Genomic DNA, 57,671 nt, shown 5'->3' on the forward strand with positions numbered 1-57,671 from the left:
AAACAGGCTAGAGAGTCGTTTAAAACATTATACAAAATATAAATTATTAATCATCGATGAGATTGGTTACTTACCTATTGATCCAGAGGATGCGAAACTGTTTTTCCAGCTTATTGATGCCCGTTATGAGAAACGTAGCACAATTTTCACAACGAATGTGAACTTCAAATCGTGGGATGAAATTTTTCCTGAACCGAAGTTAGCAAACGCGATATTAGATCGTATTTTACATCACGCAAGCGTTGTCACAATCGTCGGTGATTCATACCGATTAAAGCATCATTTAACATCGGAAAACGAGTGATTTTGTACATCCTTAAACGAGCGAAAATGTACATATTGGTGTTGACATTTATAGCCAACAAATCACTGACTGAGTTATAACTACTAAAATCATTATCTATTTCCATTTTCATCTCACGATTCTTGCCTACACCATAAACACGTACTAGCCAAATTTCATCCTTATACTGAATGAATTTTTCTAATTCAGGCTAAGCCATACGTGCAGAGATTGGTCCTCCTGACATTTTAGACGTCCCTGGGTAAGTGCACACCCTTGCACTCGACTAACTCTCTACTTCTGTATTCGGCGTTCGGAACTTACATCCTATCGTTCATACACATGCTGGGTACAAAAAAAAGAAGAAGTAACTAAGTTACTTCTTCTTTTTTTATAGACATGTCCATTTGTCTTATACTACGCCATTTATAAACTTCCGAGGTATAGCTGACTCCCTTTTCAAATACATGGTGCCAAAAAAGTGTTTTACATATTATTTTCCTAAGAAAGAATTTAACATCCATATATGTTTTCAAGAGTTGAATATATAGCCAAAAGCATATCTCCAGTAATTTCATCCTTTACGGATTTCGCAATTTCCATTCCCTGTTTTAATTCAGTTATCATTTGAGTAAAGTCATTGACTGTTGATTGTACCATTTGTTCTGCTGTGTCATTTCCTTCTGCTTCTTTAATCTATGCAATCTCCAGTACCCCCTTCATTGTTAAAGATGGTGCCCTATCAAAATTGAATAATGTACTGTTAAATTGTTGGTACCAGTAAACTAAAGCAAAATAATTGAAAGCAAAGAAATTTCATATTAAAATAACATATAGATTATCGATAATCTATAATATATAACATTTTTACTAGCCACTCTATACACCCAGCTATTAAAATAAAGAGACATTAATTTATTGGAGTGGTTTGATGGGATTTAGTGAAAATTCAATTTCAAAAAAAACAATTGCAGAACAAATAGCAGAGCAATTATTATTTCGCATATTTTCAGGTCATTATGTACAAGGTCAGCGTTTGATAGAATCGGAAATCGCAAAAGAGCTACAAGTAAGTCATGCACCTGTCCGAGAGGCTCTATATCTTTTACAAAAAGATGGTGTAGTTGAAAAAATACAGCATAAAGGTGTAAGTGTTAAAATTATTTCGGATCAGGAATTGAAGGATTATTTAGAGACGCTTTATCACTTGTTGGATATTGCACTTACAAAGTGTGAACAAAAGTGGAATGCCGATTTTCAAAATGAACTATTACTTCGTTTTGAAACCATGAAACAAAGAAAGTCCGTTGAAAATATTTACGAGTATGTTGTATCGTTTGCCCACTTGTTAGAATTGTTTTTTGTTATTACAGGAAATATTGCGATGTTACGTTTCTTTAAAGAAACCATATTTGTTACAAATGTCGCAGCACAAACTAAATGGAAAATGAATCTAGTTGAATCCTATCATATGTCCATTCATACGTTTATCAAGTGTATAGAAGCCTCGAATTTTGAAAATGCACGAACGGCTATTAAAGATGTTATTTTATGGCATCATTTTAATTAAATTGTTTGGGGGCAAGGTATATGAAAGCAGCAGTTTGGCATGGTGTAAAAGATATTAGAGTTGAAGACGTTGAATTACGAGCTTTAAGAGAAGATGAAGTGAAAGTAAAAGTAGCATGGGCCGGTATTTGTGGAAGTGATTTACATGAATATCAAGAAGGACCAGTATTCATACCAGTTGATCAAAAAGCGGATTTAACTAAAGAAATTGCACCGCTGACAATGGGGCATGAATTTGCTGGTGTAATCGAAGAAGTTGGTTCTATGGTTACAAACTATAAAGTAGGAGACCGTGTGGTAATCAATCCTACATTAACATATAGAAAGAAACATGAAGATATAGATCGCTATGATGGATTTAATTTCATCGGATTACATGGAAACGGTGGGTTTGCAACATATGCTAACGTACCTGAATCAAATGTACATCATTTAGCAGACAACCTAACATTACAAGATGGTGCTTTAGTAGAACCGATGGCTGTAGCTGTACAAGCTGTTAAAGATGCTGGAGTTACTTTAGGAGATTCAGTTGCAATTTTCGGCGCTGGACCAATTGGATTATTAACAGTAATCGCTGCTAAAGCATCTGGTGCAAGTAAAGTCATCGTATTGGATTTATCTGATGATCGATTAGAAAAAGCGAAAGAATTAGGTGCAACCCATATTATTAACTCTGGTAAAGAAGATCCTGTTCAAGCAGTTCGAGCTATTGTACCAGATGGGGTGGATGTGTCCTTTGAAGTTGCTGGAGTTGCGCCTACTTTTAAACAAGCTATTGATGTAACAAAAGCACGTGGTAATATGATGATTGTTTCTATTTTTGCGAGACCAATTGAGTGGAATCCAATTCATCTTACAAACACTGGAGTGAATATCTTATCTTCAATTGTTTATACACCAACAATGTTCCAAAGAACAATTGATGCAATGAGCACTGGTCAACTAAATCCACAAGGAATAATCACAAGTCAAATAAAGTTGGATGAAATCGTTGAAAAAGGTTTTGAAGCGTTAACAAACGACAAAAACCAATCCAAAATTTTAGTCGAATTAAGTGGAGTAAAATAATCAACAATAGAGTAGATTTAAATCTAGCCTTTAAAAAAGGAGCATGGCCTATATTTTAGCTATGCTCTTTTATTTGTGATATTATGGCAGCTGCTCATATTGGAAAGAAACAATCATCCAATCAAAATATGACCTTGTATTAGCTTTGTAAAAGATTTGGTCAAATCTAGCAAGGGAAAGCCGTAGGAAAATCTGGCGATGGTGGAATCGATGGCATTGTCAAAGAAGACGTCCTAGGATTAGATAAAATCTACTTACAGGGAAAACGTTGGGCAAATCCAGTTTCAAGACCCGATATCCAAGCATTTGTAGGAAGCTTGGTAGGCTTTAAAGCAAACAAAGGAATTTTTATCACTACATCCCGTTTTACAAAAGAAGCAATTGAATATTCCGAGAGTATTGATAAATCATTAATTTTAATTGATGGAATGAAACTTACGGAGTTAATGTTTTTATACAATGTAGGTGTGTCGAACGTTCAAACCTTTACAATAAAGTGTATGGATTTAGATTTTTTTGAGGAAGGTTTATAAACCGAAAGAAAAATGCAGTGAGCTTATTTGAAGTTTGCTGCATTTTTTATGGTATATCAATATTTATATTAAGATATAAATTATTGTCTTAGTGGACTTTTCCTCTAACCAGGTATACTTCCTATCTGTTATAGTCCAGGGAATTTTGTGATTGCCTTTATTTTATGTAAAATAATAAATACCGCCGTCTTTTTTATGTAAATGAATATTTTAAAAGCTCTCCAGTAATATCCTACTAATTGATAAAATTCTTACTTAATCAAAATATTAAATAAGGTAACACTAATAAGCATCTACATCTACATCTAAATACATAATTGGCTCATCATCTTTTACATCCACCACTTTTAATCCAAATTTTCCATAAAAATTAATCAGCTTTTCAATTTTCTTTTTACGTTTTTCCTTACTTAATTTTGATTTTAATGGAGCTGGTTTTAAAACAAGATAATCGATATCTAAGACTTTACAAAATCGAATAAAATCATATAGTGCTTCGCTACCATGTCCTTGTCCACGGTGTTTCTTTAAAATCTTTATTGTGCTCAACGATTAAAATTTTCTTTTTAAAAATATCTACATCTTCATTTTGAATTTGCTCTAAAAATTTTATAATAACGTAATGTTCATCACTTGAAATAGAATCCGCTACATCACCAAATGCAAGTTCACTATTAAAAAGCTGAGCATTAAAAATATTATAATGAATATGTCCGATTTTTTTCTGTGTGTATTCATTATCTCTAATGATAGTAGAACTCCCTTTTACATAATTAAACTCATCATCAATAGTTAACATATTATTTAGTTCAATAACTATAAGAGTATCTTCTGCATACTTTTTCAAGATTAGCTTCTCCCCTTCCTATTTCTTCTTTACTTCCATACGCTATGTTAGAGAAAAAACCAAGTAATCCCTATATTCGTTTCGAACTTTTATATAATTCATTTATTATTTTCTACTCGTGTGCCATATACATCAATTGTTGATGGAATATATGCATACTTCAGTGTTAACAAATCACTGACTGAGTTGTAACTACTAAAGTCATTATCTATTTCCATTTTCATCTCTTGATTCTTGCCCACACCATATACACGTACTAGCCACATTTCATCCTTATACTGAATGAATTTTTCTAATTCAGGGTAAGAAATTGAATAGACCGCGCTTGTACTTGTTGATGTTGTACCCTTCACTTCAATTTTTATTGGTTTTGGAGGAGACTGTGGCTGTAGATAATCGAATGCTGTAATATCGTATCCTAATCCGTCACCTTGTGTTTGCGCTACATGCTCTACCTGTTCTCCGTATTTTTCGCCGAATACTTCTATTACTTTCTTTTTCACATATTCAAATACTTTTTGTTCTGCTATATCACCAATTTCTTTAAGCTTTCTCAAGTCTTTTTGTAGCTGTTGTTGACTTACTACTCGGCCACGTTTGTTAGTACCTCCTGCTACTCTGTTACTAACCCTAGACTCTCCCAGCTCGTAACTAGAAGTCGAAAACCTCTCCTCTTTAATTTCACCATCTTCTATTAGTTCTGCTTCTGCTTCTGCTTCTGCTTCTGCTTCTAAGCTACCTTCGTTAAGAAAGCTATCAAACAAACTAGCCCAGGCTTCTGAACAGGGAAATAAATAAGCCTGATTTCCTCGTCCATTTTCTTGAAAGGCTGAATATTTTTGCGGACGATCAGATTCCATATCTCCCCAAACATCTCTAATCATAATTGGATGTTCTAAAATTGTGTAATCTACATCCACCTTATACCCTTCATCTGACCATAGATTTTTCTCCTGTAGCTCATGCGGTTGTTCTGCAATATAACAATCAGACGTTGTTATGCCTACCGCTCGAATTGCTTGATCATAACAACTGTAAATTTTATTACCAGCCTTAATTGTAGCCATTCGTTCGTACGCATGGTTGCTATTTCCATTTTTATTTTTTTGTGGGGACCACATATATCCTCCGCTAATTTCTTCCTCATGTGTCGCATTTTGCATTACAATAAAATTACTCATATATTCACCCTTAATAGTCCAATAAACTTTCCGTATAGTTTTTAATATTATTTAAAAATTGTATTTTTACTATAATTTATGATTACTATATTGTCAAAAAGTTCATCAATAGGTAAATTTAATTAATCGTGTACAGTTAGGATCTATCAATGATTTTTTTACAATTCATACAATTAGTTTAATATATTCAATACGACGAACTTCCACAAAGTTTTAAGGATATATACTTAGCCATCAAATGTACGTGATCATTTCTAGAAGGTCTACGAACATTTCAAATATGCCATTTTCTAAGGTGATAAGAAAAAAGATATTGCACAAGAGTTCAACTCCCGTTCAATATCCCTATTCTTGAAAACATGTTATCACTGCATTTACAGTTATTGTATGGAGACGGCGGGAGTCGAACCCACCTCTCCAAGAAATATTGATACAACCATGTTTATAAGGATTTTTAACTGGAATCAAAAATCTTTGACTACGTTTTTGACTACGAGTAATAAAAAAATTGCGGGGCAAATATAATTTCAATTTTCTAACTACCATAACTATCCTTTTAAACTACTTATGATAACAAGTAATAGTACCATCTTATACGAGTTCGGTATAAAAAAGCTATAAAACTCCACTCTTTTTAGAGTGGAGCTTTCAAATATGTATTAATTCTTTTTAAAAATAATTAATACTTGATAGAGCTTCTGAGAATTTGGATTCGCAAAATTTATTATCATCGTTATAATAATCAATGTTAAGCCCAAATGTAAAAGCTAGTAGCATTCTATCAATTGGAACTATATCAGAATTTAAACATAGTCTTTTAGCATGTTCAGAAAAGTAAAATGACGTTATAAAATAAACATAGATAGGTGTAAAACTTTTAATAATTAGATTTGGATAAGGATTATTCTTTAATGCAAATCCTTGCGTTTTTAGTAAATAAATTGAACCCGCTAATTCTCTTATTTCATTCGTAGTAACTTTTTCATCATTATAATGTTTTGCCTGTCCAATTAAATAAAATTTATTGATATTAGATTTGGAACTGAATAAACGAGAATTATTTTTTTTCTCTACAATACCTATAAAGTCAATTCCTTGATCATGAGAATGTTTTGTAACACTAGGATTACCTGTAGTCCCTAAAAATTTTATATATAATGCACACAATTTTTCAAAATCATCAGGTATTAGTCCTTTAATTTGTTCGAGAGCCAATGAGATATTATTTAATAAGTGAGAATTAAAAGAGATATTTAAAGTTGCATAATCTATATTGAAAAATCTGTATTAAATATTTCTTCGATATCAGTTTCATATAAGCTAAGTTCTTCAGCAAAGTCTTGAGCTACTATTAAAGAATCTGATGTTTCAAAATTTTCTTCAATAAAAGATATCAAATTATCATGATTATTATATTCTAAGAATAATTTTTCTAAAAGTTCTTTAAATTTACCCTCTTTTCGAATACTACTCATATAATTAATCCTCTAAGAATTTTTTAAAAGCATCGACAGATTTAACAATACTTTTCAGATCATTTTTAGATTCTTCATCCATTTCTAGTAAAGCTGTTATTGAAATACGACTAATATTGTTTTTTATAGCTTTAATATTCTTTTTAAATCCTTCTTTAGTTAGATACGTACTTCTATCTAGAGCTTCTTCAATATTTTGTGACTCTTCCATTATAGCTAGAGCTTCATTATCTAAAATAATTTTGCTAAGTTCACGTATTTGATCACGTTTATTGAGTACACGTTTTCCATTTATATTAGGTGAAATCCAAGAGAAAAATCTCTTCAAATTAACACTATTGGTAAAAGTACCTAATTCCTCGTTCCACCCAAGCCATTCCCGTAGGTTGGGACGACTCATTAATTCATGAAACATACCTGCCATATCTGTAGTAAAATTATCACCAAATTCATCATCTTTTCTGTAAATATCCATTGCTATAAATGAATTTAGTTTTCGTTTTACCTCTTGTCTTGAAATCCCTAGTCGATTAGAAATTTCGTTTTGAGTCATACCAAAAATTTGTTGAAGATTCATAATTAATTCAGCTTGTTCAAAATCATTCCAAGGTTTTACACCACTTACGTGTCTTAAACCCATTAATAATAAGTAAGATTCTTCATCTAATGAATCGTATAAAATAACTTCTAAGTTAGAAAATAAGTCTGTAGAAATTTTTCCAATATCATATCCATGTTCCAAATCTACTTGTAACGACTTGAGCGTAGCTATACGACGATTACCTTCAATGACAACATATTTTTCAGGATTAGTTGATATTTGTTTTACTAAGATATTATCAATTTTCAAATATCCGTTTGACTTGAAGCTATCAATTAAATCTTTAATATTCTCCCTATTTTCTCCACTAATCATATCTAATACACGTTTCTGAACCAAAGGATTAGAAATTTTGTCTTCAGTGATTGGAGAATATCTTGGATGGCTATGCAAACGGTAATTATTTGGATCAAGAAATAATTGGTCAATTGAAACATTTATATTTTTCATAAATACCTCTTTCATTTTATGACGTAGTTATTAATAATTATATCCTACTTCTCAAACAATTATTAATCATTTTAAACTAAAATCGTTTTATAAACACAAACTTAGCATAGTACAAAAAACCTCACAACAAGTAAGACTAGTTTTCCAAAAAAGCTCTTACGCATATCTCTTCTCTAATTGATATATGTGAATTCTTTCTTTTACACGTTTCTAAAAATCAATTTTTTTCAGACTTTCCATTAAAACATCCGAATTTTAGAATTTTATAAATCAAAAGTACATAACATCTTGATTTTAGTAACACCCCCCATAAATATATTTTAGGAATTTAAAAATATTATACTTTCTAGATCTTAACGTTTTTATAGGACTATTAGTTCAAAACAAGTTCTCTAAATAGATTTTTATTGTTTCAATAGTTTATAAAATATGGTAATTTTTTATTATAAACTATTTTAAGGAGATCTTGTTATGCAACTTACCCAAATTATTATTAATAATTTTAGGAAATTAAAAAATAATGTCGTAGTTGATTTATCAGAGGAGACTTTAATTGTTGGGAAAAATAATACAGGGAAAACTTCGGTATCAGAATTGTTTACAAAATTTTTCACTTTAAAAAAATCTTTTAAACTTGAGGATTTTAGTAGTTCTACAATTTCTAAAGTACTAATAGATGATATCTATACAAAATTTTCCGAAATAGACGAAAAAGAAAATAAGATCGAAAAATATCGAGAAATTGAAAAAAAATTCCCTATTATAGAGCTAGATCTTTATATTGCAGTTACAAAAAATGATAATCTCGCATTGATAAAACCTCTGTTGTATGAATTTACTAATAACGAAAACCTTATTATTAAAGTTAAGTATGAATTTGAAGGAATAGCTAAATTTGTTACAGAGTATCAAGAATATAAAAATAAGCTAGAAGAACTAAAAGATAAGAACCTAGATTTTTTTGATTTTTTTAAAAGGAAATTCTCAGAATTTTATAAAATAAATGTTTACTCTACTAAGAAAGATTCAGAGTATGAAAATAGAGTTGAAATTTCTGAAGTTATAAAATTATTTAATATAGGAATAATTAACGCCCAAAGAGAGGTAGACGATACTTCAGATCAAAATTCTCAAAGTATTTCTAATGCTATTTGGTCCTATTATCAAAGTTTAACTAAAGATAGTAAAGAATTAAATCAAGAAGATGTTTTCAAAGACGCAATTGAGTCTATAAAATTGAGTTTGAATTCTGAATACACAGATATATTTGCCCCTTTATTAAAAATAATTAATGATAATATTATTGATACCAATAATCAAAGTATTGAGATATCCTCTCAATTTAGTATTGAAGATGTATTAAAAAAGAATTCTAAAATTAAATATAACGTAGAAGAATTTTCTATGCCTGAATCATATAACGGATTAGGCTTTAGTAATTTAATGTACATTTTTATTCAAATAATAACCTACATTGATAATGTAAAAAAGGAAAATAAAGTATTTAATTTGCTATTTATTGAAGAGCCAGAGTCACATTTACATCCTCAAATGCAATCAGTTTTTTTACAAAAAATTAGAGATATTATCGATACAAAATTAAAAGTAAATAGAATCATAACTACGCACTCTTCATATATATTGCAAAGTTCAGATTTGAAAGGAATTAGGTTTTTTTATAATAACGATTCTACAATTGAAGTTAGATCTTTAGATGGCTTTTTTAATGATCCTAAATATGCTAGTCTAGAAGACTTCTTAAAGAAATATTTTAAAATAAATACTTGTGATTTGTTTTTTGCAGATAAAGCTATTTTAGTGGAAGGTACAGTTGAAAGAATGTTAATGACTGTATTAATTCAAAAGTTTGATCAAAATTCTAATACCTCCCTTTCTAAGCAGCATTTAACTATTTTAGAAGTAGGAGGTGCATATGCTCACATATTCAATGAATTATTAGAGTTTTTAAATTTAAAAACATTGATTATTACTGATATTGATTCGGTATCAGGAAATAATAATTCAAAGTGTAAATGTGATTTAACTCTTGAAATTCCAGGAAGTAATACATATAAAGTGAAAACTTCCAATGCTGTTATAAAAAATTGGTTTAATATTAACGGTAAATTTTATTTAAATGATTTATTAGAGTTATTGAAGGATGCGGATTCTTTAATTAAAAAAGTTGGAAATATTGAAATAAAGAGATTGGCATTTCAAAGACCAATTAAAAATGAAAAAATTTGGGGAAGAACTTTTGAAGAGCAATTTATAATAGAAAATTCCGAATTGCTAGACATTGTTTTTTTACCAGAATTAAAAAATGCAATTTCTAAAACTAAAGAAAATAGATTAAATGAGTTATCGGATAAAAATATTACACCAGAAATTTTAAAATGCAATGCCTATGAGATTGTTGAAAATATTGATAAGACAAATTTCGCCTTAAATTTATTAAATTATGATCAATGGAATGTCCCTAATTATATTCAGGAGGGATTAGAATGGCTAACAAAGTAATTTCAAAAGTTATAGACTGTCTAAATAATAACCATCATTTTGTTTTAGAAGCAGGTGCAGGAGCTGGAAAAACATATACTTTGATGCAAACAATTAATTATATTCAAAAAGAGTATATTAGTAAGTTGAATAGAGAACCTAATATTTTGTGTATCACTTTTACTAATGTAGCTAAAAATGAAATTAAGGAAAGAATAAATAGTAATAAAGGAATTATTATAAATACATTACACGAATTTTTATGGGATTTTATCAAACAGTTTCAATCAGAACTAATTAAAGTAGTAAAGGAAATAATCGATTTTGAAAAAGGGAAATTAAAAATCAAAATAAATAAAGCTTTAAATCTTATTGAAACCCCTACAAAAAGGACAAATGTAGAAAAGAAAAGATTAGAACTAGAGTCTGATCAAAAAAAGCTAACAAAATTAGAAAATAGTAATTTTAATGAAATAAAATATAAGGGATATAGTGCATTATATAAAGGCATTATCAGCCATAATGACATTATTAAAATTACTCTAAATTTTCTTGAAAATGATTACTTTATGAATCTATTTTTTAATCAATTTACACATATATTCATTGATGAATTCCAAGATATTGATAGAGAAACGCTATTAAAAATATTAGAAAAATCTAAAGAGTTTAAGGATAACTTATTGGTCATAGGGTTATTTGGTGATAGAATGCAACAAATCTATTCTTCAGAAAATATCGAAATTGATTATGCATCTTACAATTTTGAAGTAATCCCTAAATTAGATAATTATAGGTCTTGCAAAGAAATTATTTTAGCAAATAATGCTTTAAGAAACGATGGACTTGAACAAGAACCAAAAAACTCTGATGTTAAGCTGGATAAATTACAGTTTATATTAAACCTTAATCCATCAGATGAGTCTTTAAAAGGATATCTAGAGGAAGATTTCGGATTGTATAAAAGGCTTTTTTTAAATCATAGAGAAATAGCTGAGGAACTAGGATTCCCTAGTTTATCGAGCGTATTTAATGAGGAATATGGTTTTATGACTATTGATAAACTATTAAAAAAAGAAGATCCTTTTATATATTTAATAGCAGAGCTAGTTGTTGAAGGATTAATTAATTATAAATACGGAAGTCAAGCTGCTTTGTTAAAGAATTTATCTATAAAAGAGTTTGATATGGATTATTTAGAAAAGTTAGACACAAAATTAAGTAAACTTTTGGTGACTGAACCTAATTTATCTGAATTACTTACATTTTTAGAGCAAAACAAACTTATAAGGAAAAAAAAATTAAACGACATTCTGGACTATTATAAAGAGAATGATAAATGGAGTTTTATAGAAAAATTATTGAATATTAGTGTGGATGAATATGAGCATTTTTATTATCAAGTTAACAAACTAACCAATTTAGATACTTTACAGGGTGTTAAGGGAGATGAATTCCCTAAAGTAATTATAAATGTTCGTATGGAACAAAGTTGGACTAAATATAATTTTGATAAGTTGTTTAGAGAAGGAGTAAATGATTCGGCGTCTGTTCAAAATGCTTTTAAATTATTTTATGTTGCTTGTACAAGACCTAGGGAGGCTTTAATCATAAATTATATTTGCAATGAGAAGATGGAAAGCAGTGAAATTCAAGAAGCACTATTTAAAAATATTCTTAAAATGTTTGGAGATAAGGTAGAAACTTATTTATATGATAATGTAGGTATGATTTCTTATAATATTGAACAAACAATATAATTATATTTAAACATAAAATCCTGATCTCATTAATCTAATTCAAAACCTCAGAATAATAAAGTGATTGATGTTTCGGCGATACCGATTGCGTAGTCATCCGTTTATTTCAAAATATATAGTAACTCTAAATTATCATATCATTTGCTCTTCAATTGTATCAGGTGAGGTGTGTTTTACAACATTATAACCCCGATAATAGACTTCAAGAAGAGGCAGGGACATAACTGGTCAAAACCTTAAAAAGCGCGAGAAATCAATTTTAGAAATGTTGATTTCTCGCGCTTAATTTTTTAAATTTTGCTTTGAAAATATACTTATGTTCCAGCACCTTCTTTTAAAATATTATTAGAATCACAAAGTTACAAAGTTACCTTATAAAAATTATCAAACGATTTTTGTAACCCTTCTTGTGCTTTTTTATTAACTCTTCCATTTCAGATTCTTTAGCCCTTAACTTCCTACTTTCTTCTATTTGTTGTTTAACAGGAGGGACTTTCGGAAAAACAATCTTGTCTACATCACTCGGTTGAATTTCAATTAGAACTGTTGAAAGTGTATACAGTCTCTGTATCTGGAAAGCACCAAATCCTCTTCTTAAATAATCACAAACATATTCAGGATAATGCTTTGTACTATCAACTCTAATAATTGTTACATGGCTATCTGGAACGACTGGTTTACTATCGGGGACAACCGTTAATTTTGTGGTTGTCATAAAAATGGCACCTCTTATTATAACTCACTCTTGTCCCCATAGAAAAAACACCTTCACGTAGATCATTTGGTATCCAATGCCAATTTCCAACGAAAGGTGTTTTTTTTTTCTCATAATTTTTAGGTCAGTGCAGTTTCTTTATTAAGGCCATTATGGCTTTTTATATTTTGGCAATTCAAAAGGATATAATTATCACACAGCTTACCTATAAAACAACCCTATGGTATAATCTACATTTACCTCAAAAATTATAAATATTCTTTAAACCATCAATCGTCATATTTTCTGCCACATCTGTATGTGGAACAAGTAAATAAATCCACTCTTTACCCTCATTAGCCAACTCGTGTTTTGTTGCATGAGCACACCAAGCTTTTACTGCAGCGGCTTTTTGTTGAACAATCTCATCCTGCATCTCACTTTCGCGCTTAATTTCACATATTATTTTCTGAGTATTAGTTTCTAAGACAAAATCTGGATTGTATGCTTGTCCGCGACCATAATAGATTTTTAACTGTCCTAATGTCGGCTTAAACCACTTTATAACACGTACATCATTCTCACAAATCACAGCAAAACGACGTTCACTATCTGAATCAAATTTTTGAGCACTATATAAACATTTCTCAAATCCATTAAAAGATAAAGTTTTAATTCTATTTTTCTCTGATACAGGTAATCTAAAGTTTCGCTCCCCGTTACTTGAGGCAACATTACAATGAGCACTTTTTAATTGTTCAAAACCCTTACCTACTGATACTTCATACTCTAAACCACTATTTTGATAAGTATGTTCTTGCATCTGTTGATGAATAATTTCTGCTAATCTATTTTGATAATGTACCAATACATTAATTACATCGTCCTCATTATCCAAGTAACTTTCTATGTGTATAACTAATTGACCCGCTAAATCATATAAGAGTTCTGCATGATCGTCGTAAGAAATATCCGGACAATTCATTAATTCTGACACTATATAATTTTCTAAACGTTCTTCTTTATAAATATGTCCTGTTGCATCTAGTAACGTTTGTTTGTGTGTTCGTAAACTTTGGATTAGGATTTTATTATCTATCGGTTTCAACTGAATATTTGAAACATCTAGTTGAAACTTGTGATATTCGATTGTTACTTCACCTTGAGGTTGTAAAGTAATTCTAGGTATATCAATAGATAGCTCGATTTGAGTTTTTACAGTTTGTTCTACAACTTCTCGAATAATTTTATTGCGTTCTTCTGGGAACAGATTCAATTCATTTTCTTCTAGTTTATTAGCCACTTCTTCAGCTATTTCACGTTTGATTTCTTCTGTATCAAGTGCTTTTGAATTTGGAAGGTACTCAAACTTCGCAACAGATTCCTTTGCAATTTCTGCTGCTTTTTTAACCGTTTCATTTGTTGATACAACAGTGGTTATTAAATTTTCAGTACACTCTTTATAAACAGTAGGATTATCAGAAGTTAACTTTTCTGTGATAGCCTCTATTTTTTCTTGAGTAGATAGTGCTTTTATCTGTTCGTCATTCTCGAACTTACTGATAATTTTTATTGTTTCTTCTAGTACACTGTTATCTATATCTCCTGTCATTTCTGTCTTTGATGAGATAATTTCAACTACTTTATTTTGAGTTTGCTCAACTACTTTTTGCTCAAAGACAGGCTGAATTGTTACAGCTTTTGTTTTTTCTACAGCTATATCCCTGCCAATCACAATACCTGAACGAATAATTGAAGTTGGATCATTTGCCTCATCAACAATCTGTTGGAAGTTATCATGTGCAATTATCGTTAAACGGTCAACCGGTTCGCTTCCAGTACGTTTCCCGTAAGGTAATCGCAAACCACGTCCAATAGACTGTTCCACTAAGGTTTTTGATTTTGCTGCACGTAATGGAATAATTGTATAAAGATTTGTTACATCCCATCCTTCTTTCAACATATTGACATGAATAACAATCTCAACATTCGAGTTTGGATTTTCTAGTTTCATTAATTCCAGAATAACTTCATCTTTTTCTTCTCCACTCTGATTTGAATGAACAGTCATTACTTTATTTTTATATTGACCTGAATAGAATTCTTCTGATTCTATATAATGTAATAACTTTTCAGCATGATCTGTATCTTGGGCAACGACTAATACAAAGGGTTTGACCAGTGATTGATTGTACTCACGGCTATATAAATCTAACTCCGTTTTTGTTTCTTCATGTACTCGAATACCATCATATAATTTAATTTGTTCAAGTGCTTCTTCTGTATATTGACTTGCATCAAAATTTTCGCGAGTCGCTACTTTTGGTTCTTTTACATAACCATCTTCCATCGCTTTATACAAAGGGTAACTATAAATGACATTCTCAAAAGGAATCGTTTTCTTTCCTTGTTCAACTTGTGGAGTAGCAGTTAATTCCAAACCAAGTACAGGCTTTAATTCATTCAACACTTTAATTCCAGCTGAAGCACGGTAGCGGTGTGACTCATCCATTATTAATACAAGGTCTGGTAAAGAAGCCAAGTATTCAAAATAACTTTCCCCTATATATTCACTTAGTCTTTTAATACGCGGTGCTTTGCCACCACGGACTTCGGAATTAATTTTAGAAATGTTAAAGATGTTAATATGTATTTCATCTTCTTTAAATATATTATCTTTAACATACATTTTACCCGAATCATAGTTATCTCCTGTAATAATACGTGGCTCATTAGCTGCCAACTGGGAAATACCCTTAAATACATATTTAGAAGTACCTGGAGTAAAATCTTGAATAAGCTTGTTATAGATTGTCAGGTTGGGTGCTAAAACAAAAAAGTTCTTCATTCCTTTATGAATATATAAGTAAGATATAAAGGCTCCCATTAAGCGTGTTTTACCAACTCCTGTTGCAATAGCAAAACATAAGGATGGAAAATTTCGCTCAAAATCTTTCACTTGAGGAAACTGAGCTTGAATCTTTTCAAGCTCAGTTTTTAATGAATCCGCTGTATGCTTTCTTAAATCAAGCATATCGACGATTTCAGCTAATATCTCTAATGAATCTTTTTGGGGAGTGCGCAAACTTAAACGTGCATTAATATTTTTAACGTCTTTATTCATTCGTATCATCTCCTACAAAAAAAGCTAATTGCTCCATATCACTATTATTTGAAATAATTTCATCCACATTCAAACTATAGTCATCCTTACCATACTCACAATTTTTCAAAATAGAGGTAGGAATTTTGGTAAACGTAATATTCGGATAATGATCTGGTTTAGCTGAAAAAGCTTTACAACAAATAAACAATGTTTCATTTGGATTCATTTCATCTTGAATTTTATCTGCAATTTCAGGTGAAATAAACTGTGTAGTCGTATAGATAAAATCGTTTTCAGTTGAAAAACCTTGTTTCCAATAAATCGTTTCATCTGGTTGATAAGTAAAGCCTTTATGCTTACACATTGCTTCAGCTAACATAGAAGGATTATATGCCTTACTAATAATCCAGTTACCAAATTTGTCTTTTTCTAAAAGACTAGGTGCTAGTTTGTAGTATCTAAATCCTCCACCACCTTGCCAGTTAACTTCTTTAGTAATGCCTCCCTCATCTGTTCCATCTATCACTTTTTTCAGTCTAGGTACAATGTGAGTGTTACAATGATTTCCTAGTTCAATCATTATCCATCTTCTACCCATTTTGTGTGCCACCGCTCCCGTAGTTCCTGAACCCGCAAAAGAATCTAATATAATATCATTTTCATTGGTAGCTAATGTAATAATTTTTTTTATAAGTCTTTCTGGCTTAGGCGTAGCAAAAACATCTTTTGGATTTATGGCTTTTACTTCTTTTTTAGCCTCTTGATTATCCCCTACCTCTGAACGGAACCAAATTGTCTTAGAAACTGCTCCCCCTTGAACTTCTGTTAAAAACTTCTTTATAGAAGGTACATTGTTACCTGTCTTACCAAACCACACCCTATTATCTTCTATAAGCTCCTGAAATTTCTCTTTTGAAACAACCCAACTTCTACTTTCAGGCGGTGTTACAATCCTTCCTGATGGTGTCTCTATAGGATAAATGTCTTTTAAGTTGGCAGTTTTGACCGATAAATCGCTTGATTTCCAAGGACCACGTGGATCATTGTCAGGATTTTTGTATCTTTTATCCATATCCTCTGTTCTTGGTAAAAGATTTGGTTTCCATATAGATTTATTCTTTGCATACACTAGTATATGATCATGGCTATCTGATAGCCATTTAGCATCATTTTGTGGTGAATACTTCTTCTCCCAAATCACATTACTAACAAAATTTTTTCTCCCGAATATCTCATCGCATAATACTTTTAAATAATGGGATTCATCATCGTCGATAGAAATCCATAAAGATCCATCTTCTCTCAAAAGTTTATGGATTATTTCCAATCTTGGTTTCATTAAACTAAGCCATATAGAATGCTCTACACCATCATCATAATGATCAAAAGCATTTCCAGTATTATATGGTGGATCAATGTAAACACATTTAATTTGTTCTTTATAATCTTCTTCTAAAGCTTTTAATGCCAGTAAATTATCTCCGAAGATTAAACTATTATGATGTATACTACTTTGTCCAATAACCTCTACATTATAAGTTTCTTCTTCAATTAATACTCTTGGTTCTAATTTTATAGGCGTCTCTTTACCTATCCAAGAAAGACCTAAAGCTTGATTCTTCATAATTGTTTACACCTCTTATTTAACTACTATATCTAATGTTAATTCGATCAAACTTTTAACTAATTATTTATATTCTTTATCTTCACGAAATCGCTTAATTCTTCCAGCGGCAACCCTGTTTTCAATGGGGATATCCACATATTTTTACCAAAAGAGGACCATGTTTTATATCTTAAAGAAGCATTCTCAGCAACTATTGCTTCTTTATGTTTAAAACCCACTAACCAACACTCTCCCCATCTTTGTTCAAGACTTAATGCGTTTATTATATCGTCCAAGTAAATATCTGCATTGTCTAAATTATTTAAAATGATATCAACTTGTTCCTTATTAATCAAACGGTTACCTAACTGGCTTTCTACATATTTATAGTACACTTGTACTTCTATATCAGCTGTTATATCTTTCTCAATATCCCCTGACAAATTAAATATTTTAAAATCCCTTTTTAGTATAGCCTGTTCAATAGTATCCGTTCTGGGTAATCTCGATGATTTAATTGATAATACAGTGAACTCTTGTTGTATTAGATTAATATCCATTGACTCAACATCAACCTCAACATCTTTACTTTTAATCGCTATATCCCATCCAGGGTCAGGAAAATTGAAATTATCTTTTCTTATTTCATCGTAAACTATACAATCAACAATTGATAATTTATAAAGATAGCTCCATACGGCTACACAAGCTAAATCCCCCATAATTTTATCATCTAATGATTCAGTTAAATCTCTCCCGTTCATATTAGCTCTATCAATACTATAATAAAGTTTCTGAACTGACCATAAAACTGCTTTTCTGATAGCCTTCCGTGGCAATTTAATTGGAATTGATACTAACACTAAACCCTCCACCAATCTTTATACTAAATGACATTCCTTTTTATAAAAAAAACTTAAAACTATTTAATTAAATTTCCCTTCAATATTATTGAAGAGGCGTTGTTTCTATGAGTCAATTTCTTCTTGTTCATCAAAAAGAATTCTACAAAGTATTTGCTCTTTACTATAGGAAGTTGTATATATTTCTTTTCATTCTATGGAATATAGGTAAAGGTGTTATGAAATAAATAAGTCATTTTAAAAATACACTAATTGATATTATTTCATCAGTTATCTAGTTTTCAACCTTTCAAATAAATTTTTAAGTTTCTCATATTTATTTAACTTTCCTATTATTTGATGGTATCTAGGGGAATTCAATTCCCTTTTATCATACTCTAAACTTTTTTCTATATTCCTTATATTTTTATATAAAGCTACATTATAATAAAATTCTTCTTCTTGTTCTGTTATATCTTCATCACTCAAATATTGTGCAATTGATAACAAAATTAACACCATACTTAACCCAACTTGACTCACATGTAAGATAGTTAGTATAAATAAATCATAAGACATAAAAGAAAAGTTAAAAGCTGATATACTAAAACTAAACAAAAATGTTGCTAAGAATGAACTTGACGAATCAATCATTAAATAAAACACAATCCAATATGCCATCGTATATAATAAAATTATTTCAAAAAGACTATGAATAGCTAGTGAAAGCCTCGAACTTCTTCTTAATAAAGATGAATAGTGATTATTTTTATAAGCAAACCCCTCAAATGAATCCTCAGGTTTGCTTAAACTTAAGTTAATATTATTATACGAATAAAAAAATATCTTGGAATTTACGCTTACTACATCTTTATAAAAAGCTAATGCTATTTCACTTCCTCGAGAGATAATTCTAATTACTATATAAATAAATAAGAAACTTAGCAATAATTCTTCAATTGAAATAAAATTCATTATATTTTTACTAAAAGCAACTTTAATAATCTCAATTTTTAGAATTAAATTAATAATAATGACTATTATAGTTAGAAGAATAGTACGTATTAAATTACACCAATTATTAGCCTCTAAAATAAATTTTTTATTTATACGTTTAAATAAAATTTTTTTTACAGGTATTAAACAATCTCCCTTTTCAAAATCTTTATATGTATACCAGTATAAATTCCCATTTTTGCTGTCAAAATTTCCATTGTCATCTTTTCTTAAGTCTTCTTGTTTTAAAAAATTTGATAGACTATAATCAATAAAGAATATCTTGAAATACCACCTCATCCCATATTTATTTGATACCAAATATTTAGATAAATCTTTTAATCTACCACCTATCCCTTTTTTTCTTCGATTATTTTTTATCAAATTATCAATTATTCTTTGTTTAAATAAAAAAGTAAGTAATACATACAAAAAAAACGATACAAATGTAATAATAATAAATATAATCCGTACGTGCCATTTTAATTTAGATTGATTCTCCTCTAAATCATTAACTTTCACTGAAGCAGTATTATTTTCTTTATCTAATGAAACAACTATTTCAGTTTTATAACTTGCACTTTCGTTAGATGAGTCATTATAAAATTTATTATTCTTATCCTTTGTCCCTTCGAAATCTATTTGCTTATAAAAAATCATTAAAATTAGAAAAAGTATTAATAGAACTATTACTATCCTCTTTTTTGATATAGCTATTTTTTCTATATTGTTCTCTAATTCAACAAAACGTTTAACATGTATACCATCAAATTCATATTCAAACTCTTTTTGTTTCACTTTTATTCCCCTAACCAGATTTCATAGTTAATCCTTCTTTTTTTATAATTAAACTTTCAAAATAAAGTAGTATTATTTTGTATTGTAACTAAATTCATATTTATAAATGATAAAGGTTATATAAAAAATATTAATCCGATAATTTACAGTTAGTAAATTATCGGATTATCTAAAAATATCAAAAAGCAATGGTATTTCCAAAATCATAATCCCATTTTATTCTAAAATATTATAAACTAATTTTGAGATAGATGAAATTCCCCTGAAAATTAAAATCATGAACCTAAGTCACGTTTTTTGAAATCTTTTATCTTTAAAACCACTTTCGACTGTGAATTATCATTAAATATGGCTGGATCAACACCACAAATTTCGCCGAGCATTTTAGGTGTAAGATATAGCTGATATTGTTCCGCTAGTCTCATTGGTATTTCATGACCTTTTAAAACATTTTCATCCATCAATAATTCTAGCGATTGCTTAAATGCTACTGGTAATGTCATTTTTGTATCTAAATCAAAAGGCTCTGGATTTCTCCATTTTCGATAATGCATTTGTTTATATAATTTCATTTCCTGCTCAGAAGTAATTAAACTTAAGTCTCTCGCCCGCTTTATCATAGCAGCCATAGATACATTCCATTTCTTTTTTAAATTGTAATAGGTCTCGATTTCATCCACAATTAATCCACTTAATTCCTCTCCAAAAGAGACATTTGGCATTAAAAAAGTAGAGGCAAATTTATTTGCTTCATCTTCCATCACCTTATATTCATCTTTATCTAATTCTTGTGGGTTTAAATGTTGATGGAGTACCCAATGCCCTATTTCATGAGCTATGCTAAATTGTTGTCTAAAAAATGAACTTCTTTCCCCAATAGTAATAATAAAATATTCTTTACCATTGATTGAGTTCATACTACTAAATGCATCTACTTTATCTTCTTGATAATCCATATTTATAACAGCGAAGCCCATCAATTCCGCTACCTCTACAATATCATGTATTGGAGCAGTACCTAAACTCGTCATTTTCCTAATATCTAAAGCAATTTCTTCATAATTGTTTATTAATTCATACTTTGAGCGATCTAGTAATTCTGGAAAATCAATAAACTGTTCTAAAAAATCCCTTACTATTACAGAATACTTTGTAGAAATAGTAGCAGGCTCTTTTGATTTCTGAGTTGCAGTTAAACGTGATCTAAAAAAAGTGCCTTCATTAATTATGGTAAAGGTTTCTTCTGAGTAGAAGAACTCTCTGGGATATCCTAGTATATCAGTCAATAGTAATGATTTTTCAAAACTAGGATCGCTTTTACCACTTTCATATTTAGAAACCATTTGTTTTGTGACATTTAACTTCTCTGCTAAATCAGTGATCGATAACTTGTTATAAAGTCTCGCTTCCTTTAGTCGTTGTCCATTAAATATCTTTCTCATAATGCTATCTCCAAACTATTTCTATTTTTTCAATTGTACAATTCTCTTTTTAGCTGGCTCTTTAAGGTCTTTTTCAATTTTACTCTCCTTAGTTCCAGCATTTACATTATCATTTTCTAATACTAATTGATAGTTCGTATCGATTAGATGTGTTAATTCTTGTTCCCAAACTAATTGATTTTTGGCGTTGAAAACGTAAGCTCTGACAGTAGAAATAAAAGATACATCGAACCCAAAAACTATAACTCGAGATGGATTATTTTCAATTAACTGTAGCATCTCTCTTGCATCATCAATATCAAATTTGCTTTCATTATTTTTTGATGCAAATAAATTTAACGAAGTCTGTTCAAATAATTCCTCCATTTTATTATAATGCCCGTTAAATAAATTTAATAATCTCAAGTAATGACTATCTTCAGCATTACGAATAATTTTCCGTAAATTTTTCTCTGCAAAAAATACATATAATTCATTCTCAGGACCAATAATGGATAACGCTTCCCAAAGCTTTCCACGTTTAATTTTCCAATATTTCAAATCAAACTTATCAGCTATTTTTAAAATAGTATTATATCTTTGATCCCATTTATGCTGATGTGAACTATTTTGTGTACCTTCACCAGATTCATTTAAAATAGATTGTAAATATAACTGGCGCAGTTCCGGATCTGAATAAACTAATCCGTTTACAATATCTTTTAAAATTTTATCGTCTAAACTTATCATCTTCCAACCTCCTATCATAGATATTATTTTAGATTAAAACTAAAAAAAGTCAACTTTTCAAGAATTTTTATTTAATAAATGAATAATAAACAAATAATCATAAAAGTGAAACAGTCTATCGAAATAAGAACTCGATAGACTGTTTCACTTTATATATATTCTTGAAAAAGACCTACATAATATTATTTAAAAAATACGAAATCATAGTACTTGAATATTATATCTATAAGGATTAGCTGCTCTATTTGCATTTTAGAAATTCCGAAATGGCAATGTATTTAATAATAGCAATAGCTTATAGTATTCCAGCGAGATTCAATATTTCTATTTCTTAAAAACCTCTAAAAAATACAAAACATTTACTTTTTTAAAAAAATTAAATTTTTTTATCATCTTTAAACTCATTAAATTCAAAGCCATTTCAAAATATCTGTATTTCGTAAAAATTAATATTTAGTATACCAGTTGATCACTTCAAAAATAATAGGTAGAATATATCCAATCATATAAGGAGGTGTTTTATTGTTGAAGTTTGAAACTATTATCACCATAAACCCAGAACGTTTTGATGTTAACAAATTTCCGAATTCAAAAAAATTCTCCAAAGTAACCCAAGCTGCCTTAAAACCTAATGATCCTACGATTCAGTATTTAGCAATCAACAAAAAAGATCTAACTAAACGAGATATTTATACAGCTCAACAAGGCGATATTCTCATTTGTCTTATGAATACAAAAATCAGATTAATTGGGATTGTTGATCGATTTTGTATTGTACCGAATACATTTTGTGTTTTACGTCCAAAATCTATTTCGACAAATGCTCTGTATGCTTTGCTAAAGACATCTAGTATTCAAGAGCAACTCTATTCTGAAAAAAAATCAATTACCCTAAAGGATGTGAAAGCAATAATGTTACCCCACGAAATTTCACCAGCAAAAAATATAGTACTATCTTCACTCTCATCTAATTGGCAAAATGCACTGCTAGACCGTGCTTCATTCCAAGATATTATCGATAATACTTTTAATAATCTAAAACACACTTTTAACCTTAAGTTAGAAAATATTTTAATATTTTCCGACATTACAAAAACTACAGACAGCAATTGTTTAGGTAAAAAAGATTTTCCGACTGAAGGAATTCTCTTTTCAGACACGGAAATAACTGATGAACCTACAAGTATATTACTCACTCGAAAATTAAAAGATATCCAGGAGTTTAAAGTTGGGATTATTCATGACGAATATAATTCAGTGAAAGTAAATCAAAATCTGCTAAAGGTAAACGTAAACTGTGAATTCTTATACGAAATTGGATTTGATAAGGATGAATATACTAGTTTGATTTTTTCTAAATATATCGCTTACTACTTTTTATCTACAGCTGGTAAAAATACGTTACAGCAATGTCTCGAATCCACAGAAACAGATGTTTTGCAAACATTAAAAATTAGTCGTTTAAAACAAATTCTTATCCCACTTTGTCCAAATATACGTTATGTAGTAGAGGAAATTGAAAATCAAATTTATTGGAGAGATGCTGAAAAATACTCTAAACAATTAGACCATTCAGCAGTAATGTTTGAAGAATTCGAAACAATTATTACAAATTTATCTGCTACTCATGAAATCACATATACGGTTCCAACTGAATTATATTCTGCTCGAGAATATAGTTTGATGTTAGCTCAATATCTTGCGAACACCCCTCTCTATAATGAACTTAGCATTTCAGTTATATTAGAAAGCTATTTGCACTATGTTATATTTGAACGTCATCATGCAATTAAATGGGAAAACGAACATATTGAATTTTACAGCCCAAATGACTCAGTAGAAGGAGATATCATTATCGTAGTTAAACTATTTAACCAACCACTAAACATACCAAGAAAGTCAAAAGTAATTTTTATTGAGGAGCGATAAGTATAGTATTTATCAATGCTCTAAAAGATTGCTTCAAAGGTATTTCCACAGCAAATAAAGAGCTAATAAATGATGTCAAAGAAATGCTGCCGAAACAAAACGGGACATCATTTTAAACTGGAACGAGAGGTTCTCTTGTAGGTAACACCACGGCTAAAGTAGATCGAATGATGACTACTATAAAAATTTGTTTTTATAATTTCATTTCCTGTTCTACAGGGATTAAGCTTAGGTAATCTCGATCGTTTTATTAAAGCGGCCCATTTCTTTTTAATGATAATAGGCTTGTGAATTTAAATATCGTTGGAGTTCCCAGTCATATTAAAAAAGAGTTATTAATGCTTCTAATTTGCATTAATAACTCTTAAAAGTGTTTTTATATATTCAATCATCACCGATTTTTTATACTTTGTAGTATATTCAAGAAGCTAATACTCCAATCCCAACGATTATTGCTAGTAGAATGCCTATTATTATGAGTATCTTCTTCACAAATAGCCATTTGTCATAACGTAAATCAAACCATAAATCGCTAATAAAATCGATGGACCAAGCAGATCCCTTTCGAAGTAGCTTAAATGAAATCCAAAGAAGTGTAATTGGCCAGAACATCCACATTAGCCAAAACTTAAAATTAAAATCTAAACTGAATGATTTTTGGGGGCTTGAATGCAATGATGTTTGTGTTGGCTTTCTTTTTTCTACATAAACGTACTGTTGCTCTTTATGATAATTCCTAGAAACTTTTTCGGGATACACAGGATTTTTCTGGTAATAATATTCATCTACACCAATATCTTCGGCTGTTATTTTTCCTGCTAAAAATAATTTAAATTGAGACTCAGTATATTCAAGAATCTCATATTCATCGAAATACTTACGATATATGCAATAGTCCCTTCCGTATTGTCTAGCGTCTAATTCTGTTCTCGCTTGAATATATTCTTCCGCACTTGTAATTTGTTCTCCAAAAAATAAATCAGGGAAATATATGTACTGATAAGCATGTCTCATTTCATGTGCTAACATAGAAATAAGATAATCTGTATCAACAATTTCTACTTCATGTGAACTTTCTATATAAAAGCCCCAATGTCCTCCAGATAATTTGGTACCACGTGGATACACTACAACTGTAGGATATACTTTTAAATTCTCTGCAATAATTTCATAGTTTTCATAAAGTGTTTCTTTTGTAAATGGATCAACTGGTCCCAAAAATCGAATTTTTTCTTTTGCATTTCCAGGTCTATTAATTCCATTCATATCATTATGCTTTAAATATCCATTACGTTGCTCCGAAAAAGCCAATTCAACTAAACTATTTTCGGCGGTATTTAGTTTTACTGGTTCCTTCATAGAACTACTAGTTTTAGAAGGGTTTTTTTTTATAATCTTTTTTGTAAAATCATAACCACATTTTCTACAGCGTTGCGAAAAAGGTCCGCAATATTCAAAGCAACGAGGACAAGGTTTTCCCTCATCTTGGATAAGTGCTTGGTTACATTTTTTACAAAATTTCGTTCCTAAACTATTATGGCAATTACATCTAGCACAAACAGGCATATTTTACCTCCAATATTTCCCTTTAAGATTTAAAAATACATTTACCATTAAAAAATAGATAAAATTACCTACATAAACCTTTAAAATATAGAATCAATTTCCAATGTTCAAATATATTATAACAAATATATGAATATAGTCTCGCAAAATAAAGTGCTTATCTAGAAAAAAGATTTTATTTTTACTTCATGTCTAGCCGATTAAGGAGCATTTCATTTTGATTGAGATATAATACTAGGGAATTTAAAAAATACCAGTAAAATCATGCAATACCTATAAAGAGGGTCGTCGTGATTATTCGAAACCGTTTCAGAGCTGAAAAAGAAGTATTAGGGATGACTTAGTAGTGGGAGGGAGAATATTTTTATGTGAATATTTGAACAGCTATAGAGAAATTTCGTGAAATATAAGTTTAGTCTTAATTCGGTGTGTTTAAGAACTATATTTTCAGAAGAGCTTTAGCCTGAATAAAATGACTGTATGCTTGAAATTCATCCACTTTAAAAGGTGGTCACTTAAATTTTATTTAAGTTCTATTTTGAATAAGTAGCTTTCAACAATTGCAAATAGAGTTATTAGGAGAATTATAATTATATATTATCAACTTGAGTAAGCCATAGCATCTATTCCAGATGCTATGGCTTTTGCTATTTACTAAAATAATTAAAGGAGGAATTCATATGAAAGTATATGAATCACAACAAACAAAACAATTAGAGCTGCTAGAGAGAAGCTTCTGCATGGAGAAGCAAATAAAATTGGTACCAGCAAAGCGTGTAAATATTGTACAAGTAAAGTTAGTAAGAGAAAAAACATTACTTTACAAAGATCGTAAAATACGTTCGCCACGTTGCGCATATGAGCTGATTCGTGATTTCCTAGGTGATGTAGATCGTGAGCATTTCATTGTTCTTTGTCTTGATACAAAGAACCAACCAACTTGCATACAAGTAGTGCATATCGGAAGTCTTAATGCAAGTATAGTTCATCCTAGGGAGGTACTGAAGCCTGCTCTTCTTAGTAATGCCGCTTCAGCGATTGTAGCTCATAACCACCCTAGTAATATATCTGATCCAAGCCCTGAAGACATTGAAGTTACAAAACGTTTAGTTCATGCCGGAGAAATCCTTGGAATAGATATACTTGATCATCTTATCATCTGCACAGATACATTCCGTTCTTTAAAAGAATCTGGTTGTATGTAATCAATTAATAGTAAAAATGGAGATTAAATATAAAATACTGGCTCTAAATAAAATATAAGACTGCAAGTAATGTATTACTTTTAATAGGAGGCGAAAATATGCTTAGGAAATTACTTACGTCAGTTGCCTTGGTGATAGTCAATGAAATAGCAAAAGAAATTATCAAAAAAAGCGAACATCCCAAGTGATCAACATATCTTCTAAACAAATAGGAGCCATAAATGCATTTTAAAGCATTCATGACTCTTTTTTTATCCTTTGCTTTAACTAATATTTAGCTTCGTTCCTTCTAGATAACCTCCATAGTCAATACTTGAAATATTATAGTTTTCAAAAATTGTATGTTTAATATTATCTTAGAAACTAGAAATAGAGTATGTTAATTTGGAAAATCTAGTACTACTTCTTTTTAGTATTACTTTTTGTACCTTGATAAAAGCTTTTATATGCATAAGCGTATGCTTCATATAAATGCATTTCTAAATCATCTGAAGAAGGTGAATATACTGGTATACCTTCTTCTAATGCGTTTCCAATAAACTCTTCAAATGGTTCTTCTTTCGAAAACAAGTTATATATCGCAAATTCTATAAGAATCTCTTTTGGTACATTTTCTAGTGGTTGTGGAAATATAGGAAGATATTTTTCTTTTATGTCGTTAACTAGAGTATTTTTACAGTTGTCAAAAATTTGATTAAAGGTAGTCCAAACTTCTTCATTTTCAAATAAAGTTTTGCTGTAATATTCATTAATTAGTAATGTTTTTACACCAAGATTATTAAGCTTGGCAAGTTTACTGACTCCAGCGAAAATTGTCTGCTTTTTTTTATACCTTTCATACTTATTCATTTCATCGATACTTTCTCCTATGAATGCTTGAAATTCCATATAAGCTGAATCTTCCCCGAAAGTATTTACTACATTATAGATGTCGTACAAATTAGTCGTTTCATTAAATAAGTACAAATTCAGTGACCTATTATACTTAGCACTGACACTAGAATGATTAACTCTTAAAGAATTGATAAATGCTTGAAAACTTTTCTGTCCATTTATAAACAAATTCTCTTCATTTGGATAGTCACTTCTTGACCATTTTAATGATAAATACTTTTTGTTAGCTATATTTATTTTCTTACTAGATAAATATTTATGTGTGAACATCAAAGCATAAGCATACCAAGGAAAAAGTATTTTAGGAACTTTTAAATGAATAGTATCTCGATTAACATTTATTACATTAATTAAATTCTCTGTATTTAAAAAATCAAAACTAAGGCTATATTCTTTAATTTGCTTTTCAAACGAATCAAAACTAAAAAATATTTCCTTTAATATGTTAGGATACTTTTTATATTCTCGTTTAAGTCTAAAATGGTCTATTAAATTGTTTAAAGCATCGTTTAATACTGACATTTTGACATCAGAAAAAAAGTTGTCAACTAGACTTGCATATTCATCTTCTTCTATATCATCAATTCCTGTAGTAAAAGGATATATTTCATAATTCTGGCAATCTAAAAGCAAATAAAAAAAACTATGTATACTGTCATTAACTATTTCTAATTCGAATCCACCACTATCAAGTTTCCATTCAAATAGTGGAAACTTAATACTATCTTCTTCAAAATTTTTTATTGCAGATATTGTATTAGATAAAACTTTATTTATTATTGATTCAGCTTCATTCAAAATTGCTATCCTCCTTTAAAATTTACTGTTCATCATGTTCAATGTAATTTAATAACTTTTGTTATACTACCTTAATATTACTAAGATTAAATCATTACATAAATAAACACTATAGATATTTAATATATATTCCACTTTCAACAATCACACTAAATAATAAATTTGTTTCCACAATTTATATTGAACACCTTGAACATCATTAACATAAAACAAATAAAGTTACAAGCCACCTAGACTACAAATTATACATTTATTTCAGTAGTCTAGGTGGCTATATTGATTTTCAGTATACAAATAAGATTTATATATACTACAGTAGGGGGTTATTCCAATATGAAAAATTCAAAAGTTATAAAAAATTTCAAATCAATAATCGAGCAGAGCAAAAAAAATTTAGGTGACAACTTCTGTTTAGAAATAACAGATAAAAATGCAGAAATGTACGGTATTACTGATAAAACAGCAATACTTGACAATGCGATTTTATTTATGAAAATAAATAATCAAACTTTTATCAAGGGTATCTTTGATAATGAAAAATACGAATTTTCTTCAATTAGAAATTTACCAGCCTCATTAGATATTGTAATTGGAGTAGATTACAGTGATATAAATGACAATTTAATTTACCTTAATCACACAAATAATAGCTTTTTTCCAATTTCAGCATCAGATTTAAGTGAAAATGATGTTTTTTATCTCTATTGGGAATATCAAAACAGTTCTTGTATAACAATCTTTGAATACGATTCTTTAGAAGATACAGTTGTATTAGAAACTGTTTCCATGCATAAAAAATCTTTGCGGAAAATACTAAGAGTGTTTGTACAAAATCTCCTTTCAATGCATAAAAGCTATGACAATTATTCATCTTTGTTTAGTGAGAATTTGATAATTGAGGAGATTAAGGATTCTATCGTTAAATCAGATGAGGAGGAGGTATACTTGAGTGAATCTAAATGGAAATAAAAGGAAGGCGTATTATAGAAAACTTATAGAGTCAATTAAGCTACCAGGACATATTTCTGATTCAGATTTTCAGAGTGTGAAAAATGATTTTCAAGAATTATGTACTATGACTACTTCTTTGGAAAAAAACGATAAGCAGCAAACTATTTCGGAACCACTTAAACTACCAGAGTATCTTTCTAATTCAGATTTTCAAATTGTAAAGCAAAGTACACAGAAGTTAAACTTTGAACGGGTATCACCCTTGCAAAAGTGTGAAAAGCCGAAATCTTCTATACGTATTTCAGAGCCTGCAGCGGGATTAAATGAAATTAATCTACCATGTTATCTGTCTGATTCGGATTTGCATAATGTGAAGCAAAATACACAAGAAGTTAGCTTTGAAAAGATTTTTCCTTCGCATAAACAGGTTGTGCAAAGTATCCAGAATCCTTTGCAAGATAAAAAAACAGATAGCCAAATAATTCATAATCACACATTAGCTGAATTACTAATTGATACACATAAGTTTGCAGTTATAGAAGGCAATTTATACTACTGGAATCAAACGTTAGGGTATTTTGTGGGTCTTACAGGTGAAAATGCAGATATATTTATCCGACAAAACATACCAGATAAATATAAAAGTCGAATTTCGTTTAACAGTTGTCAGGAGATACTCCGGTGGATAATAGCTAAAGATGAAATGAAAGTAAATGAAGAGCTATTGGTACCACGAAAGTCATTTGTAGCATTTTCAAATTGTATTATTAACATAAAAGATTTTTCAGCTCATTCACATGATCCTGATTATTTCTTTACATCTGTATTAAATGCAGAATATCCGCTAAGAAGTATACCTAAAGGACCTGTATTTGAAAGATTTATTAGTCAAATTACTGGTGGAGACCAAAGGTTATATATGAGATTACAAGAGCTTTTTGGTTATGTAATTTCTGAGATAAGAGATGTCAAGGTTATTCCTTATCTTGTTGGAGTAAAAGATTCAGGTAAATCCATTATTCTGAGACTTCTAGAGCACTTAGTTGGTCCAAATTTCTTTACTAATCTTAGTTTTAGTGAACTTAATCAACAAAGCTTTTTATGCCAACTTTTCGAAAAAAAGTTAAATACATGTGGTGAAACATCTGAAATAGCCCTTAATCGTTTAGATAATTTCAAAAAATTATCTGGTGGTGACTATGTTATGGCTCGTTACTTATACGGACAAGCTTTTAAATTTATTAACAAAGCGGCTCTTATATTTGCGGGAAACCATTTACCTACAATAAAAGGTATTGATAAATCAAATGCTTTTAGTGAAAGACTTGTAATTTTTCCATTTAATCATCAAGTACCAAAAGAAGAGCAGGATATTCATCTATTTGACAAGCTAATGAAAGAAACCTCATATATTGCTCATTGGGCGTTAATTGGCTTACAACGTTGGATTGATAATAATTATCAGTTCACTACATGCGAGCAAATTGAAAAGATGGCTAGGGAATATTCTGAGCAAACTAATTCAATTGATAGTTTTATAAAATCATTTTGTTATATGGATCCTGATTCAAAATCACATAATGACGTTTTAGAAACTGCATATAAAAAATATTGTCGTAGCTACGGTATGATTGAAGAAAGCTCTAGAATGTTTCATAAGCATATGAAAACAATAACCAATTTAACCTATTCTCGTTTTAGACTAAAAAACGAAAATAAGTATGGATATATTGGTATAGGGCTAAAAGATACAACTTACGAAGTGTAAAGTATTAAACTCTTCATAAATATATGTAAAAAACCTAGTAAACGAATAAATTAAATAGTAAATAAAAAAGATTTCTTACTACAAACAAGGTACAACAAATATTTCTAATACACTTTAAGGAGACAATATTATGTTAAAAGAAAAAGAATTTGAAGAAAAACTTAAACAAGTTATTGTATCAGAAACTAAAAATTTATTAGAAAAATACCCAAAGCCCTTAACATTACAAGAATGGTTTAGTCTAACAGACGGAGCAAAGTACACTGGTGTATCTTATAACACCTTTATAAAGTTTAGAACTTTAGGGTTAAAAGTATGCGAAATTGAAGGCATCAAACGCGTATCAAAAAAAGAAATCGACCGCTTCCTAGAAGAACACAGCTTTTAAATACTACGAGAGGATTTTTCCCCCAGTTAAATTATATATTATAACTGTGAGGATCAGTCCTCTCTTTATATCTTGCCCCCGCAACGATACTAGGAGGGTCACTATGACAAAAAATAATTCTTCACCCATCAAAAGTTATGAAAACAAAGATGGTAAAACGTTATATAAATTCCAAGTTTATTTAGGTGTAGACGAGCTTACGGGTAAAGCTCGTAGTACTACCCGTAGAGGTTATAAAACGAAAAAAGAAGCTGAGCTTGCTTTAGCACGTATCAAACTTCAAGTCTCTGAAGGCACATACAAACAAGTAAGCACAGAGACATATCAGGAAGTATACGATCTTTGGATCACTCAATACGAAAAAACTGTAGAAGAAAGCACGTTTGTTAAAACAGTTGGCTACTTTAAAAATCATATCTTACCTTCTATGGGCAGTTACCGTATAGAGAAAATTACGATCGCTATTTGTCAAAAACATTACAATGAATGGGCTTCAAAGGTTAAAAAAGCTCGTACGATTAAGTCTTACGCTAAAAAGGTATTAGATTTTGCTATTGTGCATGGCTTTATTCAAACGAATCCCTTCACTCATGTTGAGACAAAAGTTAAGAAAGCCTTTACGGAGAGTGCTGAAGATGAAAATGAAAACTTTTATACGAAGGAAGAGTTAATTTTATTTTTAGAGAAAGCAAAAGATCACCTTAACTATAAAGCATATGCGCTATTCCGTTTGATCGCTTATACAGGCATGCGTAAAAGCGAGGCCTTAGCTTTAACATGGAATGATGTGAACTTTGTGGAAAGTGAGATAATTATTAATAAAGCTATCGGACGTGGTAAACAAACACAGCTTTATTTGAAGACTACTAAGACTGGTAAACCTCGCACGATCAAATTAGATGAAACAACTTTATCGATCTTGAAAGAATGGAATAAGCTTCAAAAGCAGCAATATATTCAGTTAGGCATCAATACGCTGAAGAATAATCAATTGATGTTTAGTAATACAAAAAACGATTTTATCCAGCCTGGTCAAGTACAGAAATGGATGTATAGTGTCCAAAATAAATACATTTTGAAGAAAGTATCACCACATGGTTTACGTCATACGCACTGCTCACTTTTATTCGAAGCTGGTGCGAGCATTAAAGAAGTTCAAGATCGACTTGGGCATTCTGATGTAAAAACTACTTTAGATATTTATACTCACGTCACGAAAAAGGCGAAAGAAGGCGCCATACAGAAGTTTGTTAGCTATTTAGAAGGTTAAGTTATTGACTTAGTTTTGACTAGAAAATGACTAGATTTGAATGAAATCTATTGAAATTAGATGAAATTAAAAAAGTGCCAAAACCCTTTCATATCAAGGGTTTTGACACTCATTGAAATCATTTGATTTCAGAAAATGGAGACGGCGGGAGTCGAACCCGCGTCCAGAAACTCCAATACTTCAGCTTCTACGCGTGTAGTTTGCCTATTTACAATTCACGTAACATTATGCCGACAAACAGGCGTCTTGTACGCTAACCTGGAAATCTCTTGTCGGTGACTCAGGTGGCACCATCGACCGTATCCCACTAAAGTTGGGCCCCACGTTCTCTACATGGGCGATAGAGAGGCAGAGCGCTTACGAGCTTACGCTGCGAAAGCTAAGTTTTGTTGTTTGCCAGTTATTATATAACTTCCGTTGATGACGGAGCCGAGACCTCCGACGCGCGACCAAAGCTTGAACCATCCCTGTCGAATCCGTAACGTCCCCTTGAATATGAATCGAAGCACGTAGCCTCGTTCAAGCAAAGGAGCTAGAATTTCTTCTAGTACGGCGGGAGCTAAAAGTACGCTTCCATGTAATCTGGCATTCAGTAATACTTATTATAAAGCAAATCTAGCTATAGTTCAAGTGTCCCGCAATGATAGAAAAAATTGGCTAGCTCACAATGATTTTCTTATTTCATAATCACTTTCTATTAGGGTTATTTATCTTGCTGTAGCATGATTTACAGTGTGTTTTGACTTTGGAGCAATTACGCAGATCGTTTTGTTTGATGGTAGCAAACTAGCTTTTTTCGATCGCTGACATTATTACGTTCCTCGAAAATAAATGCTCTCTATGTTCATAAACATAAATTTTCGTCCTATTGTAAGAATGCTGATTTCCTCCTATATATGCAGATAAGTTCTTTATTATATGTCCTTTAGAACTCGCCCTGAGAATTCTATCCGTCCAAATACCAAAAGCTCACCATCCAAAAATAGTGAGCTTTCTAACAATCTATTAATCTTGATTTTTTGCTTTGAAGGCACGTTCCATGTCGCGTTTTGCCTCTTTTTTACGCATATCGTTGCGTTTGTCGTAATCCTTTTTCCCTTTGCCGACACCGATTAAGAGCTTGGCGTAGCCGTCTTTGATGTACATTTTTAATGGGACGATTGTGTAGCCGTCACGTTTTACGGCACCGACTAGCTCGCCGATTTGCTTTTTATGAAGCAGTAGCTTGCGGGCGCGCAGTGGGTCATGGTTAAAGCGGTTGCCTTGTTCGAATGAGCTGACATGCATATTGTTGATCCATGCTTCACCGCTGCGGATTTGTACATAGGATTCTTTTAGTTGAACCCTTCCTGCACGGATGGATTTAATTTCTGTGCCTGTGAGCACCATGCCCGCTTCAATTGTTTCTTCAATGAAGTAGTCGTGCCCGGCTTTCTTGTTTTGCGCTAATACTTTGCCAGTACCTTTTGCCATAATATTCACCCTCTACTTAAAGGATAGCAGGGTCAACCTGCTCTTATTGATAAAGTGAAAGCACCCGCTTTAAATTGCTTTAAAGCGCTAAATGGTGCCTTCACCTATACTTTTACGTTATTTACGTTTTGATTTTTTCTTTTTGTTTTTCTTGGCGACGCCCTCGTAGAACTTTTGCTTTTGCTTCACGCCTTTTTTAGGGCCTGGGCTTGAGTTTGAGCCATCTTTGCGGCGTCCTCGTGGATCACGGTCGTTTTCACGTCGTTCTCCTTGTTCGCTTCGTCCTTCTTCATTGCGACCACTGTGACTGCCACGTCCACCTCGTTGTTCTTCGTTGCGACCACTGTGACTGCCACGTCCACCTCGTTGTTCTTCGTTGCGACCACCGCGATTGCCACGTCCGCCTCGCTCTTCCCCGTTGCGGCCACCTTTGCGGCCATTACGACCATCTTTGTTGTCGCTATAGTTTTTGCGTGCGTGAATAACAGTAGGTGCTGCTTTTCGTGTTCGTCCATAAGACGTTACCATTCCGACGATTTCAAAGTCAATCGATGACTCCTCAATAATAACATTTGCTACACGGACTGTAACTTCATCACCAATACGGAATTGACGATTTGTACGTTCGCCAATCATGATCATTTGACGATCATCAAAGCGGTAATAGTCATCTGTCATATTGCTAATATGGACAAGTCCTTCAATCGTGTTTGGTAGCTCCACGAAAATCCCGAAGTTTGTAATGGATGAAACAATTCCTTCAAACTCTTCACCAATTTTATCGGACATATATTGTGCTTTTTTCAGTGCATCAGTATCGCGTTCTGCATCGACAGCACGGCGTTCACGTTCTGACGTATGGTCAGCAATTTCATCCATCGCCATACTCCACTGCGCAACCGTTTCTTTTGATGTATCTTTATTAATTAAATACGTACGAATTAAACGATGGACGATTAAGTCCGGATAACGTCGAATCGGTGACGTAAAGTGTGTATAGAAATCGGTTGATAAACCAAAGTGGCCTATGCTTTCAGGATAATATTTTGCCTGTTGCATCGAGCGTAGAAGCATCGTTGAAATAACAGGCTCCTCTGGCATGCCTTCAATGGCTTTTATTACATCCTGTAAAGCTTTCGGATGGACCGTGTTTCCTGTACCTTTGATTAAAATACCGAAGTTCGTGACAAATTCAAAGAAGCGTTGCAGCTTTTCTGGCTTTGGATCTTCGTGAATACGGTAAAGGAACGGTACATTCATCCAATGGAAGTGCTCTGCTACTGTTTCATTGGCAGCTAGCATGAAATCTTCAATTAATTTTTCTGCTACTGTACGTTCACGTAATTCAATGTCTACTGGCCAGCCATCTTCGTCCACGATCACTTTAGATTCTTTAAAGTCAAAGTCAATTGCACCACGCATTTCACGTTTAGTACGTAAAATGTTAGACAGCTCCGCCATATGTTTAAACATTGGTACTAGTGGCTCATAGCGGGCAATTAGCTCTGCGTCCTGCTCCTCTAAAATTTTGTAAACGTCTCTATATGTCATACGCTCAGTTGTTTTAATGACACTTTGGAAAATTTCATGAGAAATCACATTACCATTTGCATCAATAATCATTTCACAAGACAGTACTAGACGATCAACCTGTGGATTTAATGAACAGATTCCATTCGATAACCGATGCGGAATCATTGGAATAACGCGGTCTGTTAAATAAACACTCGTCGCACGATCATAAGCTTCAACATCTATTACAGAGCCTTGTGTTACATAATAACTAACATCTGCAATATGTACGCCAAGTTTATAAGTACCGTCTACATTTTTCGTTACGGTTACAGCATCATCCAAATCCTTCGCATCAGCTCCATCGATTGTCACAATCGTTTCATGGCGTAAATCACGGCGGCCTTCTAAATCAGCCTCTGTAATTTCATCTGGCACACGTTGCGCAGCAGCAACCACTTCTTCAGGGAATTCAGGTGGAATATCGTGCTTATATAAAATAGATAAAATGTCCACACCTGGATCATTTTTGTGCCCTAAAATCTTAGTAATATAGCCTGTTGCTGATTTTAAATCCTCTGGCCAAGTAGCTACCTCAACGACAACCTTGTGTCCGTCAACAGCTCCTAATGTATCTCCCTTAGCAATGAAAATATCCATCGGTAGTTTTTTGTCATCTAAAACAACAAAACCAAAGCCTCGATTAGCTTGGAACGTCCCAACAAAGCTCGTTTGTCCACGCTCTACTACCTTTGTCACTGTACCTTCACGACGATCACCGAATGATTCCTTTAAAACACGTATTAAAACGATATCGCCGTTAATCGCACCATTTATTTCATGCGGTGGAATGAAAACATCATCCATCCCCTCAATATCAGGTGTCACAAAGCCAAAACCTTTCGCATGTCCGATAAATTTACCTCGAAGTAAATTCATGCGCTCTGGCAGGCCATAACGATTGGAGCGAGAACGCACAACTAAGCCTTGCCCCTCCATACGTACTAACGTTTTCACTAATTCTTTAAATTCGTCAGCATCTTTAAAACCAAATACATCCTCGATTTCGCCAACGGTTAATGGTTTATATTCTTCTTCACCGAAAAAGTCGAGTAAACGACTTTGTAGTGTATCTTTCTGGTCTTTCATAATTTCCCTCCTTCATGAGAAAATCCTAACTATATTTTTATTGTGCCCAATTTAGGCTTTTTAAAAAGCGATAAATATCTTCATGTAACTGATCTTTTTCTTGATCTAACGTAATAACATGTTTTGAGTTTTCATACCACTTGATCTGTTTTTCAAGTGACTCAGTTTGATTATATATAATGTTGGCAGATTCTGTCTCAATTACCTCATCATTTGTCGCCTGCACGACAAAAATTGGTGCATAAATCATGTCAATTTCTTGACGTGTCCGAGCAATAAACCCTCGCAACTCTTGTAAAGATGGCATGCCTTTTTCAGCAATTAACCCAACTTCAGCTTCGATTTGCTCCTCATCTTTACCTTGGAACTTTTTATAGTCCCTCGCATATTTCAGTACACCTTGAAACATAACATCAGTTGTACGCATCGTCATTGGAGCACACATTGTCACTATACCTTTCACCGGGTTATTCAGCGCAACATTTAAAGCCATCACACCACCCAATGACAAGCCAGCAACAGCAATCTCCTCATAGCCCGCATCCTGCAACTGTTTATACGCGGCTACGACATCCTGCCACCAATCAGCAGGACCTGTTGTAATAAGTTCCTCAGGTTCCACACCGTGACCTTTATAATGAGGTGCTAATGTAGTATACCCTTTTTTCTCTAAAAATCTACCAAGCATCCGCACATCCGCCGAACTTCCCGTAAACCCATGCAATAATAAAACTGCCCTAGGTCCTGCCTGAAAGAAAAAAGGCTGTGATAACGATTTTTTCATTGCGAGCTCTCCTTCATCCAAATACATATACTATAACCATTATAGCCATACTGAAGCTTCCTCAAAAGTTTTGGCGATTGTTACATCTTTTATGAGATTTTATCGGTTAATTTGATGGTTTTTTTCAGCATTTTGATGGTCTTTCTGGCATTTTGGGATTCTATCCGTCGCTTTGAGGATTCTATCCACGATTTTGGCTCTTCTATCCACGATTTTGAGGATTCTATCCACCATTTTGGCTTTTCTTCCACACTTTGAGGATTCTATCCACCATTTTGGCTCTTCTATCCACGATTTTGATGGTTCTATCCACGATTTCGGCTCTTCTATCCACGACTTTGAGAATTCTATCCATCATTTTGCGATTCGCGGGTATTTGCTTCGCTTCCGCGAGTATTTTTCTGCTTCGCGCGAGTATTCGCCTTGCTTCCGCGAGTATTTCCCTTCCCCGCGCGAGTATTCGCCTTGCTTCCGCGAGTATTTCCCTTCCCCGCGCGGGTATTCGCTTCGCTTCCGCGAGTATTTCCCTTCCCCGCCCGCGGGTATTCACTTTACTAAACTAACTATGTATTGGCATCCAAATAATTAGTACCATAAAAGAAAACGCCCAACCAGTAAAGGTTAGGCGATATATCTTCAACTATTAGATTTTTGTAATAGCGAGTGCTAAAATAAAGAATAATATTGCTAACACAATTGTTACACGATGAAGGATTAAATCCATACCACGTGCTTTTTGCTTTCCAAATAGTTGTTCAGCTCCACCCGAGATGGCACCTGACAAGCCTGCACTTTTACTAGATTGAAGTAATACTACAACGATCAACGCTATTGATACGATAACTAATGAAACTAATACTACTGTATGCATTCACTGCACCTCCCGAACTTCGAACATCACAACGTAATATATTATAACAAAAAAAGGTTCTCTTGACAAACTGAGATTAATAAATACCCTCATTCTCCCTCTGTTAGTTAGTTTTTCTAAAAATCAGCATACCATCTTGCTATCACATTATCCTATAATAGTTAAAAGTATAGTCATCACTAAAATTTCAAAAAAATGCCATTCATATAAGTTGATTGGCGCGGAGGCTAGATTACTCCTTGGGGATTAGCGACATAAAAGAGACCCTACGGAATAGAGGCACGAAGGCTAAGAGCACACGTCCTGTGATAACGCCTTCGTAACTAACATCCTGCTGCTGCCGCTACGTTGCACTACGCTTTCACAAAAAAAACATCTGTCGCTTTGCTTTCGCACAAAAAACATCTGTTGCCCTAGGCGGCTATCGAAAGCCCTCAGGAAAGCTCTGAAATCAACCTCACGTTTTAGTGATGCGCCAAAAATGTAATGATTAATGGGAGGAATTATGAAAAAGAGTATATTGCTGATTTTTTTACTTATTATTTTAAGCATGCTTAGCGCTTGCTCAGCTGCTATCAAGGCTGTCGAAGTATTATTACCAGAGAGAACTGAATCTGTAGAAGAGACTTCTATAGACCTTAAGGAGCCTACTAGCAAAGCACAATCAGTTGAGTTTTCTGCGGAGGACCTTTTTTCAACGACATTATTTAAGAAAGATCCTGCTTTGCTTCAGTTTTCAAAAAAAGTTGAGAAGCATATAACAAAATTTGATACAAACTTTACAATAGTTTATAAAGGAAAATTAGGTTGGGATGCATTTGAAAGACAACTAAATGATATTTATAACATAATTAATTTCGTAAATCCTTATACAGCAGGATACGTCGAAAATTACAATTGGGAAGCATGGGAAATAGATAATGGTTATGAAGTAGAATTTGATTTTACATATTTAACAGATGCCAAGAAGGAAAAGAAAGTAGATGCTTATGTAGAGAATTTTACAAATAAGTATATTACAAATGACATGGATGATTTTCATCGTGCTAAAGCCGTTAATGACTTTGTAGTACAACTAGCCACTTATTCTGGTGAAGATGCGTCAGAAGGTCAATCTGTTTATGAATTAGTCAGTAAAGAAACTGGTGTTTGCCAAGCTTATGCACTATTAGCCTACCGTTTATTTTTGGCGGCTGGTCTTGATGCTAAATATGTATATGGCTATAGCGATAATCAGCTTCATGCATGGAATTTAGTAAGTGTTAATGGTGATTGGTATCATGTTGATACGACTTGGAATGATGTTAATCCTGATGAACCATATGCTATTTCCTACGAATATTTTTTAGTGAATGACGAAAAACTAAGTGAAGATCATATATGGGCAAAAGATAACTATTTTGCGGCTACAAGCAATGCGTATGATTTTATGCATGATATGTGGTACGCAGATACTGTTGGCAATGTTATTTATTATAATAGCATGACCGATAGCATGTTATACGCCTATGATTTAGCAACAAAACAAAATAGACAAGTTACAGAAACATCCTGCTATTACCTGGCTGCTGCTGAAGATGCGATTTATTGCAGTGATTATGATAATGACGGCTTTTTAACAAAAATATTTATAAATGATGGCTCAGAAGAAGTGTTATTAGAGGTAGAGGTTCTAAACTTGTTCATTGATGATAAAGGGGTTTTGTTATACGAAACCATTGACGGTGAAAAACATTCACAAAATTTATAGCCATTTCAAGAATCTGCATGCTTCCATTAATCAATGGATAGTACGCAGATTCTACTTTCACCTCTATTCTTTAGCTCATCACCAAACGTGGGGTAATCTCCATTCCGACTGGGTGCTTTACTGGGGTGGAACACTATGTTGGTCACGAAGGCTTTATCACAAGGCGTGATGCTTTTAGCCTTCGTTCCCCCTATTTGCTCGCTCCAGGGTCTCTCATTTTTGACGCTGTGACCTGTCCACACTCCAATATTTAACAATACCCCCACAATATCATAACAATTAATTCATCGTAGCTTAACAACCTTCCTTTACACTTACTTGTGAATCGACCTTAAGGAGGAAAATCATGAAACACTCAAAAAAATGGAGTTCATTGTTGTTAGCAAGTGCAATTGCTTTATCTTCGATTAGTATCGCTCAACCGCAGGTACAAGCTGCTCAAGTAAAGAAGCCAACAAATGTGATTATGCTCGTGATGGATGGTAGTAGTAATAATGCCGTTACACTTTCTCGTTGGTATAAAGGTCAAAGTTTAGCGATGGATGAAATTTTATCAGGGGGCGTGCGTACATACTCTGCCGATTCAGCCATTACTGATTCAGCTCCTGCCGCTACTGCGTTAGCAACTGGCCATAAATCAAATGATAAATTTGTGGGTGTGTTACCGTCCGTTATTAATTCACCAGGGCTTAAGCAAATTGCCAAAGAGGATGCTTATAGACCAGTAGCTAATGTTTTAGAAGGAGCTAAACAACAGGGCAAGGCGACTGGATTGATTTCTACTTCGGAAATTCAGCATGCCACACCAGCAGGCTTTTCTGCACATGTTAATAATAGAAGCCAATATGATAACATCGCTGAGCAGCAAGTTTATCAAAACATTGATGTCGTATTAGGTGGTGGCTTTGAGTCTCTGGCACCTGGCACAACTAAAAATGCTCGAAAAGATGGCGAGAATTTAGTGGATGTCCTTAAAGAAAAAAATTATGACATCGTAAAAACGCGAAATGAGCTTCTAAATAGTAAATCGTCAAAAATTTGGGGAAGCTTTGCTCCAAGTGCTCTTGCCTACGATTTTGATCGTGCCAAAACAAAAGCATCTGAGCCAACTCTTGCTGAGATGACTAGTAAAGCTATTGATACGCTCAAAAAGGATGATGATGGTTTCTTCTTATTTGTAGAAGGTAGTAAAGTGGACTGGGCGGCTCATGCCAATGACACAATTGGCATGATTAGCGATATTTTATCGTTTGATGCTGCAGTTAAGGAAGCGGTTGATTTTGCAAAAGAAGATGGTAATACTATGGTCATAGCTGTTACAGACCACGGCAATAGTGGGATTACAATGGGTAATGCTAACACGACAAGTACTTATTCCAACACACCTGTTTCTGCCTATATCGATCCTCTAAAGAAAGCTAAAATGACAGTTGAAGGTGCGCTAAGCCAATTACAAGAAGATAAATCAAATATTGTAGAAGTCGCTGCACTTTATGGATTAGATGATTTATCTGCAGACGAGCTTGCAACATTACAATTAGCTAAAGACCCCGGAGAAGAAATGGTAAAAATGCTTGCCAACCGTGCTAATATTGGCTTTACAACCGGTGGGCATACTGGTGATGATGTGTTTTTATACTCATTCGGACCATCTAAAATTACAGGCCTTGTAGAAAACACGGATTTAGCACATGCGATGGCAAAGTTTATGGACTTCGATTTAGATAAGCTTACAGATGATTTATATATACCGGCAACAAAAGCATTCACAGAAAAAGGCTACACATCTAAAATTGACTTAACTGATAAAGAAAACCCTAAATTTATTGCACAAAAAAATAATGTAACCGTTACAATCCCAGTTAATAAGAACATTGTAATATACGAACAAGACAAGACAGCAAAAACGCATACCTTTGACACAATCAATGTCTACAACGGTACTGAATTTTACGTTTCTAAAAAAGTTTTAAATGTAATCAAATAAGGGCTTTTACGAGGAGTTATTGACCACAAGCTTTCGCTGTAAGTTTCTTGTACTCGTTAAAGTGGGATAAAAATAAGGGTGCTATCAAAAGTTGAGATGTTTAACTTGATGGTGGCACTTTTCTTTTTGCTCAAATTTGATTTTGCAACAGTCCTCAAAAGATTACCACTTCCATCATCTGCTTAACATTTTGTAGCTTCCATTTTGGTTATCCCCTTTTATATCTCATCACATTTCATACCAATATTTTCCGTGCGATTTACTTTGATTTTACTTTCATTTATTATGCTTTAAGTAATGAAAAAACGGATTGCTTCCGATGCCCTATAACGAAATTTAAGGATTTCTTAAGTACCAATGAAGCGGAAAAACAGCGATAATAAAGGTGGTTGTAATTTTAGTAAACTTCAAGTTGGGGTGAGACAAAGTGTTTTTAAGATCAATTTCTTCCCTTATTTTAGTTACGTTCTCTTAAACCTTAATTTTACCTTAAATTAATCTTATGATTTTATGAATATCTAGTAATTTAGCAACATTTTTATCTACAATCCGTCAAAACAGTGTTAAAAATTTTATTAGGGTTTAAAATTAAATTTTAGAAAAAACTTGAAAAAATATCTATTTATTTAGTATATTTACAAAGTTATAATCTTTTTTCATTTTTAATTGGGGGTGGACCTATGCAATCCATTAAAAATAATGAGGTTTTACGTTTTATAGGCTTTACGTTATTTTACTTCATCATTTTAGCGCTCTTGTTTTTTATCCATGGCTTCCATGATATGAACGCAGGACCATTTATATATACGGAATTTTAAGAAAAGGAGATATAAACTATGTTAAGCATTTTAGAGGCTATTCAAAAAGTGGCACAACAGCATCCTCATCGAACTGCATATCAAACTAATAGTGATTCCTTAACGTATGGTGAGCTTTGGCATCTTTCTGATTGTGTAGCACAGTATTTAATGGCTCTTGATTTAAAAAGACAACAACCAATCGTCGTCTACGGGCATATGTCCCCTTTACAAATCGTTGCCTTTTTAGGAGCTGTAAAGGCGGGTCATCCGTATGTACCAGTTGATTCTTCTACACCGTCTGAAAGGTTACAAATTATAATAGAAGCTTCTCAGGCTTGTTTACTACTAAAAACTGAAGCATTAGGCTCGAACCAATCAGTCCCTGTAGTGGAAGTAAGTGATTTAGTTGCTCAAGCTACTAGCATTTCGACAGAGCCTTCAACATGGGTTAAGGATCAAGAAATCCATTATATTATTTACACATCTGGTTCTACTGGTAAGCCAAAAGGTGTTCAAATTACAGCCGATAATTTAGCACATTTTGTTGCTTGGATGCATGAGCATTTCCCACTACAGGAATCTGGTGTGTTTCTAAATCAAGCGCCTTATTCCTTTGATTTATCTGTGATGGATTTATATCCTGCACTCGTTAGTGGGCAAACACTTTACGCAATTACGCAAGAGCAAATTGCTAATCCAAAAGCGTTATTTGAGTCATTAGCTTCATCTGGTATTCGCGTTTGGACTTCTACACCTTCCTTTGCGAAGATATGTTTAATGAACAAAGAATGGAATCAAGCGTTAATGCCTTCGTTAAATACGTTTTTATTCTGCGGAGAGGTTTTACCAGTATCCGTATCGAAAGAATTAATGCAACGCTTCCCACAAGCTTCTATTTTTAATTTATACGGTCCTACAGAAACAACCGTTGCCGTATCTTATGTAGAAGTAACAAAGGAACTTTTGGATCAATTTGACCAATTACCAATCGCTCCTCTATCTGAGCCTAATCTATCCTTGCAAGAAGATGGCGAGATTATTATTTCTGGACCGACTGTAAGTGCAGGTTATCTTGGGGCACCTGATTTAACACTTAAAGCGTTTCCTACAATAGGGGATCAACGTATTTATAAAACTGGGGACGTTGGTTATGAAAAAGATGGCTATCTATTCTTTTCTGGCCGAAAAGATTTCCAAGTGAAACTGCATGGTTATCGTTTAGAAATCGAGGAGATTGAAAAGCAAATTGGCAATCTTCCAGCTGTTGCTAGCTGTGTTGTTATACCTATTTCAAAAGATGGTGAAATTGTTTCACTAAGTGCGTTTGTTGTTCTTCGCGAGCCATTAACGGACTCTGCCTTCAAAATGACGAAGCAGCTTAAAGCATTGTTAGCAGAGTATTTACCATCTTATATGATTCCGAAAACGTTCAAATACATTGACTCTTTACCTTTAAATACTAACGGTAAAGTTGATCGTAAAGGATTGGCGGTTATGGAAACAGTATGACGGCTTATGGAAATATAATTTTTTTCATCATCATTGGTATTTTATTAATGCCAACCATTATTTTAGGACTACGTGGGAAATCAGCTAAACGCTATAATATCTTTATTTCGATTATCGTATTAGCTCTTATTTTTGGTAACTCCCCGCATGGCTCAATTTCTCTTATACTATTTACAGTATTTCAGTTATTATTAATTGTCGTTTACCAAAAATATCGCTCACAGAAGAATAGCACGTCCGTATTCGTAATTGCTGTACTGCTGTCCATTTTGCCACTTGTACTTGTGAAGGTTCTGCCTATGCTTGGCCTTAATAATTTATTTGGATTTTTAGGGGTATCCTATATTACCTTTAAATCGGTACAAATGATTTTAGAAACACGTGATGGCTTAATTAAGGATAAAATTTCAGTAGTTGAGCTTGCTTATTTCTTACTGTTCTTCCCAACAATAACTTCGGGACCTATTGATCGTTGGAGACGCTTTTATAAAGATATGCACACAGTGCCATCTGGTCAAGACTATCAAAAGCTACTGTTAAGTGGGATCAATTATATATTTGTAGGCTTTTTATATAAATTTATTTTGGCTTATTTAATATACAATTACACACTTATTTATTTACCAAATCAAACTTATAACTATTTGACACCTTTTCAAGGGCAAATAGCGTATATGTATATGTATAGTTTTTATCTATTTTTTGACTTTGCAGGTTATAGTGCTTTTGCTGTTGGTGTTAGTCGCATTATGGGTGTTCAAACGCCAATTAACTTTAACCGTCCATTCTCGAGTCGCAATATTAAAGACTTCTGGAACCGTTGGCATATGAGTCTTTCATTCTGGTTCAGGGATTATGTTTATATGCGCTTTGTGCTTTGGATGACTAAGAAAAAATGGATTAAAAACAAATATACAGTTTCTTATCTTGGCTTCTTCTTACTGTTCTTTTTAATGGGTATTTGGCACGGTTTAGAATTGCACTATATTGTCTATGGTCTCTACCATGCCTTATTAATTATCTGTTTCGATAAATTTGAACGTTGGAATAAGAAGCGCAAGATTTGGCCGAAAAATAAATGGACTCATGCAATCGGCGTATTTATTACGTTTAATGCCATTTGCTTTGGTTTCTATATTTTTTCAGGAACATTATTTTAATTAATGGCTCTGTTCATGTTTTTATGAATACCACAGCCTAAACAATAAAGGAGATTTATAATATGGATAAACAACAAGTTTTAGAAATGTTAGTAGAGTTATGCGAGGACGATATCATTTTAGAAAACCCAGATATCGATTTATTTGAAGAAGGACTTCTTGATTCATTCGGTACAATTAATTTATTAGTGGAAATTGAAAGCCGCTTTAATATCTCAGTGCCAATTACTGATTTCAACCGTGAGGAATGGAACACGCCAAATCGTATTGTAGCGGAATTAGCTGAAAGACAATGATTAAGAAAGGCTTTCTATCAATATTAATTGCTTTTGCTCTTTTTGCTGCCTTGATATTCTTCCCTAATTCCTGGATAAAAGCTTGGATTTCAGATGAAGATGTAGAGCAGGCAAAGACAAGTATGTCTCCATTAGTGTTCCAAGGGATGTATTTCCAGGAGCGAATGTTACAGGAGCCTAAAACTATGCCTTTATATGGCTCCTCAGAATTAAATCGTTTCGACCCTTTCCACCCTTATAATTATACTCGGGCTACAGATGCTCCGTATACGACATTTATGGTCGGGCGTGGTGGAATGCAGTCTATTACACACTTTTTAAATTTTGCTGCACAGGAAAAGAATTTAAAGGATAAGAAAATTGTTTTCATCATTTCTCCTCAATGGTTTACGAAAAAGGGAATGAATGAATTACACTTCTCTCCTAACTATTCGATGTTGCATGCTTATGATTTAGCATACAATAAGGACATTGACGAAGATCTTCGAAATCGAGGAATGAAACGCCTTCTTGAATTCGATACTGTTAATCGAGATGAGCTGCTTAAAACAATTTATGAATATAAATTATCTGGCGGTAAGGAAAAACCAATCATCGGGCGACTTGCCTTGATGGCAGGCCATGTCCAAAAGGCACTTTTAGAGAAAAAAGATTTATATTACTCGCTCTTCCCTCGTGAAGGAAGTAACTTAAAAAGCAATGACAAACTAGTTGCGGACCAAACATTCGAGCAGCAAATAAAAAATGCCGAGAAATATGGCGAGAAACGTGTTTCCAATGATTTAATGATTGAAAACAAATTTTATAAACGTCTTGTAAATGCTAATATTAAAAAGTTTGAAGGAATGCGCAAAAACGAAGATTATACGACTTCACCCGAATATGAGGATTTACAGCTTGTAATTGATATTTTAAAAGATGCTGGTGCAAAGCCACTATTTGTCTCTATTCCAGTAAATGGTCATTGGTATGACTACACTGAATATCCTGCGGATCGCCGTGAAAAATATTACGAAAAAATGGATCAGATATTGACTAAAAATGATGTTCCATATGTTGATTTCTCAGGCCATGACTATGATCCTTATTTCATTATGGATACGATTCATATCGCATGGAAAGGCTGGGTCTATCTAGACCAAGAGCTGGACAAATATTGGGCACAGAAATAATTGCATTGTTCTCATTTAAAGAACGTAGAGACAGTCTAAAGTGTTAATCACTGAAGACTGTCTTTTTTTTATGGCAATCAATATCCCTCCGGTACCCTCTTCTAACAACCCCTCTATATTTCCCTTGACTCTCCCCTTAACTGGACAGATATACTCATAAAGACAATAGGATAAAAAAGTATTGGAGATGAATCGATGTTTAAAATTAGCGAGTTTTCAAAGCTTAGCCAAGTATCTGTAAAGACATTACGTTACTATGACCAATTGAATTTGCTTAAGCCTGCTTATACTGACAAATTTACGGGATATCGGTATTACTCAGCTGACCAAATGTTTCAAATCCATCGTATTTTAGCGTTCAAAGAATTGGGGTTCTCCTTAGAGCAAATTCGTCAAATGATGGGAGAGAATATCTCTCTTGAGCAAATTAGAGGTATGTTCAGAATTAAGCAAAATGAGATTCAATCCATTTTGGATGCCGAAAACGCTAGACTGGCTCGCATAAAGGAAGGTCTATGTAATATCGAGAACGAGGGAAAAGATGTAGCTTCACTTGATGTCGTTCTAAAAGAAATTAAGCCACAGCTCGTATTGTCTTATCGTAAAAAAGCATCGTTTAGACAAATCCCTGAGATGTTTCAAGAGCTGGATGATTATTTAGGAGTCTCTGGGCATTCTTCCTTGTCCCAAATGGTACTTTGGCATGGCTGTGAAGAGTGTGAGGATGCTATTGATATAGAGGTAGCTCGTTCGTTGACGTTCGATATACCGAGTTCCCCCCCTTTTACAGTAAAAAGATTGCCAGAAGCTCCGATGATGGCCACACTTGTCCATCATTGCTCGACAACAAGCCGCTGCACAGCAAGTACAGAGTTAGCATTATGGATTGAACGAAATGGATATCGCTTGAAGGACAATGAACCTCGCCGTGAAATCTGCATTCCTCATAAAAAATTAGACAATCCAGAATCCTACGTTGCAGAAGTTCAGATTGCTGTTGAAAGAGCTTAATTTTTGAATGGTAAGGAAGGAGATATTGCTTTGACTAAACATCAGAAGCTTTTGACTTTAAATTTATTTTTATTGACCTTTGTCCTTGGAACGAGTGAATTTGTCATTGTCGGGCTGCTATCCGAAGTGTCAACCGACTTAAATATCTCCATCTCTACAGCTGGCGCTCTCGTATCTACTTTCGCCATATCCTTTGCAATCGGCACGCCCATTTTAACAGCAATATCCAGTCGATTCTCAAAGTATCCGCTCATGCTTACATTAATCGTACTATTTATTGCAGGTAATAGTTTATCCGCTTTATCGGCAACGTATGGGCTACTTATTGTATCGAGAATACTTACAGCTGTTGTGACAGGGATTTTAATTGCACTTGCAATGGCAGTCGCTAGCGAGGTAATGCCAACTAAAAAGAGAGGACCTGTTATTTCGATCATCTTTACCGGCTTTACTATAGCTAGTGTAATTGGAGTGCCGATTGGTACCTATATTGGACAATTAGGTGGCTGGCGAATGACCTTTTGGTTTACCGCCCTATTGGGGATTATTTCGTTCATTGCTAGCTCTGCTACAATACCTAAAGGACTAACTGGAGCAAAAAGCTCTTTAAAAAAACAACTTGGCTTATTAACTAATTCGCGTATTATCATAGCATTCTTTATTCCAGCTTTAAGCATTGGAGCTACATATACCGTATACACTTATCTAACCCCTCTATTACTTGACGTACTAGTTGTCCCGGAACGATCTATTAGTCTAGTATTCTTGCTTTACGGGGTAGTATCTATCTTTAGTACGATAATAGGTGGAAAATTGGTAACGCGTAATGGAATCGGCAAGCTTCGATATATATTTCTTATACAAGCCGTGATTCTTTGGTTATTTTATATTTCATCAACGTCCATTGTTTTTGGACTGTTGAACATATCTTTTATAGCCCTTATTGTATATACAATGAACTCCACCATGCAATTGTATTTTATTGATTTGGCGGATAAACACTATCCATCTGCGAAAGATTTAGCTTCATCGTTAACTCCTGTCTCTTTAAACGTTGGTATTGCACTTGGTTCAACTCTTGGAGGATTTGTCACAACGAATATGAAACTTATTGATGTATCCTGGTTCGGAGGAATTGTAGCAATCGTTGCCTCATTGCTAACATTTATCAGCTATCATTTAGATCAAAAAAGTTCTACTCAAACGAAATGTAATGTTTAACAAAATAACCCTTCCTTAAAAACAATTAAGGAAAGGTTATTCTTACATGAATTCATTTTAACTTGCTTCACCATAGAAAGTTAGAGATGATATTTTATTAAACGCATATCCTGTAGAAAAGTTGATTGGAGTGGAGACTGGGCGACTCCTTAGGGATTAGCAATAGAGGAACGAAGGCTAAAACCATCACCTCCTGTGATAACGCCTTCGTGACCAACATCGTGCTGTTGCTGTCGCTTCGTTGCACTACGCTTTTGCACAGAATGAAACCCTTTTGCTGACGCTTCGTTAGCACTACGCTTTCGCGCAAAAAACATCTGTTGCCCCAAGCGGCTCATTGGACGCCCCCAGGAAGCTTTGCTCTGTGCGAAAGCGAAGCGGCAGCAACAGCTACCCATCTGATAATCCAATCAAAAAATACTCCAACGTTTGCGGTGTACGCTCCAGAATTTCAATAGCTTCCTTCATATTAAAATTCATGCTACTGCCCCCCTTCTTCGTTACAAATGAACTCGAAGTCCCTCTTGTTTAAGGCTATTTCAAGACCTTCTTAATCCGTTATTCATATATCATAACCCAATATTTTTCCTTATCCCCTTCTTCATTTACCTTCTTCCAACCATTCTTCTCATAAAATTTCAAAGCTTTATGATTTTCGGATACACATTTTAATCTTAACGGTTTATTCATTTTTTTAATGGAGGCATTTAGTAAGTGACCCCCTACACCTTTACCTAAGAAATCTGGATGAATAAATAAATTATGAATGAAGTTATCTGGCAAGTATAATGAAGCAAATCCAAGTATATGATGGTCCTCTTCCGCTACAATTATATGCTCTCCTATAGTATCTTTATCAAAATCGTCTAAAGTCAATTCTTCTAAAGCAGCCCAATGGAAATTTTTACGCCGCGATTCCAGATAGATTATTCTTAATTCTGGGTAATCTAATTCATTCGCTTCTCTAATATTCACATGCTCACCTTTGCTTTCATAATAATTTTAAGTGACTAATCAATTAAGCCTCGGCATAATTGCGTCCGGAGGCTTTTGGCAAACAAATGTTTTTTGTGTGAAAGCGAAGCGACAGCACGATGTTGGTCACTAAGTCGTGTGTTGTTGCTGTCGCTACAAAAGACATTTGCTAAAAGGAGTCAAATGAAAAAAGTCTAAGTTCATCAGCATCATCGGAAAACTGGATTAATCTCTCAAACTTCAAACCTACTTTTTCAAGTAGCTTGGCTGAAGCGTCATTATCTTGAGTTGTGATAGCTACAATACGATTTAACCCTAGTATATCTATACCATATGCCAATGTTGCTGAGGCTGCTTCATAGGCGTATCCTTTTCCCCAATACTTAGGTAGAAAAGCGAAGCCAATATCCACATCTTCTAGCGACTCTCTTTTAACTAAACCACAAATTCCAAGGGGGGTTTGATCTTCTTTTCTTTCAACTAAATAAAGACAAAATCCAAATTGCTCATACATGCGAATTGGTCCGTTTTCTATATATTCACATGCATCCTCTACTGTTCTCAATCCGCGATCACCGATGAACTGCAACCATGAAGGATCATTCATTAACTCAAGGATAAAATCCGCATCATCTGTTGTTTGTAAGCGAAGGGTAAGTCGTTCAGTTTCAAAAATTTTCATCGTAATTCTCCTTTCAGTATTGTTTTCCCCTATATGTAATTTATGTTTTGAATTAAATATATAATAACGGACTAAACATTGCACTTGCATTGCCTTTCAGAAGAGTAGATCCATTTTCTCTGGTTTATCGTATATAAATGAAATAAACACATCCATTCCAGTAAAAGCATTTCAAGGACTTTACCAATTTTTGTCGAATAATAATCTATAGAGCAATTTGCCTTTTTTATTAAAGGCAGCAAATTTATAAAAGGTGAGGTTGTTTTTTTGAGAAATAAATATTTAATTTTTAGTATCCTATCAATATTATTTTTGTCATTTCTTTCAGGCTGTGCTAATCAAAATGATACAGAATCAGCGACTATTTCAACTAATACTGATTCTAAATATGTGAGTACTTTCAAAGATTTAAATTTAGGTATACTATTTGACTATAATTTCAAATTAAATAATGCTGATAAAAGTTGGGTTGATCTTTGGGTTGAAAGTTACAAGGATGGGCAATTGGAATCTGATTCACTAATGACACTATCTTATGGGCAAAGTCCAAACAAAGTAGAGAAAGGTAATATTGGGTTTGGAATAATAAAGAATGATGATGCTGAATCATTTGCTTTTCTTTATGCACCAAGTGTTAAATCATTCCCTCAAAAAATCGACAAAATTCAATCCACTGAAGGTATTGTTAGTGGATGGTACTCTGCACTTGGAGATGAAACCGTAAAATTAAAATTAAATGAAACTTATGTATTGGCTGTATACAGAGAATCAAAAGGAAACTCTTTACAAACATATGACTTGCAGGACGAGAATGAAGTAAAGAAAATGATAGATGATGTCCGTCTTGTGTATTTATTAAAATTAAAAATTCATAATGAATCTAATTAAAGCTAATTTCAAGAGCATCTAAGGTGCAGTTTTAATCATAGTTTGAATTTTATCCTGCCTGAGCGGTTCTCTCGGGACCTGATCACTTCTCTTTGGAACCCGATCACTTTTTCGCCTTACCCGAGCAGCTTTCGGGGTTACCTGATCACTTTCCTACGCTACCCGATCACTTTTTCACACTACCCGAGCAGCTTCTCACGCTACCCGATCACTTTGCCAAAATCTACCCCAACCAACAACAAAAAATCGCCTCAAAAGTATATAAATACTTTTGAGGCGATACCAGTAAAGCTACTAAGTAATAGCTTATTTTAAGTTATAGAATGAATTTAAACCAAGGTACTCAGCTGTTGCACCAAGTTGATCTTCGATGCGAAGAAGTTGGTTGTATTTAGCTACGCGGTCTGTACGAGATGGAGCACCTGTTTTAATTTGACCAGCGTTAGTTGCAACTGCGATATCAGCAATTGTTGCATCCTCAGATTCACCAGAACGATGTGAGATAACTGCTGTGTAACCAGCGCGTTTTGCCATTTCGATTGCTTCGAATGTTTCTGTTAACGTACCGATTTGGTTTACTTTGATAAGGATTGCATTACCAACACCTTGCTCAATACCAGCCGCTAATTTTTTCGTATTTGTTACGAATAGATCGTCGCCTACTAATTGTACGCGAGCGCCGATACGATCTGTTAATAATTTGTGTCCTGCCCAGTCGTTTTCGTCTAAGCCATCTTCAATTGAGATGATTGGGTATTTAGCAGTTAATTCCTCGTACCAGTCAACCATTTCTTCAGAAGTTTTGACAACACCTTCACCGTCTAAGTGATATTTGCCATCTTCTTTATTGAATAATTCAGATGACGCAACGTCCATTGCAAGTTTTACTTCTTCACCTGGTTTATAGCCAGCTTTTTCGATTGCTTCTAAAATTACAGTAATGGCTTCTTCGTTAGAACCAAGGTTTGGTGCGAAACCACCTTCGTCACCTACAGCTGTGTTATAGCCTTTCGCTTTAAGCACTGCTTTTAAGTTGTGGAAGATTTCAGCGCCCATACGTAATGCATGGCGGAATGATTCTGCTCCTACAGGCATTACCATGAATTCTTGAATGTCTACGTTGTTGTCAGCGTGAGCGCCACCATTTATGATGTTCATCATTGGTACTGGTAGTTGTTTTGCGTTAAATCCACCAAGATATTGATAAAGAGGTACATCTAAATAATCTGCCGCAGCATGTGCAACTGCCATTGATACACCTAGAATGGCGTTGGCACCTAGTTTACCTTTGTTTTCTGTGCCATCTAGCTCGATTAAAGCTTTGTCGATGACTACTTGATCAAGAACTGAGTAGTTACCTTCTAGCTCTTGAGCAATAATTGTGTTTACATTTTCAACTGCTTTTAATACACCTTTGCCTAGGTAACGAGATTTGTCACCGTCGCGTAATTCTACTGCCTCATATTCACCTGTAGATGCACCTGATGGTACGATTGAGCGTCCAAAAGCGCCTGATTCTGTAAATACTTCAACTTCTACCGTTGGATTCCCACGTGAGTCTAAAACTTCGCGCGCATAAATTTGTGTAATAAATGGCATAATTAATTCTCCTCTTTTTCAATTAATGATTGACCTGTCATTTCAGAAGGTTGTGACACCTCTAATAATTCTAACATGGTTGGCGCCAAATCGGCTAAAATGCCACCATTTCTTAACATTAAATTTGGTTTTGTCACAATTACTGGAACAGGATTTGTTGTATGAGCTGTCATTGGAGCCCCTTCTAAAGTAAGAACTTCATCAGAGTTACCATGGTCAGCTGTAATAATAGCTGCGCCACCTTTTGCAAGGAGTGCATCTACTACTTTACCAAGACATTCATCGACTGTTTCAATGGCCTTGATTGTTGGCTCTAACATTCCGCTATGCCCAACCATATCAGGGTTAGCGAAATTAAGAATAATGCCATCAAATTTATCGGCCGCAATCTCTGCAAGCAATGCTTCTGTTACCTCGTAAGCACTCATTTCAGGTTTTAAATCGTATGTTGCAACTTTTGGAGATGCAATTAAAATACGCTCTTCCCCTTCAAATTTCTCCTCACGGCCACCACTCATAAAGAATGTAACATGGGGATACTTTTCTGTTTCTGCAATACGAAGCTGTGTTTTGCCATTAGAAGCTAACACTTCACCAATCGTATTTTTTAAGTTGTCGTTTTCATACGCAACTTGCGCATGCACTTCATCACTGTAGTGTGTGAATGATACAAATTTTAAATTCTTTGGTTGCTTATCTGATAATGCAAAGCCATCAAATTCATTATTTGTAAACACTTTCGACAGCTGAATTGCACGGTCAGGGCGGAAGTTGAAGAAAATAACAGCGTCATTATCGTCAATTGTTGCCACTGCTTCTCCATGCTCTTGAACGCTAAATGGAATAACAAACTCATCTGTTACATCATGCTCATATGATGCCGCTACGCCACTTGCCGCGCTGTCAGCTGTTTGACCAACACCATCTACTAGTACATTGTACGTAAGGGCTACACGATCCCAACGTTTATCACGATCCATTGCATAATAACGACCATGAATAGAAGCAAATTGACCTACGCCAATGTCCTTCATTTGTTTTTCAGTTTCTTCAATATAGCCTAGAGCTGTTGATGGTCCAACATCACGACCATCTAAGAAACCATGTACAAAGACTTTGTCTAAGCCTTGTTGTTTAGCAAGCTTTAATAGTGCAAACATATGCTCATAATGGCTATGTACGCCACCGTCTGAAAGTAAGCCCATAATATGAAGCTTAGATTGATGAGCTTTAGCATGTGCTATTGCATCCAAAAATGCTTTATTCGTAAAGAAATCTCCTTCACGAATAGATTTGTTTAAGCGTGTTAAGCTTTGGTAGACAATACGTCCAGCACCTATATTTAGGTGTCCAACTTCAGAGTTCCCCATTTGACCTTCAGGTAACCCCACTGCTTCACCAGCTGCAGTTAATGTTGAATGCGAGAACTCATTCCAAAAACGATCGAAGTTAGGTTTGTTAGCTTGGGCTACTGCATTTCCGAACGTTTCGTCGCGAAATGCAAAGCCATCTAGAATAATTAATGCTACTGGCTTTTTAGGCATTAGCTGCCGCCTCCAATAATTTTAAATATGATTCTGGTTGTAAACTTGCTCCACCAACTAAAGCGCCATCGATATGTTCTTTTGATAATAATTCCTGAATGTTTTCAGGTTTTACGCTACCGCCGTATTGAATACGTACAGCATTGGCCGTTTCAGCATTATATAATTCCTTCACTACTGCACGAATTGCTCCACATACTTGGTTAGCATCTTCTGCTGTAGCTGTTTTACCTGTACCGATTGCCCAAATAGGTTCATAAGCGATCACCATATGCTCTACTTCTTGTGCTCCAAATCCTGCAAGTGCTGCTGTAATTTGATGAGCAACCTTTTGCTCAGTAGTCCCCGCTTCACGTTCCTCAAGCGTTTCTCCACAGCAAATAATTGGTACGATATTATGCGCCAATGCTGCAGCAACCTTTTTATTGATGGCTTCATCTGTTTCGTTATAATATTCACGTCGTTCAGAGTGTCCTAAAATAACATAGTCTACTTCCACGCTTGCTAGCTGAGCTGGACTAATTTCCCCAGTGAATGCACCTTCGTTTTCATAGTGCATCGTTTGAGCACCAATTGCTAGCTCAGATTCACTAGCAACTTGCACAAGCGTAGGTAGGTAAAGTGCTGGTGCACAAACAACAGCGTCTACTTTATCATTTGAAGGAAGTTTGTCCTGTACCGCATCGACAAATTGGATAGCCTCTTCAAATGATTTATACATTTTCCAGTTACCTGCAATAATTGGTTTACGCATCGTTATTGCCTCCTATGTTTTTTTATTTTAAACAGTTTTACTTATCGTTTAATGCCACAATTCCAGGAAGCTCTTTCCCTTCCATTAATTCAAGTGAGGCACCGCCACCTGTAGAAATATGGTCCATTTTATCGGCAACTTCAAATTTTTCTACTGCCGCTGCAGAATCCCCGCCACCAATAACTGTATAACCAGTTGTTATTGCCATAGCGTCAGCTACAGTTTTTGTACCATTCGCGAATTTATCCATTTCAAAGACACCCATTGGTCCATTCCAAATGATTAATTTAGAATTTTTAATAACTTCTGCATAGTTAGCAGCTGTTTTTGGACCGATATCTAAGCCCATCCAGTCAGCTGGAATAGCGTCTACATCGACAATTTGTGTTTCAGCATCTTTTGAAAATTCGCTTGCGACTACGGCATCGATTGGCATATGTAATTGCACGCCTTTTGCCTTTGCTTTTTCAATAAAGGATTTTGCTAAATCGATTTTATCTTCTTCTAATAAAGATTTACCGATATCATAGCCTTGCGCTTTAATGAATGTGAATGATAAACCGCCACCGATAATTAGGTGGTCTACTTTTTCTAATAAGCTTTCAATCACACCAATTTTGTCTTTAACTTTGGCACCACCAATAATTGCTGTAAATGGACGCTCTGGGTTAGATAATGCTTTACCTAGCACATCTAATTCCTTTTGCATAAGGAAACCAGATACTGCTGGTACATACTTGGCAAATCCTTCAGTTGACGCGTGTGCACGGTGAGCTGCACCGAACGCATCATTGACATAAACGTCCGCTAATTTTGCAAATTGCTCTGCTAATGCTGGATCATTTTTCTCTTCGCCAGCGTGGAAGCGAACATTTTCAAGAAGAATAATGTCACCATTTTGCATATTTGCAACCGCTTCTTCTACCTCTTGACCAATTGACTCATCTAATTTCGTAACAGGTTTACCCATTAATTCAGCTAAACGTACACCGACTGCAGTTAGGCGCATATCCTCTTTTACTTCACCCTTTGGACGTCCTAAGTGAGAAGCTAAAATTACTTTGGCACCTTGTTCCACTAAATATTCAATTGTAGGAATTGCTGCTCGAATACGTGTTTCGTCAGTAATCGCACCATCTGCCATCGGTACATTAAAATCAACACGTACAAATACACGCTTACCTTTTACATCAATATCTTTCATCGTCTTCTTATTTAACATGAAGAAACCCCCTTCAAAGTTCTTAGTCATGAATTACCTGGATTCACCCATCTTGGCTCCT

The 57,671-nt window shown here is 33.5% G+C and carries 47 protein-coding genes, 1 other RNA gene and 2 pseudogenes; 22 read left to right on the forward strand and 28 right to left on the reverse strand.

Going from position 1 to position 57,671, the window contains the following annotated elements:
• The 4 genes and pseudogenes from ACQKOG_RS08895 to ACQKOG_RS08910 all read left to right on the forward strand — a co-directional run.
• Positions 1-304, forward strand: a 304-nt coding sequence (locus tag ACQKOG_RS08895; protein WP_427446045.1) for an ATP-binding protein, incomplete at its 5' end; no start/stop codon positions are given.
• 910 nt (positions 305-1,214) lie between these two features.
• Complete coding sequence (locus ACQKOG_RS08900; RefSeq protein WP_387083571.1) at positions 1,215-1,853, forward strand: GntR family transcriptional regulator; 639 nt, start codon at positions 1,215-1,217, stop codon at positions 1,851-1,853.
• 20 nt (positions 1,854-1,873) lie between these two features.
• A complete protein-coding gene (locus tag ACQKOG_RS08905; RefSeq protein ID WP_402869400.1) occupies positions 1,874-2,923 on the forward strand; it encodes a 2,3-butanediol dehydrogenase in 1,050 nt (349 codons plus the stop codon).
• A 188-nt stretch (positions 2,924-3,111) separates the two neighbouring features.
• Positions 3,112-3,456 (forward strand): annotated as a pseudogene (locus ACQKOG_RS08910) (restriction endonuclease); the annotation flags it as partial.
• Between the two features lie 282 nt (positions 3,457-3,738).
• On the opposite strand, the gene ACQKOG_RS08915 reads toward ACQKOG_RS08910, so the two are convergent.
• From ACQKOG_RS08915 to ACQKOG_RS08940, 6 genes are all read right to left on the reverse strand, one after another.
• Positions 3,739-4,005 carry a hypothetical protein gene (locus ACQKOG_RS08915; protein WP_402869402.1) on the reverse strand — a complete coding sequence of 89 codons (267 nt, stop codon included), beginning with the start codon at positions 4,003-4,005 and terminating at the stop codon, positions 3,739-3,741.
• Positions 3,956-4,303, reverse strand: a complete 348-nt coding sequence (locus ACQKOG_RS08920) for a hypothetical protein (RefSeq protein ID WP_402869404.1) — start codon at positions 4,301-4,303, stop codon at positions 3,956-3,958. Before ACQKOG_RS08920 ends, ACQKOG_RS08915 begins: the two co-directional genes overlap by 50 nt.
• 98 nt (positions 4,304-4,401) lie before the next feature.
• On the reverse strand, positions 4,402-5,484 hold the full coding sequence (locus ACQKOG_RS08925; RefSeq protein WP_427446048.1) for a DUF3883 domain-containing protein: 1,083 nt from the start codon (positions 5,482-5,484) through the stop codon (positions 4,402-4,404).
• A gap of 669 nt (positions 5,485-6,153) precedes the next feature.
• A complete protein-coding gene (locus tag ACQKOG_RS08930; RefSeq protein ID WP_427446050.1) occupies positions 6,154-6,699 on the reverse strand; it encodes a restriction endonuclease in 546 nt (181 codons plus the stop codon).
• Between the two features lie 53 nt (positions 6,700-6,752).
• Positions 6,753-6,959, reverse strand: coding sequence for a hypothetical protein (locus ACQKOG_RS08935; RefSeq protein ID WP_427446052.1), 207 nt, complete (start codon positions 6,957-6,959; stop codon positions 6,753-6,755).
• A gap of 4 nt (positions 6,960-6,963) precedes the next feature.
• A complete protein-coding gene (locus ACQKOG_RS08940; RefSeq protein WP_427446054.1) occupies positions 6,964-8,010 on the reverse strand; it encodes a ParB N-terminal domain-containing protein in 1,047 nt (348 codons plus the stop codon).
• 471 nt (positions 8,011-8,481) lie between these two features.
• Between ACQKOG_RS08940 and ACQKOG_RS08945 the strand changes: the two genes are divergently transcribed.
• Positions 8,482-10,530 carry an AAA family ATPase gene (locus tag ACQKOG_RS08945; RefSeq protein ID WP_427446056.1) on the forward strand — a complete coding sequence of 683 codons (2,049 nt, stop codon included), beginning with the start codon at positions 8,482-8,484 and terminating at the stop codon, positions 10,528-10,530.
• Positions 10,515-12,269 carry a UvrD-helicase domain-containing protein gene (locus tag ACQKOG_RS08950; RefSeq protein ID WP_427446058.1) on the forward strand — a complete coding sequence of 585 codons (1,755 nt, stop codon included), beginning with the start codon at positions 10,515-10,517 and terminating at the stop codon, positions 12,267-12,269. The genes ACQKOG_RS08945 and ACQKOG_RS08950 overlap by 16 nt, the downstream gene beginning before the upstream one ends.
• A 367-nt stretch (positions 12,270-12,636) precedes the next feature.
• Here ACQKOG_RS08950 and ACQKOG_RS08955 read toward each other — a convergent pair whose 3' ends face one another.
• The 7 genes from ACQKOG_RS08955 to ACQKOG_RS08985 all read right to left on the reverse strand — a co-directional run bounded on the left by ACQKOG_RS08955 (position 12,637) and on the right by ACQKOG_RS08985 (position 22,482).
• Positions 12,637-12,984 carry a hypothetical protein gene (locus ACQKOG_RS08955; protein ID WP_427446060.1) on the reverse strand — a complete coding sequence of 116 codons (348 nt, stop codon included), beginning with the start codon at positions 12,982-12,984 and terminating at the stop codon, positions 12,637-12,639.
• A gap of 241 nt (positions 12,985-13,225) precedes the next feature.
• Positions 13,226-16,087 (reverse strand): DEAD/DEAH box helicase family protein, encoded by a 2,862-nt coding sequence (locus tag ACQKOG_RS08960; protein ID WP_427446062.1) that lies wholly within the window; start codon positions 16,085-16,087, stop codon positions 13,226-13,228.
• A complete protein-coding gene (locus ACQKOG_RS08965) occupies positions 16,080-17,693 on the reverse strand; it encodes a site-specific DNA-methyltransferase (protein WP_427446064.1) in 1,614 nt (537 codons plus the stop codon). Before ACQKOG_RS08965 ends, ACQKOG_RS08960 begins: the two co-directional genes overlap by 8 nt.
• A gap of 59 nt (positions 17,694-17,752) precedes the next feature.
• The gene (locus ACQKOG_RS08970; RefSeq protein WP_427446066.1) at positions 17,753-18,538 is read right to left on the reverse strand and encodes a hypothetical protein; all 786 of its coding nucleotides are present in this window, start codon (positions 18,536-18,538) and stop codon (positions 17,753-17,755) included.
• A 270-nt stretch (positions 18,539-18,808) separates the two neighbouring features.
• Positions 18,809-20,311 carry a hypothetical protein gene (locus ACQKOG_RS08975; protein ID WP_427446068.1) on the reverse strand — a complete coding sequence of 501 codons (1,503 nt, stop codon included), beginning with the start codon at positions 20,309-20,311 and terminating at the stop codon, positions 18,809-18,811.
• Positions 20,312-20,586: 275 nt separating this feature from the next.
• Positions 20,587-21,753: an XRE family transcriptional regulator gene (locus tag ACQKOG_RS08980; RefSeq protein ID WP_427446070.1), complete on the reverse strand. Its 1,167-nt coding sequence runs from the start codon at positions 21,751-21,753 to the stop codon at positions 20,587-20,589.
• Between the two features lie 21 nt (positions 21,754-21,774).
• Positions 21,775-22,482, reverse strand: a complete 708-nt coding sequence (locus ACQKOG_RS08985) for a DUF5986 family protein (RefSeq protein ID WP_427446071.1) — start codon at positions 22,480-22,482, stop codon at positions 21,775-21,777.
• 522 nt (positions 22,483-23,004) lie between these two features.
• Here ACQKOG_RS08985 and ACQKOG_RS08990 point away from each other — a divergent pair.
• The gene (locus tag ACQKOG_RS08990; protein WP_427446073.1) at positions 23,005-24,411 is read left to right on the forward strand and encodes a hypothetical protein; all 1,407 of its coding nucleotides are present in this window, start codon (positions 23,005-23,007) and stop codon (positions 24,409-24,411) included.
• A gap of 420 nt (positions 24,412-24,831) precedes the next feature.
• Here ACQKOG_RS08990 and ACQKOG_RS08995 read toward each other — a convergent pair whose 3' ends face one another.
• On the reverse strand, positions 24,832-25,977 hold the full coding sequence (locus ACQKOG_RS08995; RefSeq protein WP_427446075.1) for a hypothetical protein: 1,146 nt from the start codon (positions 25,975-25,977) through the stop codon (positions 24,832-24,834).
• 680 nt (positions 25,978-26,657) lie between these two features.
• Between ACQKOG_RS08995 and ACQKOG_RS09000 the strand changes: the two genes are divergently transcribed.
• Complete coding sequence (locus tag ACQKOG_RS09000; protein WP_427446077.1) at positions 26,658-27,182, forward strand: JAB domain-containing protein; 525 nt, start codon at positions 26,658-26,660, stop codon at positions 27,180-27,182.
• A gap of 399 nt (positions 27,183-27,581) precedes the next feature.
• On the opposite strand, the gene ACQKOG_RS09005 is transcribed toward ACQKOG_RS09000, so the two are convergent.
• Complete coding sequence (locus ACQKOG_RS09005) at positions 27,582-28,874, reverse strand: hypothetical protein (RefSeq protein ID WP_427446079.1); 1,293 nt, start codon at positions 28,872-28,874, stop codon at positions 27,582-27,584.
• 333 nt (positions 28,875-29,207) lie between these two features.
• On the opposite strand from ACQKOG_RS09005, the gene ACQKOG_RS09010 reads away from it, so the two are divergent.
• The 4 genes from ACQKOG_RS09010 to ACQKOG_RS09025 all read left to right on the forward strand — a co-directional run bounded on the left by ACQKOG_RS09010 (position 29,208) and on the right by ACQKOG_RS09025 (position 33,251).
• Positions 29,208-29,843, forward strand: a complete 636-nt coding sequence (locus ACQKOG_RS09010) for a hypothetical protein (protein ID WP_427446081.1) — start codon at positions 29,208-29,210, stop codon at positions 29,841-29,843.
• The gene (locus tag ACQKOG_RS09015; protein ID WP_427446083.1) at positions 29,824-31,593 is read left to right on the forward strand and encodes a DNA primase family protein; all 1,770 of its coding nucleotides are present in this window, start codon (positions 29,824-29,826) and stop codon (positions 31,591-31,593) included. The genes ACQKOG_RS09010 and ACQKOG_RS09015 overlap by 20 nt, the downstream gene beginning before the upstream one ends.
• Before the next feature lie 130 nt (positions 31,594-31,723).
• Positions 31,724-31,981 carry a DNA-binding protein gene (locus ACQKOG_RS09020; protein WP_427446085.1) on the forward strand — a complete coding sequence of 86 codons (258 nt, stop codon included), beginning with the start codon at positions 31,724-31,726 and terminating at the stop codon, positions 31,979-31,981.
• 103 nt (positions 31,982-32,084) lie between these two features.
• Complete coding sequence (locus ACQKOG_RS09025) at positions 32,085-33,251, forward strand: tyrosine-type recombinase/integrase (protein WP_427446087.1); 1,167 nt, start codon at positions 32,085-32,087, stop codon at positions 33,249-33,251.
• Between the two features lie 133 nt (positions 33,252-33,384).
• On the opposite strand, the gene ssrA is transcribed toward ACQKOG_RS09025, so the two are convergent.
• The 5 genes from ssrA to secG form a co-directional block, all read right to left on the reverse strand.
• Positions 33,385-33,740, reverse strand: a transfer-messenger RNA (tmRNA) gene (gene ssrA / locus ACQKOG_RS09030).
• Between the two features lie 516 nt (positions 33,741-34,256).
• Entirely contained in the window at positions 34,257-34,724 is a 468-nt protein-coding gene (gene smpB, locus ACQKOG_RS09035; RefSeq protein WP_049669013.1) for an SsrA-binding protein SmpB, read from the reverse strand.
• A gap of 117 nt (positions 34,725-34,841) precedes the next feature.
• Positions 34,842-37,385, reverse strand: coding sequence for a ribonuclease R (gene rnr / locus ACQKOG_RS09040; protein ID WP_427446089.1), 2,544 nt, complete (start codon positions 37,383-37,385; stop codon positions 34,842-34,844).
• 37 nt (positions 37,386-37,422) lie between these two features.
• Positions 37,423-38,169 carry an alpha/beta hydrolase gene (locus tag ACQKOG_RS09045; protein WP_427446091.1) on the reverse strand — a complete coding sequence of 249 codons (747 nt, stop codon included), beginning with the start codon at positions 38,167-38,169 and terminating at the stop codon, positions 37,423-37,425.
• Between the two features lie 643 nt (positions 38,170-38,812).
• Complete coding sequence (gene secG / locus ACQKOG_RS09050; protein WP_053593102.1) at positions 38,813-39,040, reverse strand: preprotein translocase subunit SecG; 228 nt, start codon at positions 39,038-39,040, stop codon at positions 38,813-38,815.
• Positions 39,041-39,545: 505 nt separating this feature from the next.
• On the opposite strand from secG, the gene ACQKOG_RS09055 reads away from it, so the two are divergent.
• The 9 genes from ACQKOG_RS09055 to ACQKOG_RS09095 all read left to right on the forward strand — a co-directional run bounded on the left by ACQKOG_RS09055 (position 39,546) and on the right by ACQKOG_RS09095 (position 49,946).
• Positions 39,546-40,790: a transglutaminase domain-containing protein gene (locus ACQKOG_RS09055; protein ID WP_427446093.1), complete on the forward strand. Its 1,245-nt coding sequence runs from the start codon at positions 39,546-39,548 to the stop codon at positions 40,788-40,790.
• 346 nt (positions 40,791-41,136) lie between these two features.
• Entirely contained in the window at positions 41,137-42,777 is a 1,641-nt protein-coding gene (locus ACQKOG_RS09060; protein WP_427446095.1) for an alkaline phosphatase, read from the forward strand.
• A 680-nt stretch (positions 42,778-43,457) separates the two neighbouring features.
• Positions 43,458-43,595 carry a teichoic acid D-Ala incorporation-associated protein DltX gene (locus ACQKOG_RS09065; RefSeq protein ID WP_370081792.1) on the forward strand — a complete coding sequence of 46 codons (138 nt, stop codon included), beginning with the start codon at positions 43,458-43,460 and terminating at the stop codon, positions 43,593-43,595.
• Between the two features lie 18 nt (positions 43,596-43,613).
• A complete protein-coding gene (gene dltA / locus ACQKOG_RS09070) occupies positions 43,614-45,086 on the forward strand; it encodes a D-alanine--poly(phosphoribitol) ligase subunit DltA (RefSeq protein ID WP_427446097.1) in 1,473 nt (490 codons plus the stop codon).
• On the forward strand, positions 45,083-46,246 hold the full coding sequence (gene dltB / locus ACQKOG_RS09075) for a D-alanyl-lipoteichoic acid biosynthesis protein DltB (RefSeq protein ID WP_427446099.1): 1,164 nt from the start codon (positions 45,083-45,085) through the stop codon (positions 46,244-46,246). Before dltA ends, dltB begins: the two co-directional genes overlap by 4 nt.
• Positions 46,247-46,308: 62 nt before the next feature.
• The gene (gene dltC, locus ACQKOG_RS09080) at positions 46,309-46,542 is read left to right on the forward strand and encodes a D-alanine--poly(phosphoribitol) ligase subunit 2 (RefSeq protein WP_370081798.1); all 234 of its coding nucleotides are present in this window, start codon (positions 46,309-46,311) and stop codon (positions 46,540-46,542) included.
• Complete coding sequence (gene dltD / locus ACQKOG_RS09085; protein WP_427446101.1) at positions 46,539-47,714, forward strand: D-alanyl-lipoteichoic acid biosynthesis protein DltD; 1,176 nt, start codon at positions 46,539-46,541, stop codon at positions 47,712-47,714. The genes dltC and dltD overlap by 4 nt, the downstream gene beginning before the upstream one ends.
• A 195-nt stretch (positions 47,715-47,909) precedes the next feature.
• Entirely contained in the window at positions 47,910-48,725 is an 816-nt protein-coding gene (locus tag ACQKOG_RS09090) for a MerR family transcriptional regulator (protein WP_427446103.1), read from the forward strand.
• Positions 48,726-48,755: 30 nt separating this feature from the next.
• A complete protein-coding gene (locus ACQKOG_RS09095; protein WP_370081804.1) occupies positions 48,756-49,946 on the forward strand; it encodes an MFS transporter in 1,191 nt (396 codons plus the stop codon).
• Positions 49,947-50,095: 149 nt separating this feature from the next.
• Here ACQKOG_RS09095 and ACQKOG_RS09100 read toward each other — a convergent pair whose 3' ends face one another.
• The 4 genes and pseudogenes from ACQKOG_RS09100 to ACQKOG_RS09115 form a co-directional block, all read right to left on the reverse strand.
• Positions 50,096-50,284, reverse strand: a complete 189-nt coding sequence (locus ACQKOG_RS09100) for a hypothetical protein (RefSeq protein WP_370081806.1) — start codon at positions 50,282-50,284, stop codon at positions 50,096-50,098.
• Positions 50,285-50,339: 55 nt separating this feature from the next.
• Positions 50,340-50,426 (reverse strand): annotated as a pseudogene (locus ACQKOG_RS09105) (DinB family protein); the annotation flags it as partial.
• Between the two features lie 78 nt (positions 50,427-50,504).
• Entirely contained in the window at positions 50,505-50,921 is a 417-nt protein-coding gene (locus ACQKOG_RS09110; protein ID WP_370081808.1) for a GNAT family N-acetyltransferase, read from the reverse strand.
• Positions 50,922-51,090: 169 nt separating this feature from the next.
• Positions 51,091-51,603: a GNAT family N-acetyltransferase gene (locus ACQKOG_RS09115; protein WP_370081810.1), complete on the reverse strand. Its 513-nt coding sequence runs from the start codon at positions 51,601-51,603 to the stop codon at positions 51,091-51,093.
• A 267-nt stretch (positions 51,604-51,870) separates the two neighbouring features.
• On the opposite strand from ACQKOG_RS09115, the gene ACQKOG_RS09120 reads away from it, so the two are divergent.
• Entirely contained in the window at positions 51,871-52,491 is a 621-nt protein-coding gene (locus ACQKOG_RS09120) for a hypothetical protein (RefSeq protein WP_370081812.1), read from the forward strand.
• Between the two features lie 306 nt (positions 52,492-52,797).
• Here ACQKOG_RS09120 and eno read toward each other — a convergent pair whose 3' ends face one another.
• The 4 genes from eno to ACQKOG_RS09140 are packed head-to-tail and all read right to left on the reverse strand — an operon-like array spanning position 52,798 to position 57,610.
• Complete coding sequence (gene eno / locus ACQKOG_RS09125; RefSeq protein WP_370081814.1) at positions 52,798-54,090, reverse strand: phosphopyruvate hydratase; 1,293 nt, start codon at positions 54,088-54,090, stop codon at positions 52,798-52,800.
• Between the two features lie 2 nt (positions 54,091-54,092).
• A complete protein-coding gene (gene gpmI / locus ACQKOG_RS09130; protein ID WP_402869522.1) occupies positions 54,093-55,634 on the reverse strand; it encodes a 2,3-bisphosphoglycerate-independent phosphoglycerate mutase in 1,542 nt (513 codons plus the stop codon).
• The gene (gene tpiA / locus ACQKOG_RS09135; RefSeq protein ID WP_370081817.1) at positions 55,627-56,388 is read right to left on the reverse strand and encodes a triose-phosphate isomerase; all 762 of its coding nucleotides are present in this window, start codon (positions 56,386-56,388) and stop codon (positions 55,627-55,629) included. The genes gpmI and tpiA overlap by 8 nt, the downstream gene beginning before the upstream one ends.
• Positions 56,389-56,425: 37 nt before the next feature.
• Positions 56,426-57,610 (reverse strand): phosphoglycerate kinase, encoded by a 1,185-nt coding sequence (locus ACQKOG_RS09140; RefSeq protein ID WP_427446108.1) that lies wholly within the window; start codon positions 57,608-57,610, stop codon positions 56,426-56,428.
• Between the last annotated feature and the right edge of the window lie 61 nt (positions 57,611-57,671).

Source organism: Lysinibacillus sp. NPDC093216 (assembly GCF_050280325.1).
GTDB lineage: Bacteria > Bacillota > Bacilli > Bacillales_A > Planococcaceae > Lysinibacillus.

Coding starts and splice junctions, on each gene's coding strand:
- ACQKOG_RS09140 (WP_427446108.1), bottom strand. CDS start 57,610: ATGTTAAATAAGAAGACGATGAAAGATATTGATGTAAAAGGTAAGCGT.
- dltD (WP_427446101.1), top strand. CDS start 46,539: ATGATTAAGAAAGGCTTTCTATCAATATTAATTGCTTTTGCTCTTTTT.
- ACQKOG_RS09045 (WP_427446091.1), bottom strand. CDS start 38,169: ATGAAAAAATCGTTATCACAGCCTTTTTTCTTTCAGGCAGGACCTAGG.
- ACQKOG_RS08940 (WP_427446054.1), bottom strand. CDS start 8,010: ATGAAAAATATAAATGTTTCAATTGACCAATTATTTCTTGATCCAAAT.
- ACQKOG_RS09020 (WP_427446085.1), top strand. CDS start 31,724: ATGTTAAAAGAAAAAGAATTTGAAGAAAAACTTAAACAAGTTATTGTA.
- ACQKOG_RS09055 (WP_427446093.1), top strand. CDS start 39,546: ATGAAAAAGAGTATATTGCTGATTTTTTTACTTATTATTTTAAGCATG.
- ACQKOG_RS08995 (WP_427446075.1), bottom strand. CDS start 25,977: ATGCCTGTTTGTGCTAGATGTAATTGCCATAATAGTTTAGGAACGAAA.
- ACQKOG_RS09065 (WP_370081792.1), top strand. CDS start 43,458: ATGCAATCCATTAAAAATAATGAGGTTTTACGTTTTATAGGCTTTACG.
- ACQKOG_RS09025 (WP_427446087.1), top strand. CDS start 32,085: ATGACAAAAAATAATTCTTCACCCATCAAAAGTTATGAAAACAAAGAT.
- dltC (WP_370081798.1), top strand. CDS start 46,309: ATGGATAAACAACAAGTTTTAGAAATGTTAGTAGAGTTATGCGAGGAC.
- ACQKOG_RS09090 (WP_427446103.1), top strand. CDS start 47,910: ATGTTTAAAATTAGCGAGTTTTCAAAGCTTAGCCAAGTATCTGTAAAG.
- ACQKOG_RS08960 (WP_427446062.1), bottom strand. CDS start 16,087: ATGAATAAAGACGTTAAAAATATTAATGCACGTTTAAGTTTGCGCACT.
- ACQKOG_RS08980 (WP_427446070.1), bottom strand. CDS start 21,753: ATGAGAAAGATATTTAATGGACAACGACTAAAGGAAGCGAGACTTTAT.
- secG (WP_053593102.1), bottom strand. CDS start 39,040: ATGCATACAGTAGTATTAGTTTCATTAGTTATCGTATCAATAGCGTTG.
- smpB (WP_049669013.1), bottom strand. CDS start 34,724: ATGGCAAAAGGTACTGGCAAAGTATTAGCGCAAAACAAGAAAGCCGGG.
- dltA (WP_427446097.1), top strand. CDS start 43,614: ATGTTAAGCATTTTAGAGGCTATTCAAAAAGTGGCACAACAGCATCCT.
- ACQKOG_RS08955 (WP_427446060.1), bottom strand. CDS start 12,984: ATGACAACCACAAAATTAACGGTTGTCCCCGATAGTAAACCAGTCGTT.
- eno (WP_370081814.1), bottom strand. CDS start 54,090: ATGCCATTTATTACACAAATTTATGCGCGCGAAGTTTTAGACTCACGT.
- ACQKOG_RS08945 (WP_427446056.1), top strand. CDS start 8,482: ATGCAACTTACCCAAATTATTATTAATAATTTTAGGAAATTAAAAAAT.
- ACQKOG_RS08935 (WP_427446052.1), bottom strand. CDS start 6,959: ATGAGTAGTATTCGAAAAGAGGGTAAATTTAAAGAACTTTTAGAAAAA.
- ACQKOG_RS09010 (WP_427446081.1), top strand. CDS start 29,208: ATGAAAAATTCAAAAGTTATAAAAAATTTCAAATCAATAATCGAGCAG.
- rnr (WP_427446089.1), bottom strand. CDS start 37,385: ATGAAAGACCAGAAAGATACACTACAAAGTCGTTTACTCGACTTTTTC.
- ACQKOG_RS08985 (WP_427446071.1), bottom strand. CDS start 22,482: ATGATAAGTTTAGACGATAAAATTTTAAAAGATATTGTAAACGGATTA.
- ACQKOG_RS08925 (WP_427446048.1), bottom strand. CDS start 5,484: ATGAGTAATTTTATTGTAATGCAAAATGCGACACATGAGGAAGAAATT.
- ACQKOG_RS08905 (WP_402869400.1), top strand. CDS start 1,874: ATGAAAGCAGCAGTTTGGCATGGTGTAAAAGATATTAGAGTTGAAGAC.
- ACQKOG_RS08950 (WP_427446058.1), top strand. CDS start 10,515: ATGGCTAACAAAGTAATTTCAAAAGTTATAGACTGTCTAAATAATAAC.
- tpiA (WP_370081817.1), bottom strand. CDS start 56,388: ATGCGTAAACCAATTATTGCAGGTAACTGGAAAATGTATAAATCATTT.
- ACQKOG_RS09060 (WP_427446095.1), top strand. CDS start 41,137: ATGAAACACTCAAAAAAATGGAGTTCATTGTTGTTAGCAAGTGCAATT.
- ACQKOG_RS09000 (WP_427446077.1), top strand. CDS start 26,658: ATGAAAGTATATGAATCACAACAAACAAAACAATTAGAGCTGCTAGAG.
- ACQKOG_RS09100 (WP_370081806.1), bottom strand. CDS start 50,284: ATGAGCCGCTTGGGGCAACAGATGTTTTTTGCGCGAAAGCGTAGTGCT.
- dltB (WP_427446099.1), top strand. CDS start 45,083: ATGACGGCTTATGGAAATATAATTTTTTTCATCATCATTGGTATTTTA.
- ACQKOG_RS08900 (WP_387083571.1), top strand. CDS start 1,215: ATGGGATTTAGTGAAAATTCAATTTCAAAAAAAACAATTGCAGAACAA.
- ACQKOG_RS08965 (WP_427446064.1), bottom strand. CDS start 17,693: ATGAAGAATCAAGCTTTAGGTCTTTCTTGGATAGGTAAAGAGACGCCT.
- ACQKOG_RS09115 (WP_370081810.1), bottom strand. CDS start 51,603: ATGAAAATTTTTGAAACTGAACGACTTACCCTTCGCTTACAAACAACA.
- gpmI (WP_402869522.1), bottom strand. CDS start 55,634: ATGCCTAAAAAGCCAGTAGCATTAATTATTCTAGATGGCTTTGCATTT.